This is a genomic window from Pseudomonas sp. NPDC008258, from assembly GCF_042956345.1.
GTDB lineage: Bacteria > Pseudomonadota > Gammaproteobacteria > Pseudomonadales > Pseudomonadaceae > Aquipseudomonas.
In genome coordinates, this window is record NZ_JBIBGE010000017.1 from 1 (window position 1) to 57,671 (window position 57,671).

General features: G+C 63.3%; 38 protein-coding genes (1 of these 38 running past the window's edge). 17 read left to right on the forward strand and 21 right to left on the reverse strand.

The features are described from left to right. Nucleotides 1-373 precede the first annotated feature (373 nt). Entirely contained in the window at nucleotides 374-1,072 is a 699-nt protein-coding gene (locus tag ACFY9W_RS15325; protein WP_391131647.1) for a pirin family protein, read from the reverse strand. 174 nt (nucleotides 1,073-1,246) lie between these two features. On the opposite strand from ACFY9W_RS15325, the gene ACFY9W_RS15330 reads away from it, so the two are divergent. After that, nucleotides 1,247-3,691, forward strand: a complete 2,445-nt coding sequence (locus ACFY9W_RS15330; RefSeq protein ID WP_391131649.1) for a UvrD-helicase domain-containing protein — start codon at nucleotides 1,247-1,249, stop codon at nucleotides 3,689-3,691. A gap of 4 nt (nucleotides 3,692-3,695) precedes the next feature. On the opposite strand, the gene ACFY9W_RS15335 is transcribed toward ACFY9W_RS15330, so the two are convergent. Continuing rightward, a complete protein-coding gene (locus tag ACFY9W_RS15335; protein WP_391131651.1) occupies nucleotides 3,696-8,564 on the reverse strand; it encodes an NEL-type E3 ubiquitin ligase domain-containing protein in 4,869 nt (1,622 codons plus the stop codon). A 195-nt stretch (nucleotides 8,565-8,759) separates the two neighbouring features. Here ACFY9W_RS15335 and ACFY9W_RS15340 point away from each other — a divergent pair, with 195 nt between their 5' ends. From ACFY9W_RS15340 to ACFY9W_RS15355, 4 genes are all read left to right on the forward strand, one after another. Continuing rightward, nucleotides 8,760-9,686, forward strand: a complete 927-nt coding sequence (locus ACFY9W_RS15340; protein ID WP_391131653.1) for an alpha/beta fold hydrolase — start codon at nucleotides 8,760-8,762, stop codon at nucleotides 9,684-9,686. A 75-nt stretch (nucleotides 9,687-9,761) separates the two neighbouring features. Then, on the forward strand, nucleotides 9,762-10,181 hold the full coding sequence (locus tag ACFY9W_RS15345) for a VOC family protein (protein ID WP_391131655.1): 420 nt from the start codon (nucleotides 9,762-9,764) through the stop codon (nucleotides 10,179-10,181). Further along, nucleotides 10,178-10,957, forward strand: coding sequence for an alpha/beta fold hydrolase (locus tag ACFY9W_RS15350; RefSeq protein WP_391131657.1), 780 nt, complete (start codon nucleotides 10,178-10,180; stop codon nucleotides 10,955-10,957). Before ACFY9W_RS15345 ends, ACFY9W_RS15350 begins: the two co-directional genes overlap by 4 nt. Before the next feature lie 241 nt (nucleotides 10,958-11,198). Continuing rightward, complete coding sequence (locus tag ACFY9W_RS15355) at nucleotides 11,199-12,080, forward strand: sterol desaturase family protein (protein WP_391131659.1); 882 nt, start codon at nucleotides 11,199-11,201, stop codon at nucleotides 12,078-12,080. Here ACFY9W_RS15355 and ACFY9W_RS15360 read toward each other — a convergent pair. Further along, on the reverse strand, nucleotides 12,063-12,749 hold the full coding sequence (locus tag ACFY9W_RS15360; protein ID WP_391131662.1) for a helix-turn-helix domain-containing protein: 687 nt from the start codon (nucleotides 12,747-12,749) through the stop codon (nucleotides 12,063-12,065). The two genes, ACFY9W_RS15355 and ACFY9W_RS15360, sit on opposite strands and share 18 nt — an antisense overlap. 193 nt (nucleotides 12,750-12,942) lie before the next feature. Here ACFY9W_RS15360 and ACFY9W_RS15365 point away from each other — a divergent pair, with 193 nt between their 5' ends. Beyond that, nucleotides 12,943-14,622 (forward strand): MFS transporter, encoded by a 1,680-nt coding sequence (locus tag ACFY9W_RS15365; RefSeq protein WP_391131664.1) that lies wholly within the window; start codon nucleotides 12,943-12,945, stop codon nucleotides 14,620-14,622. Between the two features lie 128 nt (nucleotides 14,623-14,750). Here the strand turns inward: ACFY9W_RS15365 and ACFY9W_RS15370 are convergent, their stop codons facing one another. Continuing rightward, a complete protein-coding gene (locus tag ACFY9W_RS15370; protein ID WP_391131666.1) occupies nucleotides 14,751-15,320 on the reverse strand; it encodes a hypothetical protein in 570 nt (189 codons plus the stop codon). Between the two features lie 30 nt (nucleotides 15,321-15,350). Continuing rightward, nucleotides 15,351-15,737 carry a VOC family protein gene (locus ACFY9W_RS15375; protein WP_391131668.1) on the reverse strand — a complete coding sequence of 129 codons (387 nt, stop codon included), beginning with the start codon at nucleotides 15,735-15,737 and terminating at the stop codon, nucleotides 15,351-15,353. Between the two features lie 217 nt (nucleotides 15,738-15,954). Here ACFY9W_RS15375 and ACFY9W_RS15380 point away from each other — a divergent pair, with 217 nt between their 5' ends. The 5 genes from ACFY9W_RS15380 to ACFY9W_RS15400 all read left to right on the forward strand — a co-directional run bounded on the left by ACFY9W_RS15380 (nucleotide 15,955) and on the right by ACFY9W_RS15400 (nucleotide 20,395). Then, nucleotides 15,955-16,860, forward strand: a complete 906-nt coding sequence (locus ACFY9W_RS15380) for a LysR substrate-binding domain-containing protein (protein ID WP_391131670.1) — start codon at nucleotides 15,955-15,957, stop codon at nucleotides 16,858-16,860. A gap of 124 nt (nucleotides 16,861-16,984) precedes the next feature. Further along, on the forward strand, nucleotides 16,985-17,581 hold the full coding sequence (locus ACFY9W_RS15385) for a paraquat-inducible protein A (protein WP_391131672.1): 597 nt from the start codon (nucleotides 16,985-16,987) through the stop codon (nucleotides 17,579-17,581). Further along, nucleotides 17,578-18,207 carry a paraquat-inducible protein A gene (locus ACFY9W_RS15390; RefSeq protein ID WP_391131674.1) on the forward strand — a complete coding sequence of 210 codons (630 nt, stop codon included), beginning with the start codon at nucleotides 17,578-17,580 and terminating at the stop codon, nucleotides 18,205-18,207. Before ACFY9W_RS15385 ends, ACFY9W_RS15390 begins: the two co-directional genes overlap by 4 nt. Continuing rightward, on the forward strand, nucleotides 18,207-19,847 hold the full coding sequence (locus ACFY9W_RS15395; RefSeq protein ID WP_391131676.1) for an MlaD family protein: 1,641 nt from the start codon (nucleotides 18,207-18,209) through the stop codon (nucleotides 19,845-19,847). Before ACFY9W_RS15390 ends, ACFY9W_RS15395 begins: the two co-directional genes overlap by 1 nt. An 11-nt stretch (nucleotides 19,848-19,858) precedes the next feature. Then, a complete protein-coding gene (locus ACFY9W_RS15400; RefSeq protein ID WP_391131677.1) occupies nucleotides 19,859-20,395 on the forward strand; it encodes an ABC-type transport auxiliary lipoprotein family protein in 537 nt (178 codons plus the stop codon). Nucleotides 20,396-20,413: 18 nt separating this feature from the next. On the opposite strand, the gene ACFY9W_RS15405 is transcribed toward ACFY9W_RS15400, so the two are convergent. Both ACFY9W_RS15405 and ACFY9W_RS15410 read right to left on the reverse strand, forming a co-directional pair. After that, on the reverse strand, nucleotides 20,414-21,532 hold the full coding sequence (locus tag ACFY9W_RS15405; RefSeq protein ID WP_391131678.1) for an MFS transporter: 1,119 nt from the start codon (nucleotides 21,530-21,532) through the stop codon (nucleotides 20,414-20,416). Nucleotides 21,533-21,675: 143 nt separating this feature from the next. Continuing rightward, nucleotides 21,676-23,430 (reverse strand): phosphoethanolamine transferase CptA, encoded by a 1,755-nt coding sequence (locus ACFY9W_RS15410; RefSeq protein ID WP_391131679.1) that lies wholly within the window; start codon nucleotides 23,428-23,430, stop codon nucleotides 21,676-21,678. Nucleotides 23,431-23,587: 157 nt separating this feature from the next. Here ACFY9W_RS15410 and ACFY9W_RS15415 point away from each other — a divergent pair, with 157 nt between their 5' ends. Continuing rightward, nucleotides 23,588-23,746 (forward strand): DUF2986 domain-containing protein, encoded by a 159-nt coding sequence (locus ACFY9W_RS15415; RefSeq protein WP_391131681.1) that lies wholly within the window; start codon nucleotides 23,588-23,590, stop codon nucleotides 23,744-23,746. A 325-nt stretch (nucleotides 23,747-24,071) separates the two neighbouring features. Here ACFY9W_RS15415 and ACFY9W_RS15420 read toward each other — a convergent pair whose 3' ends face one another. Both ACFY9W_RS15420 and ACFY9W_RS15425 read right to left on the reverse strand, forming a co-directional pair. Continuing rightward, nucleotides 24,072-24,446 carry a hypothetical protein gene (locus tag ACFY9W_RS15420; RefSeq protein ID WP_391131683.1) on the reverse strand — a complete coding sequence of 125 codons (375 nt, stop codon included), beginning with the start codon at nucleotides 24,444-24,446 and terminating at the stop codon, nucleotides 24,072-24,074. Nucleotides 24,447-24,737: 291 nt separating this feature from the next. Beyond that, a complete protein-coding gene (locus tag ACFY9W_RS15425) occupies nucleotides 24,738-26,111 on the reverse strand; it encodes an MFS transporter (protein WP_391131685.1) in 1,374 nt (457 codons plus the stop codon). Between the two features lie 288 nt (nucleotides 26,112-26,399). On the opposite strand from ACFY9W_RS15425, the gene quiC reads away from it, so the two are divergent. Beyond that, nucleotides 26,400-28,307 carry a 3-dehydroshikimate dehydratase QuiC gene (gene quiC / locus ACFY9W_RS15430; RefSeq protein ID WP_391131687.1) on the forward strand — a complete coding sequence of 636 codons (1,908 nt, stop codon included), beginning with the start codon at nucleotides 26,400-26,402 and terminating at the stop codon, nucleotides 28,305-28,307. 120 nt (nucleotides 28,308-28,427) lie between these two features. Here quiC and ACFY9W_RS15435 read toward each other — a convergent pair whose 3' ends face one another. The 5 genes from ACFY9W_RS15435 to ACFY9W_RS15455 form a co-directional block, all read right to left on the reverse strand. Then, nucleotides 28,428-29,096: a methyltransferase domain-containing protein gene (locus ACFY9W_RS15435; protein ID WP_391131689.1), complete on the reverse strand. Its 669-nt coding sequence runs from the start codon at nucleotides 29,094-29,096 to the stop codon at nucleotides 28,428-28,430. Between the two features lie 88 nt (nucleotides 29,097-29,184). Next, nucleotides 29,185-30,048 (reverse strand): diguanylate cyclase domain-containing protein, encoded by an 864-nt coding sequence (locus tag ACFY9W_RS15440; RefSeq protein ID WP_391131691.1) that lies wholly within the window; start codon nucleotides 30,046-30,048, stop codon nucleotides 29,185-29,187. A 283-nt stretch (nucleotides 30,049-30,331) separates the two neighbouring features. Further along, on the reverse strand, nucleotides 30,332-31,660 hold the full coding sequence (locus tag ACFY9W_RS15445; protein WP_391131694.1) for a TolC family outer membrane protein: 1,329 nt from the start codon (nucleotides 31,658-31,660) through the stop codon (nucleotides 30,332-30,334). A gap of 1 nt (nucleotide 31,661) precedes the next feature. Beyond that, nucleotides 31,662-33,002, reverse strand: coding sequence for an HlyD family type I secretion periplasmic adaptor subunit (locus tag ACFY9W_RS15450; protein ID WP_391131696.1), 1,341 nt, complete (start codon nucleotides 33,000-33,002; stop codon nucleotides 31,662-31,664). 6 nt (nucleotides 33,003-33,008) lie between these two features. After that, nucleotides 33,009-34,745 carry a type I secretion system permease/ATPase gene (locus ACFY9W_RS15455; RefSeq protein WP_391131698.1) on the reverse strand — a complete coding sequence of 579 codons (1,737 nt, stop codon included), beginning with the start codon at nucleotides 34,743-34,745 and terminating at the stop codon, nucleotides 33,009-33,011. Nucleotides 34,746-35,269: 524 nt separating this feature from the next. Between ACFY9W_RS15455 and ACFY9W_RS15460 the strand changes: the two genes are divergently transcribed. Then, nucleotides 35,270-46,096, forward strand: coding sequence for a peroxidase family protein (locus tag ACFY9W_RS15460; RefSeq protein WP_391131700.1), 10,827 nt, complete (start codon nucleotides 35,270-35,272; stop codon nucleotides 46,094-46,096). A 41-nt stretch (nucleotides 46,097-46,137) separates the two neighbouring features. Here ACFY9W_RS15460 and ACFY9W_RS15465 read toward each other — a convergent pair whose 3' ends face one another. The 3 genes from ACFY9W_RS15465 to ACFY9W_RS15475 form a co-directional block, all read right to left on the reverse strand. Continuing rightward, complete coding sequence (locus ACFY9W_RS15465; protein WP_391131702.1) at nucleotides 46,138-48,555, reverse strand: TonB-dependent siderophore receptor; 2,418 nt, start codon at nucleotides 48,553-48,555, stop codon at nucleotides 46,138-46,140. A 96-nt stretch (nucleotides 48,556-48,651) separates the two neighbouring features. Beyond that, on the reverse strand, nucleotides 48,652-49,620 hold the full coding sequence (locus tag ACFY9W_RS15470; protein ID WP_391131704.1) for a FecR domain-containing protein: 969 nt from the start codon (nucleotides 49,618-49,620) through the stop codon (nucleotides 48,652-48,654). Next, on the reverse strand, nucleotides 49,617-50,135 hold the full coding sequence (locus ACFY9W_RS15475; protein WP_391131706.1) for a sigma-70 family RNA polymerase sigma factor: 519 nt from the start codon (nucleotides 50,133-50,135) through the stop codon (nucleotides 49,617-49,619). The genes ACFY9W_RS15470 and ACFY9W_RS15475 overlap by 4 nt, the downstream gene beginning before the upstream one ends. Nucleotides 50,136-50,303: 168 nt before the next feature. Between ACFY9W_RS15475 and ACFY9W_RS15480 the strand changes: the two genes are divergently transcribed. The 3 genes from ACFY9W_RS15480 to ACFY9W_RS15490 all read left to right on the forward strand — a co-directional run bounded on the left by ACFY9W_RS15480 (nucleotide 50,304) and on the right by ACFY9W_RS15490 (nucleotide 54,335). After that, the gene (locus ACFY9W_RS15480; RefSeq protein WP_391131708.1) at nucleotides 50,304-50,813 is read left to right on the forward strand and encodes a sigma-70 family RNA polymerase sigma factor; all 510 of its coding nucleotides are present in this window, start codon (nucleotides 50,304-50,306) and stop codon (nucleotides 50,811-50,813) included. A gap of 5 nt (nucleotides 50,814-50,818) precedes the next feature. Beyond that, nucleotides 50,819-51,808: a FecR domain-containing protein gene (locus ACFY9W_RS15485; RefSeq protein WP_391131711.1), complete on the forward strand. Its 990-nt coding sequence runs from the start codon at nucleotides 50,819-50,821 to the stop codon at nucleotides 51,806-51,808. Between the two features lie 97 nt (nucleotides 51,809-51,905). After that, nucleotides 51,906-54,335, forward strand: coding sequence for a TonB-dependent siderophore receptor (locus ACFY9W_RS15490; protein ID WP_391131713.1), 2,430 nt, complete (start codon nucleotides 51,906-51,908; stop codon nucleotides 54,333-54,335). 112 nt (nucleotides 54,336-54,447) lie between these two features. Here the strand turns inward: ACFY9W_RS15490 and ACFY9W_RS15495 are convergent, their stop codons facing one another. The 4 genes from ACFY9W_RS15495 to ACFY9W_RS15510 all read right to left on the reverse strand — a co-directional run. Beyond that, complete coding sequence (locus ACFY9W_RS15495) at nucleotides 54,448-55,233, reverse strand: ATP-binding cassette domain-containing protein (protein WP_391131715.1); 786 nt, start codon at nucleotides 55,231-55,233, stop codon at nucleotides 54,448-54,450. 11 nt (nucleotides 55,234-55,244) lie between these two features. After that, nucleotides 55,245-56,000 carry an ABC transporter permease subunit gene (locus tag ACFY9W_RS15500; RefSeq protein WP_391131718.1) on the reverse strand — a complete coding sequence of 252 codons (756 nt, stop codon included), beginning with the start codon at nucleotides 55,998-56,000 and terminating at the stop codon, nucleotides 55,245-55,247. A gap of 10 nt (nucleotides 56,001-56,010) precedes the next feature. Then, the gene (locus tag ACFY9W_RS15505; RefSeq protein WP_391131720.1) at nucleotides 56,011-56,763 is read right to left on the reverse strand and encodes an ABC transporter permease subunit; all 753 of its coding nucleotides are present in this window, start codon (nucleotides 56,761-56,763) and stop codon (nucleotides 56,011-56,013) included. Nucleotides 56,764-57,021: 258 nt separating this feature from the next. Continuing rightward, a protein-coding gene (locus ACFY9W_RS15510) for a TonB-dependent receptor domain-containing protein (RefSeq protein WP_391131722.1) crosses the window boundary here: on the reverse strand, nucleotides 57,022-57,671 show its end. It continues 1,798 nt past the right edge of the window; the window shows 650 of its 2,448 coding nt (coding positions 1,799-2,448); the start codon falls outside the window, past its right edge; the stop codon is at nucleotides 57,022-57,024.

Sequence of the window (57,671 nt, forward strand, 5' to 3'; positions counted from 1 at the left end):
TCGGGCCAGTAACGCCTGTGCCATGCGCGCGCGACCGCCTTGTTCGTTCGACGCGATATCGAGCCATGCGCCAAAGCGTTCGCGCGCAAATCCCATAGGAATGATTGGCCCGAAACAAATGTAGGAGCGAGCTTGCTCGCGATGCGCCGCGCGGGCGGCGCTCGGTCTCACAGGCGCTGCATATCTTGCGGCCAACACCTGTCAGCCCTGATGCGATCTCTGTGGGAGCGGCCTTGCGTCGCGAAAGGGCCGCAAAGCGGCCCCGGCGATTCAGGCTATGACTCTGACGTTCTGGGGCCGCTGCGCAGCCCTTTCGCGACGCAAGGCCGCTCCCACAGGAGAGCACCTACAGAAGTGGCGACAATTAAAGGGCTCAAGCCACATCCACCAGCACGATCTCGCTGTCTTCAATGGCGGTCACCCGCAGCACTTCTTCCTGCTCGATCGCCACGCCATCGCGCGCCTTGGCCCGCAACCCGTTGACTTCCACCAGCCCCTTGGCCGGCACCAGGTAACCCCGGCGAGCGGCATCGAAGCGGTACTCGGCGGTTTCACCCGCACGCAAAGTGGCTGCCACCAGGCGGGCATCGGTGCGGATCTGCAGGCTGCCTTCATCGCCCGCGCGGCCGCTGGCCAGGGTCACGAAGCCTTCGCCACGTTCGCCTTTAGGGAACGGCCGGCTACCCCACTGCGGTGCCTCACCCGTGCGCTCCGGCACGATCCAGATCTGGAAAATACGCGTATCGACGTCTTCCAGGTTGTACTCGCTGTGCACGATGCCAGTACCGGCGCTCATCACCTGCACGTCACCGGCTTCGGTACGGCCTTTGTTGCCCAGGCTGTCCTGGTGGGTGATCGCACCTTCACGCACATAGGTGATGATTTCCATGTCGCGGTGCGGGTGGGGCGGGAAGCCGCTGCCCGCCGCGATCAGGTCGTCGTTCCATACCCGCAGGTTGCCCCAGTGCATGCGCGCCGGGTCGTAGTATTCGGCAAACGAGAAGTGGTGATGGGCGTCGAGCCAGCCGTGGTTGGCGTGGCCGAGGCTTTCGAACGGTCGCAGTTGCAGCATGGTCGTGCTCCTTGAATCAGTGGAATGACGCCATGATGCGCTAAAGAAAGATCGAAAATAAGCGTAAATATCGGCTTAAATCAATCAATTGTGTTGATGTTTCTCGCGGTGCTCCGAAGTCGTTTAATCGCCTAATCCACTGATCTGTAAGCATTCGCTGGCGATTTTTTGCCGATGCGGCGAACATGGTTGCTGATTTTGTTTTTCAACGGAGTGACCGTGGCCCACGAGCAACCCCTGGCCCCCGCCGACCTTACCCCGCCCGCCCAACTGCCTTGGTTTCGCCGCTTGGCCGCCCGCCTGCTGGGGCGTGGGCTGACCCGCCTGCAAGCCCAGCACCGCGACTCCTGGGTGGAGGGCTATGAGGCAGGGCGCCAGGTGCTGGTGATCCGTGATGCCCGCCCCGACAGCGCTGGCGTGCCGGGCCAGGACGACAACTTGTTCGACGATTGGCGCCTGCCGTTGACGGCCGAGCTGAAAAAGCGCTTCAAGGCCGACGTCGCCCAGCGCCTGCCCGCCGAGGCCCAGCCCAGTGCGGCGCAATGGAAGCTGATTTTCAGCGACACGCCGTCCACCTGTGTGGTGGCCGGTGCCGGTGCGGGCAAGTCCACGTCGCTGGTGCTGCGCATATTGCTGCTGCGCCATTACCTGGGCTACGAGCTGGACGCGATGACCGTGGTCACCTTCACCCGCGAGTCGCGCAAGGACTTCATCAAGCGCCTGCTGCACGTGTTTGCCCTGTGGCAGATCAACCTGCAACCGGTGCAGGCCCGCGAGCTGGTACGTACTTTCCATTCGCGCATCCTGCCGCTGGTGCGCAGCCTGCCGGGCTTCGATCAGGTGCGCGCATTCGAGACGCTGGGCAACGAGATGCCTGCCGGGCGCGAGGCCGAGGCCGACAGCAACCCGTTCGACCTGCGCCTTAACGATGCCCAGCGCCAGCAGCTGAACCAGTGCTACAGCAGCTTGCTGGGTGAGAGCCCACGCTTTGCCGAGCTGGTCGGCCTGCTGCGCAGCGAAGCCTTGCAGCTGAAACCACTGGACCCGAACAACCCCGACGTGCAGAAGCGCGCCCAGGTGACCCAGTTGGCCGCCCAGCGCGACGAAGAACTGTGCGACGTGATCGAAGACCTGTGGTTCGCCGCCGGCGCCTGGCCGATCAAGGGCATCGAACCTTGCCGCGAAACCGTCGATATCCGTGGCAGCCGTTTCCATGTGCACGGCCGCCTGGCGGGGCAGGGGCCTTTGGTCGTGCTGGGCTTTGACCCCGCGGAAAGCGCGCAGTATCAGCGCCCCGGCGCCAAGCTGGCGGTGCGCGCCGAATGGGCGGTCAAGCGCACCCTGTTGCAGGCCTTCTGCGACCGGCCGCTGATCTGGCTCGACAACTATGCCATGGCCCGGCGCCTGGCGGCCTCGTTGGCCGGCGATGCCGTGGCTGGGCCGGGGTTCGAGTACAAGGTCAAGGGTGAGCTTGCCCCGGCGCCGCTGCTGGATGCCTTTGTCGGTGCGGCCAACTTCATCGAGAACCTTGGCCTGGATGTCAACAACGCGGTAGCGGCGATGAGCTTCCCGTCCGGCGACAGCGATGCCTTGTTCTTCGAGGCCCTGGCCCTGTACTGGAAAGCCCTGGAGGGGCACCTGCTGGACCAGTCGCCCCCGGTGATGAGCTACAACCGTATGTTCGCCCTGTTTGGCGAGAACAACCCGGAAAACCTGCAACTGCTGCCCGACCCGCTGCTGCGGCCGCTGGCGCACCTGATGATCGACGAATTCCAGGACGTGTCGCCGCAGATCGTCAGTTGGCTGCGCGCCAGCCTGGCCGAAATCCGCCGGCGTGGGCCGGCCATGCACACCGGGCGCCACGCCCAGCACTCGTCGTTGCTGTGCGTGGGTGACGACTGGCAGTCGATCTACGGCTGGCGTGGCAGTTCGCCCAAGTATTTCATGGAGTTCACCAAGGCCTTCCCGTCACCGGCCAACACCCGGGTGATGCTGGTCGACAACTACCGCTGTCAGCAACAGGTGATCGACGCGGCCGAGCACCTGGTCAAGGGCACTCCGGCAATCGCCGGCAAGAAGGCCCGTGCCAGTGGCCCCGCCGCTGAACTGCCGGGTTCGCCAGTGAAGGTATTCGACCGCGACGAAGCCGCCTTGGGCGAAACGTTGATCGAGCACTATCAGCGGGGCGAGACGGTGATGATGCTGTACCGCAAGGGCAGCGACAGGGCGTTGATGAACCCGCACCTGCAAAGCGTGCTGCATGCCGAAGCGGCATTGCCTGCCGAACAGCGCCGGTTGCGCCAGCTCACCTACCACAGTGCCAAGGGTTTGCAGGCCGATGCGGTGTTCATGCTGGGCGATTGCCAGTACCTGACCAGCTCGCCCTACAAGAACCAGGTGTATCGCCAGGCCGGGCTGGGCAAGGCCGGTGATGCCCAGGCGTTTGATACGGCGCAGAAGGAAGAAGTGCAGCGTCTGGCCTACGTGGCGGTGACCCGCGCGGTGCAGCATTGCTACTGGCATGTGGAGGCCGCCAATGCTGATGCGGCGGTGGCCCCGCGGGCGTCGAGCCAGGTGGATGGCCGGCAGGCCTTCTTCGAAGACCTGCGCGGGCAGTAGCGGTTTACCTGTTGTTGTAGTCCTGCGCGTTGGTCAGCTCCTCGAACAGTGCCTGGCGCTGGAGTTCACGCCCGGCCTCCAGGCGCCGGGTGGCCTGATCGTAAAGCTGGCTGCTGAGCTCCACCCTGCGCAGTTGGCCGTTTACGCCCAATTGCACGCCGGGCAACGCTTCGTGGATCGCCTGCAGTACCGCGTCATCCAGCGATGTCACGGCTTCGCTTTCAGGGTCCAGGCAGTAATCCAGGTACTCCAGGCCTCGATACCATTGCTCATCCAGCCTCGCGAAGCGTTCGCTGAAGTGCTGCGTGAGGTAGCGCTGCCAGATGGGCTGGCGTGCAACCCAGCCTCTGCGCTCGGCGGCTGTGCCATCCAGCGAACGCACGGCGGCCAGGACATTTTGCTCGACGCGTGGCGATACCATGGCCTCGCGCCGGTAGAGCATGCCTTGGCTGGGTTCAGGATAATCCAGCGGTTGGCTAAGCGTCTGGCGCAGCGCCAGGCGTATTTCTATCAGGTCCACACCGCCTTGCAGCAATGCTGCGTCAGCGAGATCGTCGAGGCTGTCGAGGGCGGGCAAGGCGAGGTTTTCAGGCTGGGCCTCGGCAGGTAGCCTCTCCAGTTCCAGCAGCCCGGCCTGGCGTGTGCGGCGCGCAAGCTGTATGCGCTCAGCCATGGCGTTGACCATTTCCCGGCGGTACAACTGCCGGAAGTAATTGAACAGGTAATAAGGGCGGTCTGCTTCTTCGGCCAGCAATCTGAAGGTTTGCGCCTCAAGCTCCAGCGCACTGAACCCGTCTGCGCCAGCGTCACCGCAAGTAGGCGGGAACTCTTGCGCAACAACGTCCAGGTGCGTGCGCAGTTCCCGGTCCTGCCCTGCCTGCTCAAGCAGGCGCCAGACTTGATTGGCCATTGTGTGCGGGCTGTTCCGTGCCTGGGCGGAATTGGCCGCGCGCTCGACAACCTCACGCAAGTGGCGGTTGTTACCTTCCTCGAACAAGTCTTGCCATAACCGCTGCTGATCAGCGTTGGCATTTTCAAGCCAGGGCTCGTCGTCGCTGTCCGACAGGTCGCTATCCACCTCCACACCGGTTGCGCGTAGTCGACGATTGCTTTCGTCGTCCAGTCCGTTCTCGTTGAAGTCCCAGTAGCCATAGTCGTGGCTTGTGCGGATGGCTTCGGCGTACGGACTGGTGACAACGCTATCGAACGCTTCAACCTCGCCTATCGGGTTGTAGCTCAGGCCCAGATAGCGCAACTGGGAGTCAGCGTGCAGCATTAGCTGGCTCAGGCCGCGTGGCCATGCTTGCAGGCTGCAGTTGCGCAGTTGCAGGTTTGCCAGTTGTACCAGCCCGGTGACGTCGGGCGGGTACTGCAACGGGTTGTTGGTCATGCGTAGTTCGCGCAGTGTGCTCAGGTTGGCGAAAGCCGAAGCCAAGGGCTCGTCCAGTACGATGTGGTTGTCTTCCAGGTCAAGTGCCTCAATGGGCAATTGTGCAAGCACCTGCAGGTCGGCGGTGTGCAGTTGCAGGGTATTGCGGCGCAGGCTCAACCGGCGCAGTTGGGTCAACCTGCCCAGGCCTTGGCGCATTTCCACGGTCAGGGCATTCAGGCCATTGCCGCCCAACTCGAGGGTTTCCAGGTCAGGTGTGAGTGCCAGCGCCTGGAACAACCCTTCAAAGTCCATTTCGGGGCTTTGCACCAGGCGCAAGGTGCGCAGCCTTGGGAAGCTCTGGAAAAAGTCGAGTGGTACATGCCTGATGCCGATACGGCGAATATTCAAGGTGGTGATGTGATCGAAACGTGCGGGCAAGGATGGCAGGCTTTCGACATTCAGGGCTTCCAGCTCGAGGCAGTCGGGGTCGTCACGGCGCCAGGCGGCGTTGATCCGTTCACGTACTTCGACGCGGCCGCTACGCTGGCTTTCAACCCCTTCGCGTTCCCATTGGCGCAGCGCCGTGTCGAGTGCATCACGCTCACGTTCCAGCGCGCTGAGCTGTGCCCCGACATCACCGCGTTGGCGCAGTTGGCGTAGCAACGCGTTACGCTGGTGGGTATTCAGGCTTGGGTACAGCGCTCGCAAGCGTCGACTCACCGGTCTGAACCAAGACAGCCAGCCACTGAGCGGATAGCCAACGCGTCCATGCGCCAGGCGCATGGGCGAGCGATAGCCAGGCCGGATGGGCTGCTGACCAATCAGCCTGGCTGATCGGCGCCGGTCCGCGGCTGCCAGTTCGAAGCGCTGCCAGGCATCGGCTGCAGGGTGTTCGGCGGCAAGCGCTGCATCCAGCACTGCGCTGTCGGCGGTGGCCAAGGCGGGGCGATACAACCCCAGCAACGCCCGGTCCAGGCGGGCCCGTGCCTGCAATGCCCGAGCCTCTTCGGCCACCCGCAACGGCACTCGACCCGCGCCAAGGCGCACACGCTCGCTGGCGTCGGTATGGGTCATGATCTGCTCGATGGCACGCCGGGGCAGCCCTGGAAACTGATCGGCAATGACCTGGGACGCAGGGGAGAGGGGGGCCTGACGTTGCGTGTAAAACCGTTCAAGCAGAGTTTCGCGGTGTTGCCCCAAATGCCGGGCGAGCTTGTTGGCCAGTGCCGCGTCGCGTTCAGCGGGAGCGATGCTTTCGGGTAAAAGCTCCACCAGCGCCTGTTCGTCCAGTTGCGCAACCACCGTGGCGCCGAGCGCACCAGTCTCCAGTTCACTGCGGTTGATTTCCACCTCCACCGCAAAGCCGCCTTCAGGGGCGGCGCCATAACGCGTGCTTGCTCCCCAGTTTTCCGGGCCATGGTAGGCTTTGATCACGTAACGTTGCGGCCAGCCATCCAGCTCGGTCAGGCTGGGCAGGGCAAAGTTCCAGTAGGCGTGGAGCGGAGCTTGATCACGTACACGTTGCATGAGGTCGTCAACCTGGCGGTCGGCCCTGATGCGATCAAGCAAGTCGGCCAGCAGCGCGGGCGGCCGTTGCGCCGCTACCTGGGCATGGCGCAAGGTCGCGTCCGGCTCGCCCGAGCAATTCAGTGCCGCCTCCAGCTCGCCTTCGTCCAGGCCGTCACCGATGGGCCCCAGGCGTCTCAACAGCTGAGACCGGCCCCATTCCACAGGTGTTTCGTGTACGGCACGCCAGGCGCCCTCGCCGTTGTCCAACAGCGGTGGGCGGTAGGCCTGCGGGTCCTGCGGGTGGGCCAGGTGCCAACGGCCATGTTCCTGCTGTTGTTGGTAAAGCGCGCCATCGATGCGTACATAGTCGCGGCCCTCCACTGTATAGCGGCCCTGCTGGTCGGCTTCGACGCTTTCGGGTATCGAGACAGTGCTTGCATAGTCATCCAGCCTGGGGCTCCACAGGTACTCTTTGCCGTCCTTGACGATGCTCTGCATGCCGTCGACAAACCCGGATGCCTTGAACACTGCTGCGCCGGCACCGGCTGCTACAACAACCCCGATATTGAGCATGACCGACTCCAACTGAGCCAGCGCTTGTGCGTTATCACCTGCTTCCCAGGCACTGATGCCCTCGAATACGCTGCCCATTATTTGTGCCGCGCCCAGCGTCAGCATGATCGGGTTCAGGCACGGGACGAACATGGCGGCGACATTGACGACGGTAAAGCCAAGGTCGAGCCAGTATTCCAGGTTGCGCTGACGTACCCGGGCGTCTACATCGGCGGTGGGGACCGCTATTGATCGGGCATCTGCCCTGAGCCTGGCCAGGTGAGCCGACTCCAGGTCCGCCCAAGGGCGGGTTGAGCGGGCCACTTCCCCGGCGTCCAGGTGTACCGAGTCACGCGGCAGCAACGCCTGCGTCTCGCGCTGGCCGGCATTGCTGAACAGCGCATGCCTCAGGCGCTGGTTCAACTCTGCTTGCTGTTGCTGCAAGGCCAGGCCGACGAAGCGCTTGCGATAGGCGTCTTGCAACAGCTGCTCGCGTAGATACCGGTGCGCCTCGCTTAACGATGGGAACGCCCTGATCTGGTCATCGCTCACCGGGTCATGGAGAAACACCGGATCGTGCTCGCGGTCAGGTTCGGGTGCAATGAACAGCATTTCATGAATGGGTATGCCGAACAGCATCAGTTGCCAGCAGCGCAGGGGGCGCCCTTTGTAGCTGGGCGGGTCGGCAAGGTCCGCGACCAAGGCGTGCAAGGCCGCCGAGGCATCGAGGTCGATCAGGCCCTTGCAGGCGGCGATACGGATATGTACGCGAAACTCATCGCGGCGGGCGTTCATGGCCAGGGTTTGTATCTGGCTTGCCTGCTCGCCCGCGAAAACCTCGTCAAGGTGGTCCTGATAGCGCTGGCCCAGGTCCAGGGCGCGACACTGCGAGATGAACCCGGCTACCGACAGGTCCACCAGCGGCATGATGTCGTGCCGGCTGTGTTGCAGGCGAGTAAACCGTGTGGTGTCGTGAGCACCTTCAAAGTTGTGCAAGGCCGCGTCCAGAAGGCTTCGGTACTGCGGGGCGCCATGGGCTACCACAGTGCCCTGCCCGGTAGGCACCGGTGGGCTACCCGGTACCTCAGTGGGGCGCTCGATGGCAGTGGGTTGATAGACGTACTGGGCCTGGTTCACCGAGGTCTCGATCTGCAATTGCCGTTGCAGCAGCGGCGAACAGTACTCGCTAATCCCTTTCAAGGGCGCCAATGCGGCTTGCAAGGCTGTGCGGCTGCTGTCGCGTCGGGCAATGGCCCGCTGCACGGCTTGCTGGGTGAGGGTGTCGGCCTGGCTGAACCAGGTGTAGGGCAGCCCATCGGCATCCAGGTATTCCTTGCGCAGGCTTTGCACGATCAGGCTGGCATGCTCGCGGTGCAGTGCCTTGCTCCAGTCAGGCAACGTGCGCACGATCTGCTGGTGGTGGAAAGGGGTGTAGGTCATGAGGTTCTCCAGTGTAGGGAGCGCCCATGAAGCGCCAGGTTGCCCGGCGGGGTGGGGTACATAGTTGCCCGCTGTGGTCGTCGGTTACACGTATGTACCTGTCGGCGTGGGGCCAGCACAGCAGGGCAGGCTGGGCCAAGGTGGGTTGCCGGCCTGACGAGTACGCGCCAGGCACCAGCCAGGGAGATGAACAACATGCGTGCGCCGCTGCATCCCAAGGACCACCTGCTGGACTTGAACGGTATTGAAATCGCCGTGCGCTGCTGGGGGCCGGAAGAGGGCATTCCGGTGTTGGCCTTGCATGGCTGGTTGGACAATGCCGCGTCTTTCGAGCGCCTGGCACCCATGCTTGATGGCTGTTTCGTGGTGGCCCCCGACCTGGTCGGCCACGGCCGCTCCGACCATCGCCGCCACGACAGTGGCTACTACCTGTGGGAGCATGCGCAGGACATGCTGGCGGTGACCGACAGCCTGGGCCTGTCGCAATTCCACGTACTGGCCCATGGCATGGGCACCGGGGTGGCATCGCTGCTGGCGGCCATGACCAGCGGCATTGCCAGCATGACCTTCCTCGATGGCATGGGCGCACCGTTCACGGTGGCCGAGGATGACCGCGTGCAGCACCTGGCGCGGGCTTACCGGCTCAAGCGCATGGTGCAGCGCAGCCAGTTGCCGGGCTTTGCCGAGCCGCACGTGAGCCGCTTCGATGACATAGATACCGCCCTGGCGCAGCGCCGCGAGCGCCTGGATACCGAACTGTCGGAAGGGGCTGCACGGCTGCTGGCGCTGCGCGATCTGCTGCAACTGGGCGATGGCTATTGCTGGCGCCACGACCCGCGTCTGGTGCTACCCGAGCCGATGCCGCTGACCGAGCGCGAGGCCTGCGACCTGCTCAGCCAGATCCGCTGCCCGCTGTACCTGCTGTTTGGGCGCCAAGGGGCGTTTACCGGTGACGCCTTTACCCGGCGTGAGGCTGCCTTGCCCGGGCAGGCGAAGATTTCCTGGCACCCGGGCGGGCACCACTTCCACCTGGATGCGCCGGACCGGGCGCTGGTCGATCAACTGCTGCGCATCCTGACGCGCCATGAAGGGGGCGTGCTGCAACGCTTGGTGAACGAGTAGCTGATTCTGGTCACGCCAGGCGGAGCTGAGCTATGGTGGCGAACCTACTCGCACACACGGCACAAGGAGCCCGCCATGCGACCGTTCGCCATCAAGCACATAGACCACCTTGTCCTGAGGGTCAGTGACCTGCCGCGCAGCGTTGCTTTTTATACTGAGCTGCTTGGCTGCACGGTCAGCCGCGTGCGCGAAGACCTGGGGATGGTTCACCTTGCCACCGGCACGGCGATGATCGACCTGGTGACCCTGGATGGCCCGCTAGGTAAACCCGGAGGGGCAGCACCGGGGGCAGAAGGGCGCAACCTGCACCATTTCTGCTTGCGTATCGAACCGTTCGATGAGGCGGCATTGACGGCCTACCTGGAGGCCGCCGGCGTCCAGGTGGAACCCGCCGAGAAGCGTTATGGTGCTGAGGGCGAGGGGTTGTCGCTGTACTGCTATGACCCGGATGGTAACCAGGTCGAATTGAAGGGGCCGATAGCGGAGGCTGTATGATCGACCTGCAAACCCGCGAACATTGGATCGGCACCGCGCAAGGCAAGCTGTTCGCTCAGGAATGGAGGCCGCTGCGGGCGGAAGGGGCGCCCATTGTCCTGCTGCATGACTCACTGGGGTGTGTGGCCTTGTGGCGCGACTTTCCGGCGCAGTTGGCACACGCTACCGGGCACCGGGTAATCGCCTATGATCGTTTGGGCTTTGGCCGATCCGACGCACATCCAGGCACGTTGCGCCTGGGGTTTGTCGAGGATGAAGCGCAGCAGGGGTTCACGGCGTTACGCGCGTATTTTGGCATTACCGATTTCGTCGTCTTCGGCCACAGCGTTGGCGGTGGCATGGCCGTAGCCTGCGCGGCGGCCTTTGCCAGCCAATGCAGGGCGCTGGTCACCGAGTCGGCCCAGGCGTTTGTCGAAGCGCGCACCCTTGATGGCATTCGTGCGGCCGATCAGCAGTTTGCCGAGCCTGGGCAACTGCAACGGCTGGAGCGCTACCACGGCAGCAAGGCCGAGTGGGTGCTGCGCGCCTGGGTAGACAACTGGTTGGCCGAGGCGTTTGCCGGGTGGAACCTGGATGCCGTACTGCCACAGGTACGCTGCCCTTTGTTGAGCCTGCATGGCGATAACGACGAGTTCGGCTCGCCCGCGCACCCCGAGCGGTTGGTGGCGCTGGCCGGCGGGCCGGCGACCATGCGGCTGTTGCACGGGTGTGGGCATGTGCCCCATCGCGAGCAGGCCGAACAGGTACTGGCCGAGGTCTCGCAGTTCTTGCATTGACCCCGCGACCCTGTGGGAGCCGCGCTTGCCGGCGATGGGCCGCGAAGCGGCCCCGGCAATTTATGCAACAAACTTGAAATCCTGGGGCCGCTTCGCGGCCCATCGCCGGCAAGCGCGGCTCCCACAGGGATCGCGCCCGCTTTAAGCAAGTGCCGCTTCAGGCCCTACATGCGCAGTTCGTTCAAGCGCCCATGCGGCCCTTGCGCGAACACTGTCGGCTCCTCACTACCTGGAGCCACCCATGCGCATCCTTTACGCCCCGCTATTCTTCTTCGGCTTCATTGCCACGGCACTGTCATTGGTAGCCCACCCGCTGTGGCTGCTGCCGCTGCTGGCCACTGCCGTGCTGCTTTCATTCACTTGCGAACGGCTCATGCCCTACAAGGCCGCCTGGAACCAGGCACAAGGCGACAGCCGCCGCGACGTTTGCCATGCACTGGTCAACGAATGCCTGACGCTCTGCAGCGTGGCAACCATCCCGCTGCTTGCCCACTGGTTTGCGGGAACAGGCCTTTGGCCCAATCAATGGCCGTTGGCCTTGCAGTTGCTGCTAGCCATTGCACTGGCCGACCTGGGCATCACCCTGGTGCATTACGCCAGCCACCGCAGCCCGCGCTTGTGGCGGCTGCATGCGGTACATCACAGTGTTACCCGGCTGTACGGCTTCAATGGTTTGATGAAGCACCCTCTGCACCAGTTGCTCGAAACCCTAGGCGGCACCTTGCCGTTGCTGCTGCTCGGCTTGCCCGTCGAGGTGGCATCGCTGCTGGCGTTCAGTGTGTCTATCCAGTTGTTGCTGCAACACAGCAACGTGGACATGCGCATTGGCGGCTTGCGCCATGTGTTCGCCTGGGCGCCTGTGCATCGCCTGCATCACCTGAAGTACGGCAGCACCGGCGACGTCAACTTCGCGCTGTTCTTTCCGCTCTGGGACCGCCTGCTTGGCACGGTACTGTACCTGCCAGGCTATGCGCTGGCGGACGACGACATGGGCATCGGTGATCGGCCGGACTACCCGCAGGCGTACCTGGCGCAATTGCATGAGCCGTGGGCAAGCACAGCGGCTCATCCTCCTGCGGCATTGCCGGCGGCGCTGCGCCGTGCCTTAGCCGAGCGTTCTTAGGCGCAAGTGCCGCAAAGCAGCACCGGGGCTCAGGCCGAACTGGTGGCGGACGCTGCGGGTGAAATGCGCGGAGTCGGAAAACCCCGCCGCCAGGGCGGCTTCGGTCAGGCTGGCGCCGCCCAGCGCCATTTGCAGTGCCACGCGCAAGCGCTGCCACAGCACCAGCCGGCGCACCGACAGTTTCAGTGAACCGCTGAACAGGCGTTCCAGTTGGCTGATCGACAGCGCTGCCGTGCTGGCCAGCGCCTGGGCCGGCAAGGCTTGCTCGTCGAGTGCGCGGATGCGCTCCAGCGCTTTCGCCAGGCGCGGGTCCAGCGGGCGGCGCGGCAAGCGCCCAAGGTGCTTTACCAGTTGCTCTGGGCTGCTGCCGGCTTGCTCGCAGGCCAGGGCGAGGTCTGCCAGATCGAACGCCAGCGGTTCGGCAAACACGGTAAGGCAAGGTACACCATGGCTGAGGATGGCATGGGGTTGCCTCGATGCGATCACTACCAGCGGGCCGCTACAGACCTGCTCGCCCAGGCGCACCTCGACATCTGCACCAAGGCCGACAAGCACCTGATGCGCGTAGTGTATGTGGCTGTCGGTCCTGCCTAGCGTAGAGCGCAGGAGGCAGTGATCGTCAGCCAACCAGATATCGCCCTGCCAGCCCGGTGTTGCCGTGTCGTTCATGCCGCCTCCTTGTGCATGGCCAGACGGGTGGATATCTCGCCAAACCCGATTATGCTTCAGTTACCTTGCTGCGATCCGAGGCGGCCAGCCTCGTCGTGCTTCGCGCAACCAAAGCAAGCCCTAGGGCCTGGGTGCGACGGTGAAATGGGTGTGAGGTGCTCCGGCCTGCATGACCACATGACGGAGGCAACCCATGGCGGTTCTCGACAGCGCATCCACGGGCAGTAGCGCGCCCCAACGCGGTATCACGCGGGAGGAGCGCAAGGTCATCTTCGCCTCTTCCCTGGGCACGGTATTCGAATGGTACGACTTCTACCTCTACGGTTCACTGGCGGCGATCATCGCCAAGCACTTCTTTGCCGGGGTCAATGAAACCACTTCGTTTATCTTCGCCTTGCTGGCCTTCGCCGCCGGCTTTGCCGTGCGGCCATTCGGCGCCATCGTGTTTGGCCGCCTGGGTGACATGATCGGGCGCAAGCACACCTTCCTCATCACCATTGTCATCATGGGCCTGTCGACGGCAGTGGTGGGCCTGCTACCTGGCTACGCTTCCATCGGCGTGGCCGCGCCGATCATTCTGATCACCCTGCGCTTGCTACAGGGGCTGGCCCTGGGTGGCGAGTACGGTGGTGCGGCCACCTACGTGGCCGAGCATGCGCCCAAGGGCCGGCGCGGCTTTTTCACCGCGTGGATCCAGACCACGGCCACCCTGGGGCTGTTCCTGTCACTGCTGGTGATCATGGCATGCCGCACGGCCATGGGCACCGAAGTATTCGAGGCCTGGGGCTGGCGGGTGCCGTTCCTGCTATCGATCCTGCTGCTGGCCATTTCGGTGTACATCCGCATGCAGCTCAACGAGTCACCGGTGTTCATGAAAATGAAGGCCGAAGGTAAGGCATCCAAGGCGCCCCTGACCGAGTCGTTTGCCCGCTGGGATAACCTCAAGGTGGTGATCATGTCCTTGCTGGGCGGTACCGCCGGCCAAGCCGTGGTGTGGTACACCGGGCAGTTCTATGCGCTGTTCTTCCTGTTGCAGATGCTCAAGATCGAGCCGCAGACCGCCAACCTGCTGATCGCAGGTTCGCTGTTGATCGGCACGCCGTTCTTCATCTTCTTCGGTAGCCTGTCCGACCGGATTGGCCGTAAGAAGATCATCATGGCTGGCTGCATCATCGCCGCATTGACCTACTTCCCGATCTTCAAGGCGCTGACCGAGTACGGCAACCCGGACGTGTTCGTTGCCCAGGAGCAGAACCCGGTCGTTGTGGTGGCAGACCCTGGCCAGTGCGCGTTCCAGTTCGACCCGGTGGGCAAGGCCAAATTCACCAGCTCCTGCGACATTGCCAAAAGCCTGCTGGCCAAGCGCGCCATCCCCTATACCAACGAAGCGGCCGAACCAGGCAGTGTGGCGCAGATTCGTATAGGTGAACGGGTGTTGCCAAGCTTTGACGGCAGCAGCATGGCCGCAGCGGACTTCAAGGTACAGAGCGAGGCGTTTACCGCCACCTTGAGTGGTGCGTTGAAAGAAGCCGGCTACCCGGAGAAGGCCGACCCGGCGAAGATCCACTACCCGATGGTGCTGTTGCTGCTGACCATCCTGGTGATCTACGTAACCATGGTCTACGGCCCGATCGCTGCCTGGCTGGTTGAGCTGTTCCCGGCGCGTATCCGTTATACCTCGATGTCGCTGCCTTACCACATCGGCAACGGCTGGTTCGGTGGCTTCCTGCCGACGGTGGCGTTCGCCATGGTGGCGGCGACCGGGGATATCTATTACGGCTTGTGGTACCCGATCGTGATTGCGGTGATGACGGCTGTGCTGGGGATTTTCTTCCTGCCGGAGACCAAGGACCGGGATATCAACCACACCTGACCAATGAGTTAACCTGTAGCGGCCTCTTCGCGGGCTTGCCCGCTCCCACAGGTACTGCACAGCTTTCAAGGCTGTGCAGTACCTGTGGGAGCGGGCAAGCCCGCGAAGAGGCCCGCACAGGCAACCAATCAGTCGAAGTACCCACGCAGCCCGAAGGCATACCCGGTATCTACATCCTTCGCCTCACCCCGGCTCCAGCGCTTCTTGAGCACAAACTCGAACGCCGGCTCGTACAACCCGTCCCGCACCAGCGCCCCCGCCAGCACCTCCACGTCATACCAGCCATTGTCCAGCTCGATGATCGGCCGCCCCGGCACCTGGTAGCGGGCCATCAGGTCACCCAGGGTCTTGGGCGTGAAATGCTGCAGGATGCGCCAGGTGTATAGCATCAGCGCACCGTACTCGACCCGCAGCACGTAGCCATTGCGGCGGTGCTTCAGGCGGCTGCCGGGTTCGCGCAGGGCCGGGGTGTGGCCATCGAGGGTGAACAGGATGCGGTAGGGCAGGTTGTCGACCCCCGCCAATGGCAGCACGATGCCCTCGCGCACGGCCTGGTCGCCGCTGTCGTCATGGGTGAACGCGTAAGCCAGGTCGTCCGGTAACCCATGTTCCTGCTTGAAGCGCTCAAGCAACTGGATATCGCCGAGCAGAAAATAGTCGACCAGGTCGTTGAGCACTTCGCTGAATTCGTGGCGCATCTGTTTTCCTTGTTGGTGCGCGAGGGGCTGTCAGTGTTTCTGGGCAATCTGGATCAGGTTGCCACAGGTGTCATCGAACACGGCCACCGTGACCGGGCCCATGTCGGTAGGCGGTTGGGTGAACTGCACGCCGGCTGCGCACAGCCGGGTGTATTCGGCCTGGATGTCGCGTACGGCGAACGAAGTGGCGGGGATGCCGTCCTGCTTGAGTGCCGTTTTGTACACCTTGGACGCCGGGTGCGCGTCGGGCTCCAGCAGCAGCTCGACCCCATTGGGGTCGTTGGGCGAAGTCAGGGTCAGCCAGCGGTGCCGGCCCATGGGGATGTCGTGCTTGGGCTCGAAACCGAGTACGTAGTGGTAGAAGGCCAGGGCCTTGGCCTGGTCGTCGACGAGAATGCTGGTGACCACGATCTTCATAGGCGCACTCCGTAATGCTGAGGCCGTTGGGTATCAGTAAAGACGGTTGGGGGTTTTTGGCCAGCAGCAGAACTGGCGATCAGGCCCTTGCGCTACAAAAAAACTGCTCAAGCCATAGGTAAATCCTTTGTCGCCCGGCGCCCCATCCGCCAGCAGCCGGGGTTAAAGTGTCAGGCATGATTCCAGCGCGCCCAGACCGGCGTCTAAAGAGGTGCCCGTGGCTGCCTACACTTTGCGACAACTCAAGTATTTCGTCACCACCGTGGAGGCCGGCAGCGTTGCCGAGGCTTCGCGCCAGCTGTACATCGCCCAGCCATCCATTTCCACGGCCATCAAGAGCCTGGAGGAAAGCTTCGGCGTGCAGCTGTTCATTCGTCACCACGCGCAAGGTGTGTCGTTGACGCCTAGCGGCAAGCGCTTTTACGCCAAGACCAAGTCGTTGTTGCAGATGGCTCATGAGTTCGAGCAGAACGCCCTGGCCGACAACGACACCGTTGCCGGGCAAATCGACATTGGCTGTTTCGAAACAGTGGCACCGCTGTACCTGCCGCGCCTGATCGCCGGCTTTCGCCAGCGCTACCCTGGCGTGGATATCCGCCTGCGGGACGGTGAGCAGCAAGACCTGGTCCAGGGCCTGACCGCCGGCACCTTTGACCTGGCGTTTCTGTACGACCACGACCTGGACGGCACCATCGAAGCCGAGCCACTGATGCCACCGCAAAAGCCTTACGTACTGCTACCCGAGAACCACCGCTTTGCCGGCCAGGCCCAGGTCTCGCTACGCGACCTGTGCCCGGAACCGATGATCCTGCTGGACGTGGCTCCCAGCCGTACCTATTTCGTCAGCCTGTTCAACGAGATGGGCCTGACACCGAACATCGTCTTCAGCTCGCCTTCCATCGAGATGGTGCGCGGCATGGTCGGGCAGGGCTTCGGTTTTTCGCTGTTGGTGACCCGACCGCATTCGGAGTACACCTACGACGGCCAGCGCCTTGCGGTGCTGGACATTGCCGAGCCGGTGGCGCTGTCGGGGCTGGCAGCCGCGTGGTTGAAGCGGGTACAACTGACCAAGCCTGCGCAGTTGTTCGTGGAGTTTTGCAGGGAAGAACTGGCGAAGTTCTGAGACCGGGCTGGCAGCCCTTGCCCGGCAGTTTGCGACATTGGGTGCATACGCTGACGCATTGCAGTTTTCCCGTCTAGGCTTGCTGACTTAGGTGCGGCTTGCAGGTCTATCCGTGGGAACCAACATGGCCCAGCCCCAAGATCTGATCATCTGTGAGTACTGCGACACGGTGTACCACCGTGCGCCGCTGCACAAGCACCAGCGCGCCCTTTGCCAACGCTGCGGCGGCGTGCTGTATCGGCACACGTCGCTGACCGTGCAGCAGCGGCTGGCGCTGAGTGTGACGGGCGGCATCCTGCTGGTGTTCGCCAACGCCTACCCGGTGATGACCATCGGCATGCAGGGGCTCACGCATTCGGCAACGTTGTGGGATGCGGTGCAGATCCTCAGCCACGGCAGTATCACCTTCATTGCCCTGGTGATGGCGCTGTCGATCATCTTTGCGCCGGTGCTGCAAATTGCCGTGTTGTGCTGGGTGCTGAGTTTTGCCCTGGCCGACCGGCGTGCCCCAGGCTTTGCCCTGTGCATGCGCGGCCTTGAGAGCCTGCGGCCCTGGAGCATGCTGGAGGTGTGCCTGCTGGGGGCGATGGTGGCGGTGATCAAGCTGGCCGGGCTGCTCGATGTAATCCCCGGTATCGGCCTGTTGGCCCTGGCTGCGCTGAGCATGCTGATCATCCATATTGCCGGCAAGGACATCCGCGATTTGTGGGAGCGGGTATGAGCACCCCGGCCAACGCCGACGACCTCGGCCTGTGCCTGTGCCATGGCTGCGGCCAGGCCTGTGACCTGAGCAGCGGCGCGCACACCTGCAACCGCTGCGGCGCCGCCATTCACCGGCGCAAGACCAACGCCATCAGCCGCGGCTGGGCGTTTCTGCTGGCGGCGCTGGTGTTTTACGTCCCCGCCAACCTGTTGCCGGTCATGAGCACCGAAATGCTTGGCAGTGGCACTGAAAGCACTATTGGTGGTGGCGTGCTGGAGTTCTGGGAAGCCGGTGCCTGGGATATCGCACTGATCATCTTCATTGCCAGCGTGGGTGTGCCAGCCATCAAGTTCTTTTCCCTGGGTCTGCTGCTGTACACCGCCCAGCAGCGTTCAACCTGGGCCTGCCGGCAGCGCTCGCAGCTGTACCGTTTTGTCGAGCTGATCGGCTACTGGTCGATGCTCGATGTCATGGTGGTGGCACTGGTGGCAGCGCTGGTGCAACTACGTGGGCTGGGCACCATCGAGCCACGGGTGGGCATCCTGTTTTTCGGCATGGTGGTGGTGCTGACCATGTTTTCTGCGATGAGCTTCGATCCACGCCTGATCTGGGATAGCCGTGCCAACGAGGGGAGGCCGCATTGATGGTGCAGAAGACTGACGAGGGTGAGGGCCCGGGCCAGGTTGAAGTGCGCACCCGGCGTTGGAGCGTGTCACTCGTGTGGATCGTGCCGATACTGGCCATTCTCATCGGCGCTTCGCTGGTTGTGCGCAACTGGATGCAGCAGGGGCCGGTCATTGCCATTTCCTTCCATACCGGGGAAGGGCTGGTGGCACACAAGACCCAGGTGAAGTACCGCAGCGTGGTGATTGGCGAAGTGACCACGGTAGACCTGGCCGACGACAAGAAGAGTGTGGTGGCCAAGGTGCAGCTGTCCGATGACGCTCGTGCGTTCGCCACCCAGGGTGCGCGCTTCTGGGTGGTGCGCCCGCGTATTGGTGTGGGCGGAGTGTCCGGGGTGGATACGCTGCTGTCAGGCAGTTTTATCGGGGCGGATGCCGGCGAATCGAAAGTAGCGGAAAAGTCCTTTGTTGGCCTGGAACTGCCGCCACCCATTACCTTTGACGAGCAGGGCAAGCGCTTTTTCCTCACTGCCAGCGACCTGGGCTCGCTGGATGTGGGTTCGTCTATCTACTACCGCAAGATCCCGGTGGGTGAGGTAGTGTCCTTTGCCCTGCAGGATGACGGCAAGGGCGTAGAAATTGGCGTGTTCGTGCAGGCGCCATACGACAGCTTCGTTACCACCGACAGCCGTTTCTGGAATGCCAGTGGCGTAGACATGCAAATTGGCGCCAACGGCCTGAAGGTCGATACGGAATCGCTGTCATCGATCCTGGTGGGCGGGCTGGCCTTTGGCTCCCCCGACTTCGCCCCGCAAGCCGAGCCTGCTGCCGACCAGGCGCGCTTCCAGCTATTTGCCGATCGCGACAGCGCATTGGCTCCCCCCAATGGCCAGGCGCAGTACCTGCAACTGCGTTTCGAACAGGCCATGCGTGGGCTGTCGGTGGGCGCGCCGGTGGAGTTCAAGGGCGTGGAGTTTGGCCGCGTCACCTCGATCAAGCTTGACTACGATGCTGACCGGCAGACCTTCCCGGTGGTGGTCGATGCGGTGATCTACCCACAGCGGCTGGGCCCGGTGCACCGCAAGATGCTGGCGGCGTTCAAGCACACCGAAGGCGATATGGATGGGGCGCGCCGGTTGATCGGTACCTTCGTCGAACATGGTCTGAGGGCCCAGGCGCGCAGCGGCAACCTGATTACCGGGCAGATGTTCATTTCCCTGGACTTCTACCCCGATACTCCCAAAGTGGCCTTCGACATGGCCGCCAACCCCATCGTCATCCCTACGCTGCCAGGCAGCCTGGAGCAGTTGCAGGAGCAGCTTCAGCGGGTGGTGGAGCGCATTGCCAAGCTGCCGCTGGAAAGCATCGCCAGCAACCTGGACGGCAGCCTGCGTGAACTGCGCGCCAGCCTGAAGCAGTTCAATGGCCAGACACTGCCGGATGTGAAGGTGGCGCTGGATGAAGTACACAAAACCTTACGCACGGCCAATTCGGCCATTTCCGAGGATTCGCCGCAGCGCGAGCGGATGGGCGAAACGCTGGACGAACTGGAGCGCATGTCACGTTCGCTGCGTGACCTTGCCGATTACCTGGGCCGGCACCCCGAGTCGCTGATCCGCGGGCGGCCGAAAGCCGCCGGCTCCGCAGAGCTTGAACCTTGAGGAGACAGCCAATGCAACGACTGCGCAATGTGTGCATGGCCAGCCTGCTGGTGTGGCTCGGGGGCTGCAGCAGTACGCCAAACAACTACCATACGCTGGTAGCGAGCGAGCCGGTGCGTGGCAGCGGGCAGCACATCCGGGTTACCCGGGTAGTGGTGCCGCCGCAGGTAGACCGCCCGCAACTGGTGGTGCGGCAAGGGCAGAGCGGCCTGGCCATCCTGGAAACGGAGTGGTGGGGGGCCAACCTGGTGGATGAATTCCGCAGCGCCTTGCAAGACCAGTTGGGTGGGCCGGCAGGCGCTGGTACGGCGGCGCTGCGGGTCGACGTACAACGCTTCGATACGGTACCGGGGCGCTATGCCTCGCTGGAAGCGGTGTGGCGCCTGAAGCTGGCGGGGCAGGCTGAGTTCACCTGCCGAACCTCGGTGCAGACCTCGGCGGACAACAGCATCACCAGCCTGGTGAATGCGCACCAGGCCAACCTGCGCAAGCTGGCCGAGGCGGTGCAGGGGAGTGCCGGCCGGGGTGGATGTGCTCCATCCGCCTGAGGGCCTGCCCACCCTTTTTTACGCTTGCGTGGCCTTGCGCAGCGGCACTTCGCGCAGTAGCCAGGACAGTGCGAATGCCACGCTGGTGATTACCCCTGCCAGCAGGAATACCCCGTGCATCGCCCCGGAAAACGCCTGCAGGTAATATTGTTGCAGGTTAGCGGGCAGGGCGTGCACGGCGGCAGGCGAAAGGCTTGCAGCGCCTCCGGCACTGGCGGCGAAGTCACTGCCCAGGCCACCCAGCAGGGTATGCGAGAACAAGGCGCCGAACAGCGACACCCCGACGATGAAACCGATCAGCCCTGCAAGTACGAAGGTGCGGTGCCTGAACAGGTGCAGCGGCATGATCGGCTCGGCGGCGCGGCGTTGTTCCAGGGCGAAGCCGACCAGGCCGATCAGGGCAAACAGCGACAGGCACAGCATGTCCAGCGACTGCCACGCCAGCAGGCTGCCGCCCAGGCTGGTGATGAGCACCAGTGCAGCCAGCGCCACGGTCAGGAAGAACGCGCCAATGTAGTCCACGGTGTGCCGGACCAGGGCCACGTGTGGGCGGAACACGCTGCCGATGACCAGCAGCGCCAGCAGGCCCAAAGGCAGGTTGATGTAGAAGATCCAGTGCCACGAAAGCTGTTCGACCCGAAAGCCGCCGATCAGTGGCCCCACCACGGTGGCCAGGCCGAACACGCCGCCGAACAGACCTTGGTAGCGGCCGCGCTCGGCAGGCGGGACGACATCGCCGATGGCGGCCATCGCCACCACCATCAGGCCACCGCCACCCAGCCCTTGCAGGGTGCGGAAGGCGATCAGCTGGGTCATGGTCTGCGCCGCGCCGCACAGCGCCGAGCCCGACAGGAACAGCACGATTGCGACTTGCAGCACGCGCTTGCGGCCGAACTGGTCGCCGAACTTGCCGTACAGCGGCACCACCACCGTGGAGGCCAGCAGGTAGGCAGTGACCACCCAGGGCAGCCAGCGCAGCCCACCGAGGTCGCTGACGATGGTTGGCAGCGCGGTCGAGACGATGGTCTGGTCGAGGGCCGCGAGGAACATCACCAGCATCAGGGCCGCCAGCAGCAGCGGGATGGAGGTTTGTGCTTCCGTTGCTGCGGGGGAGGTATCGGGGGTTATCGGTTGCACGGGGCTGGCCTCAACGGGGGTTGGGATCGGGTCACCGGGGCATTTGTATCGCTTGTGAGATCGCGCGCCGCCCGCGCGGCGCGCGATCTAACAGGCGCTAGAGGTGCTGTGGCGGACACCCGCGAACGCCTACAAGAAACGTGTCAATGGCCGCTACTGGCCGTCTCCTGCACCCGCTCGGCCTTGTCCAGCGGCAGGTGGTCGAACTCGCGCAAGCCATCCTTGCGGTACGGGTCACCAATCCAGCGCGGCGCTGCCACAAACTGCGGGCTTACCAGGCTCTTGGCCGGCTCATAGTGGTCATAGCTCAACCCGGCCAGGTCGGAGAGGGTGTGTATCAGGTGCGAGCTGCTGTACGGGCGGTTGGCCATGGCCTGCAAGTCGCGTGGGTGCTCGGCTTGCCAGCTGGGTGAGGTCCAGAGCAGGAACGGGATGGTGTACATCGGTCGGGTCGGTGCACCTTCGTTGCGCCCCAGCCGGTCGTGGTTACCGGAGCTGTACACGTCTTCACCGTGGTCGGACAGGTACACCAGGAAGCCATTGGGGCTGCCGGCCGAGTAGCGCTTGATCAGGCTCGACACCACGTAGTCGTTGTAGCGCACCGCGTTGTCATAGAAGTTGTAGGTTTTTACCTGGTCTGGCGTCAGTTTGCCCGGCACGCCCTGGTTGTCGGTGAAGTGGGCGTAGTCTTTGGGGTAGCGGAAGCGATAGTCCATGTGCGTGCCTAGCAGGTGCACAATGATGAACTTGTTCGGCGCGGGGTCCTGCAGGGCCTTCTCGAACGGCGCCAGCACCACGTCATCGTACTGGCTGGCATTCTGGTTGCGCTGGTTGTTCAGGTATACCGGCGCGTCCGTTTGCTGCGAGAAGGTGGTGAGCATGGTGTTGCGCTTGGTCATGGTCTGCTGGTTGGTGATCCAGAAGGTCTTGTAACCGGCCTGTTTCATCAGGTTGATCAACGACGGGTCGGTGAGGAACCGGTCCGGGTTCTGCTCGTCGCCGAAGGTGAGGATCTGCTGCATCACTTCGATGGTGTAAGGGCGCGGCGATACCACGTCGCGGAACACCGTCAGGCCCTTGTCGCTGGCAGCCAGCGCGTCGAGGTTGGGGGTGGTGTCGCGGTTGTAGCCGTACAGGTGCATGTGCTCGCGGGTGGTCGACTCGCCCAGTACCAGCACCAACGTGCGGGGCGCCGTACCGCTGCTGTCATGCAGGTTCTTCAGGGGCGGCAACGCGGCGTTCTGGGCCAGCAGTTCCTGCATGTTGTCCAGTTGCTGGCGATACTGCCGGTAGCCGACCAGCAGTTGCCAAGGCACGGCGGGCTCCATGCGTTGCTGTACCTTCTCGGCAGCGTCGGCGAAGTTGCGCTCCTGGGTGACCATTTGCTTGTAGAACGGGTACACCAGGTTCGCCACCAGCAACAAGGCGACCACCGGCAGACGGCTGCGCAGCGGCAGGTTGACCGGGCGCACACGCTTCCACAGCAGCACCGCCACCAGCGTGTACAGCAGCAACGCCAGGCCCAGCCACACGCTGAAGTACTGGCTGAAATACTCACCGGCTTCTGCGGTGTTGGACTCGAACATGACGAAGATGACGCTTTGCGAGAACTCCTGGCGATAGATGCCGAAGTAGCTCAAGCCCACCAGCGATGCGGCCCACAGCACCAGGCCGATGACCGCCGCGGTGGCGCGGGTGAAGCGCGGCACCAGCAGCACGGGCGCCAGCCACAGGCTGCTGAGGAAGAACGCATCGCGAAAACCGGCGAAACCGGTTGTACCACTGAACAGCAGCAACGCCTGGGTTACCCCGGAAAAGTACCAGAAGAACAGCAAAAGCCAGCCCAGGCCGGCCCAGTCCACGCGCTTGTGCGCGGCGGGGGATGAAGTGTGTGACACGTATGCCTCGTCGTACCTTGGCGGCCAGCAGGTGTGCGCGTGACCGGAAAGGGCGTGACGCTAATCTGAAGGGTGTGAAAAATACGTCAATGCGGCGAATTACAGGGTGCAAGGGTATGATGGCGTAAGCAAAAAAACCTGACAGGCCCTGTGGAACATGAATCGTCGTAAGAAGATCAACCAGCTGTTGAAAGCGCATGCCAAGAAGGCCAGTGCCAAGCTGGCGCCGCGCAAGCCCAAATACATCTGCAAGGCTGACCGTTTGAAGATGGAGGCCGAGGCGGCGGATATGCAGCAACCGGCAGATGCGACGTAAATCGGTGCGCCAGCGCGGTTGGTGTGGGAGCGGGTGTGCCCGCGAAGCAGGCAGCACGGAGGATGGCACCGGCGCTGACGGTGTTCGCGGGCATGCCCTAATGCCAGTCAGTTAAGCCATTCGGGGCCGCTTTGCGGCCCATCGCAGGCAAGCCAGCTCCCACAGGGACTGCGCAAAACTTGAGATCTGCGCGGCACCTGTGGGAGCTGGCTTGCCGGCGATGGGCTGCACAGCAGCCCCAATGTGCCTTATAGGTTTAACCGACTGGCAGTAGGGCACGCCCGCTCCCACAGAAATCGCGCCTACTTTCAAAATCACATTGGCTTCAGCGGCGGTAGTAGCGGTGGTCGTCGTAGTGGCGCTGGTGCATGGCCCGCTCATGGCGGCGCTCCCAGTCCCGGCGTTTTTCCCAGTCCCTGCGCCGCTCCCAATCCCGCCGTGCTTGCTCACGGCGCCACTGCTCACGGCGCCAGTCGCTTCTGTGGTCATGCCAGCGGTCGTCGTCGTGCGCCAGCAGCGTGGCTGGCTGTGCAGCGGCCACGCTGGCTACCCTCGACCAGGGGTTGCCGGCAGGCTGCAAGGGTGACTGAACGGCCGGTGCCGCCACCGCCGGTGCTTTCATTTGTGTTGCCGATGCCGAGCCCACCGCCGCGAACGAGAACAGGCCGAGCAGCACCAACCTTGCGACATGTATTTTCATGAGCGAAGCCAACCTCTGATAACAATTGAGCCATCTGGCCAGCAGGTGTGGAGCGAACGTTGTCTCGCGTTCCGCGACCTTTCTGTGCCTCACACATAGACAGGCAATCAGGAAAAAGTTCGCTGCAGCAACAACTTGTAGAACTTTTGAGGGCTGAGCCGGTTGACGCCGTTGAGCGTGCGCTGCGAGGGAGGAGGGGGGAGTTGCTGGGGGCCATGCACCGTGTTGCCATCCTCGCGGCACAAGCCGCGGGAGCGCGAAAGGGCTGCAAAGCAGCCCCTCAACGGTCTATCAGTGGCTCACTGCCTGAAAGCTGCCTTTACGGCTGGCTTCATACGCGGCTTTCTCCATCGGCTTGGCCTCTGGGTTGCCCAGGTCTTCCATCGCCAGGCGGTGGGTTTCCGGGGCGATGTAGGCCGCCAGGGCGCACACGCAGGTGATGAAGAACGCCAGGCCACCCACCACCAGCGGGATGTTGTCCGAGCCAGGCGGGGCAACCAGGGCGAACAGCGCCGGCAGCATGGCAGTCAGCATGGTGCCGATGTTTTGCGCGATGGCCATGGCCGAAACGCGGTAGCGGGTGTGGAACAGCTCTGGGTAGAAGCTTGGGAAAACCGCGTTGTAGCCTTGGTAGACCATGCCCCACATGACGATCGAAGCGGCGAACGCCAGTGGCACGTTCTGGATGCTGATTGCATACAGGTAGACGAAGGCCAGCAGGCCAGAGCCCAGGCAGCCGGCGATCATGGTCGGGCGACGGCCGATCTTGTCCGACAGGTTACCGACAAACGGAATCACCAGCACTGCGACGATGTTGCCGACCACTGGAATCCACAGGTACACGCTCTTGTCGAAGCCGATGCCATAGGCCGGCTGCACCGCATAGGCTGCACCGAAGATGGTGGCCACCACCGGGATCACGTTCATCAGGGCCATGAACATCACCAGTACCATGTGTTTCCAGCTGTGGCGGAACGCTTCGCTGATCGGCGACTTGGCCACTTTGTCCTGCTTCTCTTCCTTCACGAATGCCGGGGTTTCGTGCACTTCCTTACGAATGATGAAGCCGGCAATCAGCACGATGGCGCTCATCAGGAACGGAATGCGCCAGCCCCATTCGGTGAAGGCTTCGCTAGGCATGAAGTAAGCCAGTGGCAGGAACACGGCCGCCGCCAGCACCTGACCGGCCTGCACGCCTTGCAGGGTAAAGCTGGCGTAATAGCCTCTGCGACCGAAAGGTGCGTGCTCCATGATCATTGAGCTGGCACCCGAGATTTCCCCGGCCACGGCAAAGCCCTGGATCAGGCGCAACACCACCAGCAAGGCCGGGGCGAGGTAACCGATGTCGTGGTAGGTGGGCAGCAGGCCGACGGCCATGGTCGACAGGCCCATCAGGAACATGCACAGCAGCAGGACGTTCTTGCGCCCGCGGGTGTCACCCCAGTGGCCCAGCACGAAGGCGCCAACCGGACGCGCCAGGTAGCCCACACCGTAGGTGGCCAGCGAGGCAATAATGGCCATTTTCGGATCGGTATTGGGGAAGAAGATCTGCGGGAAAATCAGCGCAGCGGCCTGGGCGTAGATGAAGAAGTCGTAGTACTCGAGTGCCGAGCCTATCCATCCACTGGCGGTCGCTTTTTTGGCTTGCGAGCTGGAGTGAGCCATTGTTGTCTCCGTTGTTATTGTTGTTTGCGCAGGTTCCGCCAGGGGTTATGCCAAGGCAGGAGGCAGAGGTCGGTGTGCCTGCGTCTGGGTCTCATGTTGACCCTGGGGCAGCGGTCTAGCAATTCGCTAAATTGGGTTTTGTGCGATAATCGAACGCAAAACTAACCATTCCGTACAAAGATATTGAAGCGACGACTGTACCTGCGAATAATCGATCGTGCCATAAACTGTGACAGTGGTTTTTACCTGACTGGCACCGTATTTTTCTAACAACAAGGAACTCCCGCCATGCAGCGTTCGATCGCCACCGTGTCCTTGAGCGGCACCCTGCCGGAAAAGCTCGAAGCCATCGCCGCCGCCGGTTTCGACGGCGTCGAGATCTTCGAAAACGACCTGCTTTATTACGCCGGCAGCCCGCGCCAGGTGCGCCAGATGTGCGCCGACCTGGGGATTGCCATCACCCTGTTCCAGCCGTTTCGCGACTTTGAAGGCTGCCGCCGCGACCGCCTGCAGAAAAACCTCGACCGCGCCGAGCGCAAGTTCGACCTGATGCAGGAACTGGGCACCGACCTGGTGCTGGTGTGCAGCAACGTGCAGGCTGATGCCCTGGGCGATGAACAGTTGCTGGTCGACGACTTGCGCCTGCTGGGCGAACATGCCGGCAAGCGTGGCCTGCGCATTGGCTACGAAGCCCTGGCCTGGGGCCGCCACGTCAACACCTACCAGCAAGTCTGGAACCTGGTGCGCCAGGCTGACCACCCGGCGCTCGGGGTGATTCTCGACAGCTTCCATACCTTGTCGCTCAAAGGTGACCCAAGCGCGATCCGCGACATTCCCGGCGACAAGATCTTCTTCGTGCAGATGGCCGACGCGCCGATCCTGGCCATGGACGTGCTGGAGTGGAGCCGGCACTTCCGTTGCTTCCCGGGGCAGGGCGAAATGGACATGGCCGGCTTCCTGGCGCCAATCCTGGCCACTGGCTACCGGGGGCCGCTGTCGCTGGAAATTTTCAACGATGGTTTCCGCGCCGCGCCACCTCGGCAGAATGCCGCCGATGGCCTGCGTTCGCTGCTGTACCTCGAAGAGCAGACCCGCCTGCGCCTGGAGCAGGAGAACACGCCGATCGAGCCCGGCGTACTGTTCACGCCACCTGCGGCCAGCACCTATGGCGGCGTGGAGTTTCTTGAGTTTGCGGTCGACGAAGCCGTCGGCGCGCGCCTGGGCAGCTGGCTGAAGCGCCTGGGCTTTGCCGAAGCCGGCAAGCACCGCAGCAAAGACGTACAGCTGCTGCGCCAGGGCGATATCAACATTGTGCTGAACGCCGAACCGTATTCTTTCGGCCACAACTTCTTCGAGGCCCACGGCCCGTCGCTGTGCGCCACTGCGCTGCGGGTCAAGGACCAGCAGGCCGCCCTGAAGCGTGCAACGGCCTACCGAGGCCAGCCGTTCCGCGGCCTGGTCGGCCCCAACGAATGTGAAGTACCGGCGGTACGTGCCCCGGATGGCAGCCTGCTGTACCTGGTAGAGCAGGGCACTGCCGGCCAGACCTTGTACGACACCGATTTCAGCCTGGACAAGAACGCTACCGCCACCGGCGGCCTGCGCCGCATCGACCACATGGCCCTGGCCTTGCCGGCCGAGTCGCTGGACAGCTGGGTGCTGTTCTACAAGAGCCTGTTCGACTTCGCCGCCGATGACGAAGTGGTGCTGCCCGACCCGTATGGCCTGGTCAAGAGCCGCGCCCTGCGTAGCCAGTGCGGCACCTTGCGCCTGCCGTTGAACATTTCGGAAAACCGCAACACCGCCATCGCCCATGCTTTGTCCAGCTACCGCGGTTCGGGGGTGCATCATATCGCCTTCGATTGTGACGACATCTTCCGTGAAGTAGCACGGGCGAAGCTGGCTGGGGTGCCGCTGCTGGAAATCCCGCTCAACTACTATGACGACCTGGCAGCGCGCTTCGATTTCGACGACGAGTTCCTCAGCGAGCTGGCGTATTACAACGTGTTGTACGACCGCGATGCGCAAGGTGGCGAGCTGTTCCACGTGTACACCGAACCGTTCGAGGAGCGCTTCTTCTTCGAGATCATCCAGCGCAAGGGTGGCTATGCGGGTTATGGTGCGGCCAACGTGGCCGTGCGCCTGGCGGCCATGGCCAAGGCCCGCAGCGGCGCAGCGCGCAAGCCGGTGCTGTAGTTGCCTGTAGGCCTCATCGCCGGCAAGCCAGCTCCCACAGGATCACCGCAGCCTGATAGGCCAATGCAGTACCTGTGGGAGCTGGCTTGCCGGCGATGAGGCCGGTAGAGCTGCAGCTGTTCAGGGCTGCTCAGCCACCATCAATAATGACTGCGGCACCGCACTTTGCGGGTGCTGCGGCTCCTGCAAACCGACCAGCCGCCACCCGGCCATGTCCAGCGCATTCAGCCAGCTGGCCAAGGTGCGGAAATACCAGGGCATTGGCTGCCAGTCTCCGTCAAACCCGGCAAATGATTCCTGCCGCCAGCCATCCTGATAATCCCCGTCGGCCACGCTCCATGGGTGCAGTGTCTGGATCACCAGTGCGCCACCCGGCACCAGCAGATCATTCATCGCCGCCAACAGCGGAATAATGTCCTGATGCAACAGCGCGAAGTTGGCGCAGACCAGGTCATAACCCTTGCCCACATACACCTGCGCATCGGCCAACTGTGCATAACTGGCCAGGTGCACCTCGGCCGACCCCGCAGCGCGCGCGGCATCTACCAGCATCCGGTCACCATCAACGCCCACAGCTTCGATACCGCGGTCGTCCAGCGCACGCAGCAACCAGCCCTCGCCACAGCCCAGGTCCAGTACCCGCCCGGGCTGGCGGCCAAGGATGGCAAGCAGGATGGCCTGGTCGGTGACCTGGCGACGGCTCTCGATGCTGCCGCTGCGCACGGCGTCAATCCAGGCTTGGGCGTTGTGCTGCCAGCTGTCGAGCAGGGTGCTTTCAAGGTCAGACATGGTGGTGTCCCGGTGGTTGAACTTGCGTTGTGTTGAAACGCTACCTTGATGTTGAAAAGGGCCCGCGCAGTGGGCAAGGGGGGTATGCCTACCCGGTCGCAGTGCGTTTTCGTTTGACCCGGTACATATCCCCATCGGCATGACGCAGCAGCATGTCGGCATCGTGGCCGTCCTCAGGGAAGCGGGCCACGCCAATGCTGCAGGATGGCGCGTCCATGCCTGGCAATTCGGCGCCGAGCGGTTCGGCCATGGCTGCCAGGATGTTCGCCACGTGTTCGCTAATGGCCTCTGGCGACGGGCAATCGGTCAGCAGCACGGTGAACTCGTCACCGCCCATGCGCGCCACCGTGTCGGTGGCGCTTACGCAGCCTTCGAGGCGCCGCGCCAGCGTGCACAGCACCCGGTCACCCACAGCATGCCCGTGCACATCGTTGATTTGCTTGAAGTCGTTGATATCCAGAAACAGCAACGCCAGCGTGCGATCGTGCCGCCGAGCGGCGGCAAGGGCAGTGGCCAGCCGTTCATTGAACATGGCGCGGTTGGCCAGCCGGGTCAGCGGGTCATGATGGGCCAGAAAGCGCAGTTCATCCTCGGCCTGGCGCAAGGCGGTCACATCCCGCGCCACACCGATACGCGCTTGAGCCTCTTCGGACCAGCTGGCTGCCCACAGGATGTGCACGATACCGCCATCCTTGCGCACATAGCGGTTACGGAAATCGTAATGGTGCTGGCCGTTCATCACCCGCACAATTGACGCGCGCGTGGCCGCCAGGTCGTCAGGGTGCATGTAGTCGGTGATCAGTGTGCCGACCAATTCAGCGGGCTTGTAACCCAGCAGCGCCTCGCAGGCATCGCTGACAAAGGCGATCTGGTTATCCCTGTCGACCACGAACACGGTGTCCAGCATCAGGTGGATCAACCTGGGGTACAGCGCTTGAAGGTCTACGGGCATGGGGCAGGGCGTCCACGGCAGGGTGTCCGATCATAGCGCGAAGAATTGCGTCGCAGCTATGCATAGGCTTCAACGTCAACGTTGCTCATAGAGCCGCACATCACTTACTGATTTAGCAGGGACCCTGTGGGAGCGGGCGTGTCGAGGCGTCGAACCGCCGCGAACACCGGCGCAGCCGGTGCCATGCACCGCGTTGGATTCTTCGCGGGCACGCCCGCTCCCACAGCGCAGCCCAATGGGCTGAGCAATCCCCCACAAGAATCGCGTCAACCTTCAGATCCCCTCAATTGGTCACCAATAGCTCAGGCCCGAGGTAATCATTGATCTGTTCGATATCATCATCCCCCAGGCTGCCCACCGACGAGGCCAGGCGCAGCCGCGACATCAGGTAGTTGAGCTTGGCCTCGAACAGGTCGTGGCGGGCGTCATACAGCAGCTCTTCGGCATTGAGTACATCCGAGTTGGTGCTGGTACCGCCCTCCTTGAAGCCCTTGCGGGTCGAGAGCAGCGAGCGCTCGTTGGAGGCCACGGCCTTTTCCAGTGCATGAACGCGCAAGGCGCCACTCTGCACGCCGCGGTACTCGCGGGTGGTGTCGGAAATCACCTCCTGGCGCGTGGCGTCCAGTTCGTCCAGGGCCTTGGAGCTGTTGGCGCTGGCCTGGCGGGTGAGGGCACTGGTGCTGCCACCGCTGTACAGCGGAATGTTCAGCTCCAGCCCGATCGAGCTGTAGTGGTTGCGCTGGTCAATCTCGGAAATCGACTGGCTGCTGCCGGCGGTATAGCCCGCCACGAAGTCCAGGGTAGGGTAGTGCCCGGCGCGGGCGCGTTTCACTTCTTCTTCGGCCAGCTCGTAGTTGTGCCGGCGCGCATGAATCAGCGGGCTGTCCGCCTGGGCTTTCACCAGCCAGTCCTGCAAGTTGCCCGGCATCAGGGGCGGTGTGCTGAAGCCCGGTTGCAAGGTGATCAGCGAGTCAGGGGTTTCACCGATGTATTCTTCCAGCTTGCGGCGGGCGTTGATCAGGTTGTCCTGAGCCTCGATCAGGTCTGCTTCGGCCAGGTCACGACGGGCTACCGACTCGTCGACGTCGGTGATGGTACCGGCGCCCAGCTCCTTGCGCCGCTTCGCCGACGCCAGTTGCTCGTCGAAGGCGTTAAGCTTGGCCTTGGCCAGGGTGATGGTTTCGCTGGCAAGCAGCACGTCGAAGTAGGCGTCTGCCAGGCGCACGGCTGCGTCCTGGCTCTTGGCATCGAACACCGCCACGCTGTAGTCGGCCCGTTGCTGGCCCTGGCGGTATTCGGCCATCTTCTGCTTGTTGAACAGCGGTTGGCGCAGGCGCACATTGGCCCCTTTGGAGTCGTAGTCCAGGTCTCGATCCTGGCCACTCTGGCGCTGGCTGCCATTGACCCTGTTGAAATAGGCCGAGGCATTGATCTGCGGCAGCAGGCCGGCCTCGCCGATGGCGCGGTTCTCGCTGCCGGCTTGTTTCTCATGCACGGCGGCTTGATAGATCGGGCCCTGGTACTGCAACAAATCCCAGGCTTGCTTCAGGTCCATGGCACTGGCCTGTACGGCAACCCCCAGCAGGCACAACATCAGGCACGGGCGTTTCATGTCATTGCTCCTTGAACGCGGCGTCGACGCGTTCGAGCATGGGTTTGAGCAGGTAGCTGAGCAGGTTGCGCTCGCCGGTCTTGATGGTAACGGTGGCGGGCATGCCGGGGCGGATGTGGTTGCTGCCCAGCAGGCTCATGCCGGCTGGCGTCACGTCAACCTGGGCCAGGTAGAACGGCTGCTTGCTTTCCTCGTCGAGCAGGCGGTCGGCGGAAATGGTCTTCACCCGCCCCGGAATGTTCGGCGTTTGCGCGTGGTTGAAGGCGGGGAAGGCGATGTCCACGTCCAGGCCAGGCATCATCTTGTCGATGGCCTGCACCGGGATCATTGCGTCTACCTGCAGTGGCTGGTCGAGCGGTACCACCTCCATGATCTTGGCACCTGGCTGGATGATGCCGCCGACCGTGGCAATGCTCAGGCCCTGAACCATGCCGTCGATCGGTGCGCGGATCACCGTGTGGGTCACTTCGTAGTCCAGTGCGCGCAAGCGGTCGGCCAAGGTGGTGTTTTCCTTGGCGGTGTCGGTCAATTGCGATTCCACTTCCTTCAGGTAATCATGCTGGCGCTGCAATATGCGCAGCTTGATCTCGGTGGCCTGGCTACGTGCCCGGGCAATGTTGTTGAGGTTTTCTGCCTGGCCGGCAGACAGGTCGGCATTGCTGCGCTCCAGTTCCAGCAGGCGGTTGCGCGGCACATAGCCCTCGGCGGCCAGTACCCGGGTGCCTTGCAGTTCCTGGTTGAGGAAGCCGATCTGCGAGGCGCGGGCGCCGTATACCTGCTGCAGGCCCTTGAGCTGTACCGCCGAGGCGGTGAGGTTTTCCTCAAGGATGCTCAGTTCACCCGCAAGGCCGGCACGGCGGGTATCGAGCAGGCGCTGTTGCAGGTCCATGGCCGCCAGCAGCCGTGGGTCATTGGCGTAGTGCTGGAGCAGCGCAGGGTCGAAGGTGACCGTGTCGCGGCCGTCACGTTCGGCTTCCAGGCGGTTTTCCACGGTCTTGCTGACGATGTACTGGGCACTGAGCGCGCCTTGCTCGGCCACGGCGCGCAACGCGTCAAGGCGCACCACCTCCTGGCCTTTTTTAACCATATCGCCTTCGCGCACCAGGATCGCCTCGACCGTGCCGCCGGTCAGGTGCTGCACCGCCTTGCGGTTGCTGGTGACCTTGACCGTGCCGGTGGCCACCACGCCTGCGTCCAGTGGCGCCAGGCATGACCACAGCAGGAAGCCGCCAAAACCGGCGATCACCATCCATACGCCCCAGCGAGCCGGCCGGCCTGCGTCAAGGTCGATCAGGTCTTTGGCTTCGGCGGGAATCAATTCGGAGTGTTGAGTCAGCTGCATGATCGGCTACTCCCGTACTTTGACCGAAGCCAGCGGGGCCGTATTGGCCGCTGGAATCACGCTGGCCTTGCGCAGGGCCGCGAACACTTCGTCGCGGCTGCCGAGCATGTACACAGCGCCTTCGCGCAACATCAGTATCTTGTCGACTGCACACAGCACGTTGGGCCGGTGGGAAATCAGGATCACCGTTGCACCGCGCGCCTTCAGCTCGGCCAGTGCATCGACCAAGGCCTTCTCGCCGATGTCATCAAGGTTGGCGTTGGGCTCGTCCAGCACCACCAGGTTGGGTTCGCCATACAGTGCGCGGGCCAGGGCGATGCGCTGCTTCTGGCCGCCGGACAGCGGGGTGCCATCGGCCGCCAGGCGGGTGTCGTAGCCCTGCGGGAAGTGCAGGATCATGTCGTGTACGCCACTGCTGCGGGCGGCGCGAATCACTGCGTCGCTGTCCACTTCGGCGAAACGCGCGATGTTTTCGGCGATGGTGCCCTCGAACAGTTCCACATCCTGCGGCAGGTAGCCCAGCCAAGGGCCCAGTTCGGCCTTGTTCCAGGTGAAGATGTCGGCCCCGTCCAGGCGCACCTTGCCCGCCTGGGCTGGCCACACCCCCACCAGCAGGCGGGCAAGGGTGGACTTGCCAGAAGCCGAAGGGCCGATGATGCCCAGGCTCTCACCCGGCACCAGGCTGAAGCTCACTCCGCGCACGATGCTGGCGTTGGTGCCGGGGGCGCCGGCGATCACGTTTTCCACGGCCAGCATGCCCATTGGCCGTTGCAGCGACATGCTCGGTGGCCGTTGCGGGTAGTCCTGCAGCAGCTCGTTGAGCCGGCCCCAGGCCAGGCGGCAGCCCAGCAGTTGCTTCCACGAGGCGATCACCTGTTCCACCGGGCCGAGGGCGCGGCCAGTCAGGATCGAGCAGGCGATCATCATGCCGGGGGTGATCTTGCCTTCGATGGCCAGCAGCGCGCCGGTCCCAAGAATCAGCGACTGCAAGGTGATACGCACGAAGCGCCCGGTGCTACTGATAAGCGCCGCGCGGTCGGAGGCCAGGGTCTGCATCTGCAGGATGCGCAAATGGCCCCGGTACCAGCGCTTGCCGATTGACGGCAGCATGCCCATGGCCTCGATCACTTCGGCGTTGCGCAGGTTGTTGTTGGCGTAGCTGGCCGACGACAGGGACGCCTGGTTGGCTTCGGCCAATGGCTTTTGCGTGGCCTTTTCGGTGAGGTAGGCCAGGCCCACCAGGATCATCGAGCCGATCATCGTGACCAGCCCGAGCCAAGGGTGGATCAGGTAGCAGACCACCAGATAGATCGGCGTCCACGGGGCATCGAAGAAGGCGAACAGGCCGTTGCCGGTCAGAAACTGGCGCACCTGCGCCAGGTCCTGCAGGGCCTGGGCCGGGTTGCCGCCAGCACGGCTCAGGTTGCGCTCGAAGGCAGCGCTGAAAATGCGTCGGTTTAGCGCCATGTCCAGGCAATTGCCTACCCGGATCAGCACCCGGGTACGGGTCATCTCCAGCGCCGACATCAGCAGGAACAATCCGACGACCAGCAGGGTGAGCATGCTCAGAGTGGTGACGTTGCGGCTGACCAGGGCGCGGTCATATACCTGCAGCATGTAAACAGCTGGCGTCAACATCATGACGTTTATCACGCCGCTGAAGGCGGCCAAGGCATAGAAGCTGCGGCGCAGGCGAAACAGTGTGTCGGCCAGTTCTGAACGGGTACATAGCGGCTTTTGCATCGAAGGCCTCCCTTTTCACAAAACGGGGAGCCCTTGCGACGCCCCGTACAACGGTAATTCTGGCTTCTGGATGGCTCGCAAACGGGGGGACCGCTGCGCTCTTGTCGTAAGCAGCAGCGTAGGGCGTACCGAAACACCTTGTAATATCTTTTTGCTCTATAAATTCTTTGAACTTTTCATAAGTCGCAGAAAAACAGATAGTTGCATCGCATTATCATCGGCAGATGTTTTTTTTGACGGGATATTGACAAGCTTTTCGCCTACGACTTTAGTCTGATGTATTCGGGCCCTGTGTGAGACGGGGTCGATACATGTGCGTTACACCGCTGTATCGCACAGTTAACAAGGCTCTCGCCGTTGAGGAGGGAGTCGGCTCGTCGGCGATGAGGCCAGTGGCGTCAGCACAAACCCGCCCAGCTGTCCCCAGAACCCCTTAATCAGAAACTGCGCACGTCAACACTGACTGGGCGCGGGAAGGACCCTGTTGCCCTGTGATTTCTCCCGAAAGATCGAGGGCAACTGCAATGGCCAATTTCAGCAAGTCGGACCTGGAATTCATCCTCAAGCAAATATTCATCGCTGAAGCGCACGCCGATGGCGCCAGCCTGATCGACCTGCTGCCCAACAGCCAGGTGCCATTCGGCCTGCGCACCGTGGACGGCAGCTACAACAACCTGGTGGCCGGGCAGAGCGAGTTCGGCGCTGCCGACAATTCGTTCCTGCGCCTGCTCGATGCTTCCTACCGCGCCAACTATGTCGGTACCGGCACGGTCGTCGATTCGCAACCGCGCACCATCAGCAACCTGATCGTCGACCAGACAGCCAACAACCCGGCCGCGGTCGAGGCCAACGGCGGTGCGGCCCCGGTGATGAGCCCCGGTATCGATGGCGTGTTCGGCACCGCTGACGACAAGCCGGTGTTCTTCATTCCCAACGTGTCGGCAGACGCCGGGCTGACTGCCGGCTTCAACGCCTGGATGACCTTCTTCGGCCAGTTCTTCGACCACGGCCTGGACCTGGTCACCAAGAGCAGCACCGACATCGTGTTCATCCCGCTGCGCCCGGACGACCCGCTGTACAACGCCAACAGCCCGACCAACTTCATGGTGCTGTCACGTGCCGTGCGCACGGCCGGTGCTGACGGCGTGGTAGGTACCGCCGACGATGGCCAGCCCAACACTACTTCACCGTTCGTGGACCAGAGCCAGACCTACAGCTCGCACCCCTCGCACCAGGTGTTCCTGCGCGAATACACGGTCGACGCCGCAGGTGACCCGGTGGCGACCGGGCGGCTGATCACCAACCGCGACCTGGGCGCCGATGGCAAGTTCGGCACCGCCGACGATGGCAACAGCGCAAACGGCGGCATGGCCACCTGGGCAGTGGTCAAGGCCCAGGCCCGTGACCTGCTGGGCATCAACCTGACCGACGCCGACGTGCACAGTGTGCCGTTACTGGCTACCGACGCTTATGGCAACTTCCTGCGCGGGCCCAACGGCATGCCGCAGGTGGTCATGCGTGTGAACAATGGCGCCGACGGCATTGCCGGCACCGCCGACGACGTCACTACGCTGGTCGAAGGCAACCGTGCCGCGCCCATCAGCCTGGCCAACGCGGTGCGCACCGGGCACGCCTTCCTCGACGACATTGCCCACAACGCCGAGCCGGTAGTGGTGGGCGGCGTGCTGCAGGCAGACGCGGACAGCCTGGTTGGCAACGCGCAGCCTGTGGGCCAGGGCGGCAACAACCTGACCTACGACAACGAACTGCTCGACGCCCACTACATAGCCGGTGACGGCCGGGTGAACGAGAACATCGGCCTTACTGCCGTGCACCATGTGTTCCACTCCGAACACAACCGCCTGGTGCAACAGACCAAGGACACCCTGTTGGCGGCAGGCGACCTGGCGTTCCTCAACGAGTGGCTGGTCAACGACGTCGCCGCCATCCCCACCACGCCTGCCGGCATTGCCGCGCTGGTATGGGATGGCGAGCGGCTGTTCCAGGCCGCCAAGTTCGGCACCGAAATGCAGTACCAGCACCTGGTGTTCGAAGAGTTTGCCCGCACCATCCAGCCGCAGATCGACGAGTTCCTTGCCCCTAACGGCTACGACACATCGATCAACCCGGCGATCCTCGCCGAGTTCGCCCATGTGGTGTACCGCTTCGGCCACTCGATGCTGACCGAAACCGTCGACCGCTTCGACCCGTCCTTCAACCCGGTGTCTGCCGACCCCGACAACCCTGACCAGCAACTGGGCCTGATTGCCGCCTTCCTCAACCCGCTGGCGTTCGCTGGCAGCGGCGCCACTGCCGACGAAGCGGCTGGTGCGATCATCCGCGGCGTAACTCGCCAGGTGGGTAACGAGATCGACGAGTTCGTCACCGAGGCGCTGCGCAACAACCTGCTTGGCCTGCCGCTGGACCTGCCCGCGCTGAACATCGCCCGCGGCCGTGATACCGGTATCCCCAGCCTGAACGAGGCGCGCCGCGAGTTCTATGCCGCAACGGGCGACAGCCAGCTCAAGCCCTACATCAGCTGGGCCGACTTTGCCGACCACCTCAAGCACCCGGCGTCGCTGATCAACTTCATCGCCGCCTACGGCACTCACTCCACCATCACCAGCGCCACTACCGAAGCGGGCAAACGCGCCGCCGCAGTAGCGTTGGTGCTGGGCGGTAGCGGCTCACCACTCGACCGCCTGGACTTCCTCAACGGCACCGGCGCCTATGCCAACGTGACGCTGGTCGGCAAGGACGGCATTGCCGGCACGGCCGATGACATCACCGGGGTCACCGTGACCGGGGTCGATGCCATCGACTTCTGGGTCGGCGGCCTGGCCGAGAAGAAAATGCCCTTTGGCGGCATGCTGGGTTCCAGCTTCAACTTCGTCTTCGAGACCCAACTGGAATCGCTGCAGAACGGCGACCGTTTCTACTACTTGTCGCGCACCGCGGGCATGAACTTCGGTACGGAACTGGAGAACAACTCCTTTGCCAAGCTGATCATGGCCAACTCCGATGTCACCCACCTGTCCAACACCGTGTTCCTCACGCCCACCTTTACCCTTGAAGTGAACCAGGCCAACCAGTTCACCGGGCTGGGTGCCGACGGCAAGGCCGACCCCACGGGTGGCATCGAGATCAACGGCGTTGAAATCGTACCGCTGGTGATTCGCGACAACCCCGATACCGTCGGGCCTGACAGCAACTACCTGCATTACACCGGTGAAGACCACGTGGTGCTGGGCGGCACGGCTGGCAACGACATCATCATCTCTGGTGAAGGCGACGATACTCTCTATGGCGATGCCGGCGACGACGTGCTCGAAGGCGGTGCCGGCAACGATGCGGTGCTGGGCGGCGCAGGCGACGACATCATCACCGACTCGTTCGGCGACAACCGCCTGGAGGGTAACGCCGGTAACGACGTGATCGTCGCTGGCAGCATGGGGGTTGCCGGTAACCTGATCCTGGGCGGCGACGGCCAGGACTTCATCATCACCACCGAAGACATCAGCACTACCTTTGGCGGCCAGGGCGACGACTTCATCCTCGGCGCCAAGACCAACCTGCCACCAACCGGTAACGAGGGTGACGACTGGATCGAGAAGGGCACCCAGGACGGTGCGCCTGGCGACAACTTTGCCCCGCTGCTGGGTGACGAGGTGGTCGGCAACGACATCTTCGTGGGTGGCGGCGGATTTGACGAAATGATCGGCGAGGGCGGCGATGACATCTTTGTCGGCAGCGATGCCCAGGACAAGATGGACGGCATGTCCGGCTTCGACTGGATCACCAACAAGAACGACAAGGTCGGCGTCACCGTTGACCTGAGCCTGGCTGCACTGGCGCAGCCTCATGGGAATGCGCCAAACCAGAACGCTGGCGTGTTCAACCCGGTCGGCGCCTCGCCGGCCAGCATCCTCGACCGCTTTGCCGAGGTGGAAGGGGTGTCCGGCTCGAACTACGCCGATGTGCTCAAGGGCGATGGCGTCGATGCCGTAACCATCCTCAACCATGGCGGCGCCACCGGCAGCGCGCTGACCAACGTGGCGTTGATCCGCGGGTTGCAGCAGTTCCTGGCCGATGCCGGGTTGCCGACCACGGGCTTTGCCACCGGCAACATCATGCTGGGTGGCAACGGCAGCGACCTGATCGAAGGCCGTGGCGGCGATGACCTGATCGACGGCGACAAATGGCTGAACGTGCGCATTGCGGTGTATGCCCCGGGCGACGTCAACCACACCGGGCCCGAGATCGCCAGCTTCGACAGCATGGTCGACATGATCCCGTTCATGCTCGACCGCACCTACAACCCAGGCCAGCTCAAAGCCGTGCGGGAGATTCTGCCCGGCACCTCGACTGGCGGGGCGGCCTTCGACACGGCCGTGTATTCGGGGGTGCAGAGCGAGTACGTGGTGACCCAGAACACCAAGGGCACTGCCGATGTGGCTGATGATGTGTGGACCGTGACCGATACCGTGGCTGGCCGCGACGGCGTCGATACCCTGCTGCACATCGAACGCTTGCAGTTCGCCGACAGCCAGCGTGTGCTGGTGACCGGTGTAAACGCGCAGCCCACCGGCAGCCCGACACTGCTCGATGGCAACGGCGGGGCGATCACCGTGGGCGACATGCTGACGGTGAGCGTGGCAGGTGTGCTCGACGCCGACAACATCAGTGCCACCAACCCGACAGGCTCGCTCGCCGACCGTTCGGTATCGTACTACTGGCAGTTCGAGGCCGATCCGGGCAGCGGCGTGTTCCAGGACATCATCCTGCTACCGGCCGGTGACCTGGCGTTCCAGAGCGCCGATGGCACCTCGTTCAAGGTGTCGCCAGACCTTGCCGGGCTGAGCCTGCGGGTCAAGGCCATCTACCAGGACGCCCATGGCACCACCGAAATCCTTTACTCCGCGCCAACCGCGGTTGTGGAGCCGGGCGCCCCCGTGGTGCCGACGCCGGCCACCCCGGTCGTGGATGCCACCGCTGGGGGTGAAGGGCTGCACATGGTGCGCTCTGACCTCAACTTCATCCTGGCCCAGATCAAGATCGCCGAGGCCGATGCCGCCGGGCAGGACATCCTCTCGCTGATCCCCAACATCCGTTCGGCGCTGGGCCTGCGGGCGGTGGATGGCTCGAACAACAACCTGATGAACCTCAACGGCCACAACAACACCCAGTTCGGTGCTGCCGACAACGTCTTCCCGCGTTTGACCGACCCGGTGTTCAACCCGGCAGAGGGTGCCCCGGCCGGCTTCTTCGGCCCAGGCTCGCCGGCCATCCCCGGCTCGTCGTACCAGCAAACCAGCGGTCCGGTGTTCGACTCGCAGCCGCGCACCATCAGCAACCTGATCGTCGACCAGACCTCCAACAACCCGGCGGCCTACGCCACCGCCTATGACCCGGGCGCGGACGGTGTGCTCAACTTCGGCACGCCTGGCAACGATGACGTGCTCAAGGACGGCGTGCGCATCGTCGCCAGCCCTGGCATGGACGGCCAGTTCGGCACTACCGACGACCACGATGTGTACCTGTTCGAAAACACGGCTGCCGATGCCGGCCTGTCCGCGCCGTTCAACGCCTGGATGACCTTCTTCGGGCAGTTCTTCGACCATGGCCTGGACCTGGTCACCAAGGGTGGTTCGGGCACCATCTACATTCCGCTGCAACCCGATGACCCGCTCTACGTGGAAGGTGGCTTCACCAACTTCATGGTGGTGACCCGTGCCACCAACCTGCCAGGGCCGGATGGCATCCTCGGCAACGCCGACGACATCCACGAGCACACCAACACCACCACGCCGTTCGTGGACCAGAACCAGACCTACAGCTCGCACCCCTCGCACCAGGTGTTCCTGCGTGCCTACATGATGACCGACGACGGCCCCGTGGCCACTGGCCGGCTGCTCACCAACCGTGACCTGGGCGTCGATGGCAAGTTCGGCACGGCCGACGACACTGAAATCGGCGGTATGGCGACCTGGAAGGTGCTCAAGGCCCAGGCCCGCGACCTGCTCGGCATCAACCTGACCGATGCCGACGTCGACAACGTGCCGCTGCTGGCAACCGACGCCTACGGCAACTTCATCAAGGGGCCGAACGGCTACCCGATGGTGGTGATGAAGGGCCTGGACGGCATTGCCGGTACGGCCGATGACCAGCAGGTCGAAGGCAACCCGCTGGCGCCGCTCGACCTGACCAACGCTGTGCGCACGGGGCACCAGTTCCTCGCTGACATTGCCCACAATGCAGTGCCGGTGTTCAGCGGTGGCGTACTGGCGCCGGATGCCGACAACGTGGCCGGCAATGCGGTGCCGGTCAACCCGCAGACCGGTGCCAACCTGGCCTACGACAACGAACTGCTGGACGCGCACTACGTCGCTGGCGACGGTCGGGTCAACGAGAACATCGGGCTGACTGCCGTGCATGCGATCTTCCACTCCGAGCACAACCGGCTGGTGGCGCAGACCATGGATACCGTGCTCGACTCGCACGACCTGGCCTTCCTCAACGAGTGGCTGCTCAACCCGGTCACCGCTTTGCCGGTTACCCCGGCCGAGATCGATGCCCTGGTATGGAACGGCGAGCGCCTGTTCCAGGCGGCCAAGTTCGGCACCGAGATGCAGTACCAGCACCTGGTGTTCGAAGAGTTCGCCCGTACCGTGCAACCGCGGGTCGACCTGTTCTTTGCCCCGACCCAGGTGTACGACGTGGACCTCGATGCATCGATCGTGGCCGAGTTCGCCCACACCGTTTACCGCTTCGGCCACTCCATGCTGACCGAGACGGTCGACCGCTTCGACGTCGACTTCAATGTCATCAAGGACCCGGCCAGTGCCAACCCTGACCAGCAACTGGGGCTGATTGCAGCGTTCCTCAACCCGCTGGCCTATGCCGCCAGTGGCGTCACCCCCGAGGATGCCACCAGTGCCATCGTACGTGGCGTCACCCGCCAGGGCGGCAACGAAATCGACGAGTTCGTCACCGAGGCGCTGCGTAACAACCTGCTCGGTCTGCCACTGGACCTGCCGGCCATCAACATTGCCCGTGGTCGTGATGTCGGCATCCCTTCGCTGAACGCCGTGCGCCGCGACATCTTCGGGCAAACCGGTGATACCCAGCTCAAGCCGTACACCAGCTGGGTCGACCTGGTGCAACACCTGAAGCACCCCGAGTCGCTGATCAACTTCATTGCGGCCTACGGCACCCACAGCAGCATTACCGGTGCCACCACACTGCTGGAAAAACGCGCTGCGGCCATGGCCTTGGTGTTTGGCGGCGATGGCGCGCCGGCCGATCGCCTGGACTTCCTCAACAGCAGTGGGGCCTGGGCCAACGTGACCCTGCCAGGCAAGGATGGCGTGCTGGGCACTGCCGATGACCTGAAGGCAGTCACCATCACTGGTGTCGATGCCATCGACTTGTGGATCGGTGGCCTGGCCGAAGCCAAAACCCCGTTCGGCGGCATGCTCGGCAGCACCTTCAACTTCGTGTTCGAAAACCAGATGGAGAAACTGCAGGACGGCGACCGCTTCTACTACCTGGAACGCACCTCTGGCCTGTCGATGAACGCCGAGCTGGAAAGCAACTCGTTCGCCAAGCTGATCATGGCCAACACCTCGGCCACCCACCTGCCGGGCCTGGTGTTCTCCGACCCGGGCTTCTACCTGGAACTGGACCAGAGCAAGCAATACAACGACGGCCTCGGCCATGCCGACCCGCTGGGCGAGAACGGTGAGCAGGTGGTGTTCCGCGACAGCCCGCTGACGGCTGGCCCGGACACCAACTACATCCGCTATGCCGGTGGCGAACACATCGTGCTGGGCGGCACCAGCGGTGACGATATCCTGGTGTCCGGCGAGGGTGACGACACGGTCTGGGGCGACGCTGGCAACGACCGCATCGAAGGTGGCGATGGCAACGACCAGCTGCGCGGCGGTGCCGGCGACGACATCATCAGCGACATGGGCGGCGACGACAACATCCAGGGCGGCGACGGCAACGATGTGCTGCACGGTGGTAATGGCGTCAACCTGATCATCGGCGGTTTCGGCAACGACTTCATCGTCACCGGTGAGGATGCCTCCGAAGCCATTGGTGGCCAGGGCAACGACTTTATCCTGGGCAGCAAGGCCAACGAACAGGACATGGGTAACGAAGGCGACGACTGGATCGAGAAGGGCACCTCGGACGGTGCACCTGGCGACAACTTCGACCCGCTCGGCAACGACCCGGTCATCGGCAACGACGTGTTCATCGGCGGCAACGAGAACGACAAGTTCAACGGTGAAGGTGGCGACGACATCATGGTCGGCAGCCTGGGCTTCGGCGACCGCTACATCGGTGGTTCGGGCTACGACTGGGCAACCTTCAAGGACCTGGCCCAGGGCGTGACCATCGACTATAGCGACCGCTTCTTCGATGTGCCGCCAGTACCGGGTTCGGGCGCTTCGGCGCTGGTGCGCTTCGACATCATGGAAGGCTTGTCGGGCTCGTCCCACGGCGACTTCCTGCGCGGCGACAACGAAGATGCCACCAGCCTGCCCACTGCCGGCGCCACCGGCAGCGTGCTGACCAACATCAACCTGATCAACGGCCTGTCCAGCCTGCTGGCCGCCGGGGCGACGTTCTACGATGGCGGCAACATCATCCTTGGCGGCAGCGGTAGCGACCTGCTTGAAGGCCGTGGCGGCGACGACATCCTCGACGGTGACAAGTGGTTGAACGTGCGCATCAGCGTGCGCGCCAACCACGACGGCACCGGCCCGGAAATCGCCAGCTTCAACAGCATGGAGCCGATGGTGCCGTTCATGCTCAATGGCACCTACAACCCGGGCCAGCTGGTGATCGTGCGGGAGATCCTGAGCGGCACCGACAACTACGACACGGCGGTGTTCTCGGGTGTGGCCACCGACTACAGCGTGGTGGTTGATGGCAACTCGGTGATTGTGACCGACCTGGTGGCCGGGCGTGATGGTGTCGACCACCTGACCGGTATCGAGCGGCTGCAGTTCTCCGACCGCTCCCAGGTCTCGGGCGTGGGTACCGCCGTTAACGCCGGCCCTACGGGGCATCTGGTGATACTTGACGATGCCACCGGCGTGCGTGACGACACACCCATCAGCGGCCAGTTGCTGCGGGTAACCCCTCTGGCCGTGCATGATGCAGACAATGCCAGCGCGGCCAACCCGAACGGCGCAGTCAAAGGCCCTGTAGCGTATTACTGGCAGGTCGAGAACCTGCCAGGTTCAGGGGTTTATGAAGACATCACCTTTGTAGCCGCAGGCGAGGTTTCACGAGCCATCGGTACTACTTACCGGGTCACGGACGATGTGGCCGGCCTGAGCATCCGCGTACGTGCTGTGTACCAGGACGCCAAAGGCACGCTGGAAATCGTTGACTCGTCGCCGAACAGCGCGCCAAGTGCAGGGCCGACCGTGACCGGGCTGCTGGTGCAGAACCAGACGCTGACGGCCAGCACGGCGAGCATCGTCGATGCCGACGGCCTGAGCAACCCGCAGTTCACCTTCCAGTGGCAGTCCAACCGGGGGCTTGGTTGGGTCAACATTGCGGGGGCCATCAGCAGCACCTTTGTCCTGACCCAGGCACAAGTGGGGCAGAACATGCGTGTAGTGGTCAGCTACGTGGATGACTTCGGCGTGCAGGAAAGCGTCGCCTCCGACATCCTCGACCCGGTCGCCAACGTCAACGACGCGCCGACCGGTACTGTGGTGATCAGCGACACCACGCCAGACCGGGGCCAGACACTGACCGCACTGACGGGTGGGATAGCCGACCTGGATGGGTTGGGCGCCTTCAGCTTCCAGTGGCAGCAGGGCACGGGCGGCACCTTCAGCAACATCGCCGGCGCCACTGCCGCTACCTTCACCCCGGGCTTTGCCCAAGGCAACCAGCAACTGCGGGTGATCGTGCGCTACACCGACGGCTTCGGCACGCTGGAGTCGCTGACTTCGGCGGCAACTGCAGCCGTGGTGGTGCCGCCGGGCGTGACGCTGGTTGGCACCAACGCTGCCAACACCCTGACCGGTGGTGCGGGCAACGATGTGATCTCGGGCCTGGGCGGTAATGACACGCTCAATGGTCTGGGCGGCGCTGACCAGTTGTTCGGGGGTGTCGGTAACGACATCCTTAATGGCGGTGACGATCCCGACATTCTCAATGGTGAGGACGGCAACGACACCCTCAACGGCGGGCTTGGCGCAGATGCCATGAATGGCGGTGCCGGCAACGATACCTTCGTGGTCGACAACACGGGTGACACGGTCACTGAGGCACTCAATGGCGGCACGGACCTGGTGCAGACCAGCCTGGGCAGCTACACCCTGGGCGCCAACGTCGAAAACCTGACTTACACTGGCAGCAGCAGCTTCACCGGTACCGGTAACGCGCTGGCTAACACCATAACGGGCGGTGCCGCCAACGACGTGCTCGACGGTGGAGCAGGTGCCGACCGCCTGGTAGGCGGCGTCGGCAACGACAGCTACGTGGTGGACAACGCGGGGGATGTAGTCGTAGAGGCCACAGGGGCAGGCACAGATATTGTGCGTACCACGCTGGCCACTTACACCATGACCGCCAACGTCGAAAACCTGACCTTTACCGGGGTGGGCAACTTCACCGGCACCGGCAACGGGCTGGCCAACGTCATCAATGGTGGGGTGGGCAATGACACCCTCAACGGTGACGGCGGCAATGACACCCTCAATGGTAACAACGGCAACGATACCCTCAATGGCGACGCTGGCAACGATCAGCTGTTCGGTGGTCTAGGTATCGATACCTTGAACGGTGGTGGTGGCGACGACAGCCTGGACGGGGGGGACGGCGACGACTCCCTGCTGGGTGGCGCAGGCAACGACACCCTGCTAGGCGGGCTGGGCAATGACAGCTTGGACGGCGGTATCGGCGTCGATGTACTGCAGGGTGGTGATGGCAACGACACGTTGTTTGGTGATGTTGGCAACGACACCTTGCTCGGCGGCGCCGGCAATGACTTCCTCAACGGCGCGGCTGGTAACGATACGGTCGTGGGTGGGGCCGGCAACGACACCATGATGGCCGTCGACGGCAATGATGTGTTCCAGTTCGCTGCCGGCTTCGGCAACGACCTGATCATAAGCTTCGATGCCATCGCGGCGGGTGGGCAGGACCGGCTTGATATCACCGCGCTCAACATCACTGCAGCCACCTTTGCCGCCAGCGTCACCATCGCCGATGTCGGCGCGGACACGCTGGTCAGCATCGGCGCTGCCGACTCCATCCGCCTGGTGGGGGTGGCGGATGCGACCACGGTGACTGCGGCGGACTTCATCCTCGCAGGTTGAGGCAGACTACCGGGGCCGCACAGCGGCCCCGGTTTGGCGGCTCAAAAGTCGTAACGCAGGTTCAGCGTGGCATTGCGGGGGGCCCCATAGTGGCCATAGTTCCCCGCCAGGCCCGCGTAGTATTTCTTGTCGAACAGGTTCTCCACATTCAAAGTGGCCGCCAGGTTGTCACTGAGCTTGTAGCGTGCCATCAGGCTGGCGACGGCATAGTCTTCCTGTGTGATGCGTGTGTTGCGAGTCGTCAGCAGAGATTGTTTGGAGTTCCAGTTCACCCCGCCACCCAAGGTCAGTCGCTGCCACTCACCCGGCAGGCGATAGGTGCTCCACAAACGGAAGGTGTCCAGCGGCAGTTGCGGTGTCAGGCGGTTGCCTTGGGCGTTTTCGGTGCGCGAGTGGCTATACCCGGTATGCACGTTCCAGCCGTTGGCCACTTCGCCGGAAAGCTCAAGGTCGATGCCTTTGGTCTCGGCACCGTCGACGGCACGTGATGCAGTTGAGTTCGCCACGCCAGGAATCGGGAAGCCAGTGTCGTCTTCGGCAAAATTGTCCCGCTTGATCAGGTAGATCGCCGCGCTGGTATTGAGCCGGCCGTCATAGAATTCACCCTTCCAGCCCATCTCGTAGTTTTTGCCGATGACCGGCTCCAGCACTTTGCCGGTACGGTCCCTGGCGGTTTGCGGCTTGAAGATATCGGTATAGCTGGCGTACACCGATTGCTCTGCTGTCAGGTCATAGATGAGCCCTGCGTACGGTACGACTTCGCCACGTTCCTGCATGCTGGATGGCCGGTCGAAACCGCTGGGCAACGATACCTGATGGGCGTCGTAGCTGTAGTTGGTGGTTCGCGCACCCAGAATCAGGTGCAGGTCATCGGTGAAGTTGAGCCGGGTGGCGGCAAAGTATCCGGTCTGGCGAATGTTGACGTCGTAATCCAGCACGGGGGTGTAGTTGCCGGGCTGCGGTATGCGGTTGCCCCATGTGAAGAAGTTGAATGTCGGCGACCCTGCCGATCCGGTCAGGTGATTGTTCCTGTAGTCCAGGTAATCGAACCCGACGATCAGGTCATGGGACTGCCCAAACAGCTCGAAAGGCCCCTGCAGGGTGATGTTCATGCCGCGCTGCACCTGATGCGCCTCGACCTGCAGCAGGTCGAGCGTGCCCAGGCCGGTGTTCTGGTCGAGGGTGGCGACCCCGGCACCGGTGCGGTAGAACGCTGACAGCGAGTCACGGTCGACGTCCATGTAGTTGCCAGCCAGTTTCAGCTGCCAGCCATTGGCAAGCTCCTGGTCCAGGCCAAAGGAGTAGTTCCTGGTCGTGTAATCCTCATACATCCAGCGTGGGCCAGAGCTGGTCGAACGGGAAAAGTCGGTGGGCTGGCCGTTGCTGTAGAACAATGGCACGCCGGGCGCGCCATTGGCATTGTAGGTCTGGTAGTCCACCCCCACGCGTGCGGTGGTGGTGTCGGTCAGGTCTGCTTCAAGCACGCCGTATAGCAGGTCACGGTCCTGGCTGTACCAGTCCATGAAACTGTGGTTGGTCTGCTTGGCCGCCACCAGCCGGCCGCGCAGCTTGCCATTTTCCACCAGCGGCCCCGAGACATCGGCCTCGGCGCGGTAATAGTCCCATGAGCCAACCCCGGCCTGAACGTAGGACTGAAACTCGCGTGTAGGGCGTTTGCGCACCATGTTGACCACACCATTGGGCTCACCCGCACCGGTCATCAGGCCAGTAGCCCCACGCACGATCTCGATTCGGTCGAAGATGGCCATGTCCATCAGCGTGCTGGGCATGTTGCGGGTCAGGTACTCCTGGACGGTATTGACCCCGTCGAGCTGGTAGGTGCTGATTTCGGAACCGCGCGAGTAGATGTGAAAGCGCTCGCCGCCGTCCTGCGACATGGTAATGCCCGGGTTTTGCTTGAGCACATCGGTGATGCTCGCCAGGTGCTGGTCGTCCATCTGCTGGCGGGTGACCACGCTGATGCTCTGCGGCGTTTCGCGAATAGACAGGTTCATCTTCGTCGCCGTGCTGGTCACCCCGGTGGTGTAGGAACCGGTCCCTTCGGTGGTGGCGCCCAGCCCGACACTGTTCACGTGGGTTGCCGACAGCTCCATGGCCCCGGTTTGTTCACCCGCAGGCACGATGAACCAGCGCTCGTCACTTTCGCGCATCACCCGTAGGTCACTGCCCGACAACAGCGCCTGCAAGCCCTCGTCAACCCCGTACATGCCCTCCAGCCCCGGCGTCTTGCGGCCTTGAGTGGAAGCCGGGTCGAACGACAGCACAATACCTGCCTGGGTGGCAAAGCGGGTCAGCGCCTGGCCGAGGTCGCCCTGGCCGATGTGGTACTCACGGGGTGTGCTGTCGGCCAGGGCTGGGGTGGCCGCGAGCAGGGCCGAAACCAGCAGGGTATTGCGAATACCGGCCGCCAGCGGGCGCAGCGGATGATGCATTTTCATGGAAAGCTTCTCTTATGTTGGCAAGCGGGTCATGCACCCGTTACCCCTGAGTCGGATGAGAAAGAGAAGAAATCTCACTGATGCGTAAAAAAGTTTTCACGCCTTCTGCAAGCCGCTCACGGTCACCCAGTAGCGGGTGCGACGCATGATGCCAATCGGCAGCACGCTGGCGATCGCGCGCAAGGCTTTGTCGGTGTCGTCCACCGGGAAGGTGCCGCTGACGCGTAGCCTGGCCACGGACGGGTCACAGCGCAGCCAGCCGCTGCGATAACGGGCCAGTTCGGCGAGTAGCGCGTCCAGCCGTTGCTCGTTCGCTACCAGCAGGCCCTGGGTCCAGGCATCCTGTTCGGCAGGCAGTGGCTCTGCCGGGGTAGCGCCCGTAGCAGTGAACTGGCAGTACTGCCCGGGTTGCAGCAGCAAAGGCCGGCCGTGCGCGGGTGTGATGCGGACCTGATGTTCGAACACTGCAACGTGGGTTTCACCGCCCAGCAAGCGTACCGAAAAACGAGTGCCGAGGGCCTGAACCCGACCCTGTGCGGTCTGCACGAAGAAGGGCCGGCCGGCAGGGTCGCCTGCGGTGGTCACCATCACTTCGCCCCGGCGTACGTGGACCAGGCGTTGGTGCGCGTCATAGCGTACATCCGCCGCGCTGTCGGTGTTGAGCATCAGCTGGCCGCCGTCGGCCAGGACGACGGGCAGCCGCTGGCCAACAGCGGTGTGGTAGTCGGCTAGCCAGGCGCCATTTTCCAACTGGTCAACGCCCAGCCAGCCCAGGCTGCTGCCGCCCAGCATCAGCGCCACGCCCTTGAGCACACTGCGACGGGTGTTGTGCTGGGCCTGCCCGGCCAGCTCCAGTGTGCGCCCGGCCACCGCAGCGGGCACGCCTTGCAGGCGTTGCTGCAGGCGCTCGATCTGCTGCCAGGCCCATTGGTTGGCTGCGCCTTGTTGCAGCCAGTGCTGCCAGCCCAGTTGGTCCTGTGGCCCGGCCGAGCCACTCTGCAGCAGCGTGTACCACTGCACCGCCTGTTCCAGTGCCTTGCGCTGCCCAGGGTCGGTCACGCTCATTGCAGGCCGCCTTGCAGGTTGAAAAGCAGGCAGTGATGCAGCGCCTTGGCCATATGGCGGTTGACCGTGGACAGCGATATACCCAGCTGCTCGGCAATTGCTTTGTAGGGCATGCCCTCCAGTTGCGACAGCAGGAATGCCCGGCGAACTTCCAGCCCCAGGCCAGCCAGCATGGTGTCCAGTTCGCACAGGGTTTCCAGCAACACGGCGCGGTCTTCTTCGGAGATATCCAGCGCCTCGGGCTGCTCGGCCAGGGTCTGCAACCACGCGCGCTCAAGGCGCGCGCGGCGGAAGTGGTCGATCATCAGCCGGCGGGCGATGGTGGCCAGGTATCCCTTGGGCTCACGCACGTTTTGCAGGCGTTCGGCTGCGTTGTCGGCGGTGAGGATACGCACGAACACGTCCTGGACCATGTCGGTGGCCAGGTGGTGACAGGTGAGCCGCGGTTGCAGCCAGTTGCGCAGCCAGCGATGGTGGTCCCGATAAAGGCCATCGACCTGGGCGTGGGCGTCCATGCAGGGCTTTTTCATACAGTCAGGTTCAAATAAGAATTCTTATCATTATGGTGATGCATGGCCAAGGGAACAAGGGGGCCTACGTTGCGCAGGGGTCACCTTGCATCGGTTAATTGCGAGTGATTATCATGTGTGCATTACCAGAATGCAGACGCAGGCCACTCGCCAATGGGACCCTCAAGCTCTTTCGACCTGGATGTCGAGCACCTCTACACGCAGCACCGCAGCTGGCTGAAACGCTGGCTCATGAAGCGTCTGGGGGAGGCTGCCGACGCCGACGACCTGGCCCAGGACACCTTCGTGCGCATCATGCGCGCCCGGCGCCCGGTCAACGACCTTCAGCGCCCACTGGCCTACCTGGCGACCATCGCCAACAGCCTGCTGATCAACCGTTGGCGGCGCCTGGCGGTGGAGCGTGCCTATGCCGAAGCACTGGCAGCGCAACCGCAGCAGTACGAGATCTCCGCCGAAGAACGCCACCTGTTGATCGAAACCCTCACCCAGCTCGACGAGCTGCTGCACGGCTTGTCGCCGCGAGTGCGGGAGATCTTTCTGCTGTCGCAGCTGGATGGGCTGACCTACAAGCAGATCGCTGCGCAACTGGCGCTGAGCATCGACCAGGTGCAGCGCGCCATGCTCAAAGCCTTTGATCGCTGCTACGCCAGCCAGTTCGAATGACGCTCATGCCCGCCGCCCAGGCCGAGCCAATCGACGTCGCGGTGCGCCAGCAGGCCATCGCCTGGTATTCGTTGACCCAGTCTGGCGATATCAGCCCTGAGGAAATCCGTGAGCTTGAACGTTGGCGCCAGGCCGACGGCGAGCATGAACGTGCGTGGCAGCGCATGGTGGGGTTGCCGGCGCTGATACGCGACAGCGCCGGCGTGTTGCGCGACCCGGTGGCCCGCTCGGCGCTGCAACAGGCCCGCTATGTCAGCGGTGATCGCCGCCAGGTCCTGAAAGTACTGATGGGCGTCAGCCTGCTGGGTGCAATTGGCTGGCAGACGAAGGAAAGCCAATGGCTGCAGGGCGGCCTGGCGGACTTGAGCACTACCATCGGCGAGCGCCGTCGCCAGGTGCTGTCCGACGGCACCGAACTGTGGCTGAACACTGCTACCGCAGTGGACGTCGACTTCAATGCCAGCGAACGGCGTATCGTGTTGCACTATGGCGAAATCAACCTGCGGACCGGGCATGATCCGCTGCGCAGGCCGCTGCTGGTGCAGACTGCAGAGGCTGTGATGCGGCCACTCGGCACCCGCTTTACCGTGCGCTGCGGCGACGATTGCCCAGGCACGCTGCTGTCGGTCAGTAGCGGGCGGGTGGCTGCCACGCTGCGCAGTGGCCTGGGCCAGCGAATCATAGAAAACGGCCAACGTGCGCGGTTGGACGCAGGTGGCATTGAGCTTGGCCCGCTGGCGGCGCAGGACGATGCGTGGCTCGAAGGCTTTGTGATTGCCCAGGCCACACGCCTGGACGAGTTGCTAAGCCAGCTCGGCCGCTATCGCCCGGGTATCTTGCGCTGCGACCCACGGGTGGCCGGGCTGCGGGTGACCGGCTCGTACCCGCTGGATGATAACGAACGCATCCTCAAATTGCTTGAAAGCAGCCTGCCGGTAAGCATCCAGCGGCGCACGCGCTATTGGGTGACGGTGGTGCCCAGAGCGGCGGTTTAAAAAATATTACTGTCTGCGGCGCAGTTTTTTCGTTCTCGATTGGCTTCAGGGCATACCCGCCCAAAACGCGGCCCCTTGACCCTCTCGGACGTTCGACATGACGTATCGCATCACCTCGTTGGCACCTGCCATCCACCTGGCCTTCGCATCCAGCTTTGCCCTGGGCGGCCTGGTTTGTGCCAGTTCAGTTCAGGCTCAGCCTGCCGCCAGCAGCATCATCCGTTTCGACATCGCTGCAGCCCCGCTCGACCAGGCGCTCAGCCAGTTCGGCCGCCAGGCCGGCATCCCCCTGTCGATCGACGCCAGCCTCACCGCTGGCAAGACCAGCCCTGGGGTCAGTGGCAGTTTCAGCGTGGAGCAGGGTTTTGCCCAAGTGTTGGCCGGCACCGGCCTGAGTGTTGTCCGTACCGACAGCGGCAACTACCTGCTGGCACAGGCTCACGAGCCGACCGGAGCGCTGGAACTGGGGGCCACCTCAATCAACTCGCGCCTGTTGGGCGAAACCACCGAGGGCACCGGCTCGTACACCACCGGGGTGACCAGTACGGCGACCAAGATGAACCTGTCGATTCGTGAAACCCCGCAGTCCATCAGCGTGATCACACGTCAGCGTATGGATGACCAACACCTTTCCAGCATTACCGATGTGCTGAAAGAAACGCCTGGTATCACCATGTCCCAGGACGGCGGCGAACGTTTCAACATCTATTCCCGTGGCAGTGCCATCAACAGCTACCAGTTTGACGGCGTCAACACCAGCCAGCAGAACGAAACCCGCAATATGCCCAGCACTTTGCTGGACACCGCGCTTTACGACCACATCGAGGTCGTGCGCGGCGCCACGGGGCTGATGACAGGTGCAGGCGAGCCTGGTGGTGTGATCAACCTGATCCGCAAGAAGCCTACCCGCGAGTTCAAGGCCTATGTCAAAGGCAGTGTTGGCACATGGGACAACTACCGTAGCGAAGCGGACGTGTCCGGCCCCCTGACCGAAACCGGCAATGTGCGTGGGCGGATGGTAGCCGCCAAGCAAGACAACCACACGTTCATGGACTGGTACGAGCAGAAGCGGGAGATCGTCTACGGGGTGGTAGAGGCCGACCTGACCGATACCACCTTGGTGCGTTTCGGCGTTGACTACCAGAAATACCGGTCAACAGGGGCTCCCGGCGTGCCCCTGATTTACAGCAGTGGCCAGCAGACCCACTTTTCCCGCTCCACCAGCGCCGGGGCGCGGTGGATGTACGACGATTTCGAGACCTTGAACTACACCGCGACCCTGGAGCAGCTATTGGCTGGTGACTGGAAACTACGGGTGGTGAGCAACTACATGGACGTTGACCGTGATGCCGACCTTGGCTGGTTCCGCAGCACTACAGGTAACAGCTTCCTCAATCAGCAAACCGGTGTTGCCAGTGCCGAGCGGGCGATGATATCTGCCAATCAAGTCCAGAAAGGTGTGGATATCAATCTGCAGGGCAGTTACGAGTTGTTCGGGCGTGCCCACGACCTGGTGGTTGGCTACAACTATTCGGATTACAAGAATCACCACGACTCACTGAGTGGCGGTAACACCGATTTCAATTTCTATACGTGGGACAACTACCTGGCCCGTGACGGTTACCGGCCTTCGGTACTGCTGGACATCAAGACGCGGCAGAGTGGGTATTTCGTGGCCAACCGCTTCAATTTAAGCAGTGATATGCACCTGCTGCTGGGCGCACGGGTATCGAACTACAGCTACGACTACAGCTTCACCTCGCGGATCACAGGGCTCAATACACCACGCAAGATGCGTGAAACGGGTGAGGTCACGCCGTATGCCGGCCTGATCTACGACCTGACGCCTGATCAATCGGTCTATGCCAGCTACACCGATATTTTCCAGCCCCAGTCGTCGCAAGACAAAGACGGTCAGGTACTCGCCCCGGTAGTTGGCAAGAACTACGAGATGGGCTGGAAAGGCGAGTTCTACGAGGGCCACCTGAATGCCAGCGCAGCGCTGTTCATGGTCGAACGAGACAACTTTGCCGAGTTGGACCCCGGGCAGGTCACGCCCTCTGGCTCATCCGCCTACCGGGCAGTGGATGGCGCCAAAACCAAAGGGATCGATCTTGAGGTCAGCGGTGAAATTGCCCCTGGCTGGAACGTGCAGGCCGGGTATAGCCACGCCCGTACCGAGAGCGCTGACGGCAAACGCCTGAACACCCAACTGCCGATGGATACCTTGCGCCTGTGGGCAACCTATCGCCTCACCGGCGGGTGGGACAAGCTGACCCTTGGCGGTGGCGTCAACTGGAACTCCAGCAAGTCGCTGACGTTTGCCGACCTGAACAATGCCAAGGCCAAGGATGATGACTATGCCGTTGCCAGCCTCATGGCGCGTTACCAAGTGACTGAACACCTTGTGGCAACACTCAATGTGAACAACCTGTTCGATGAAAAATACTATTCCGGCATGGCCGGCAGCTACGGGCATTACGGTGCTCCGCGCAATGCGATGCTGGACGTGCGTTACGACTTCTGATGGCCCTGCGTCGATAACGCCTCGTCCGGTGTATGCCAGGCGCTTGTGGGGGCGGGTAAATCCGCTCCCGCAAGGGCGCAAAGCGGTCTGGCATTGGGGCAATTCACTGCACTCAATGCCCCACCAAGTCCTCCAGCAACCGCTGCTTGTACCCCTGCAATACCTGGCTATCCCGCTGGCGCGGGTGCGGCAGGTCAATACGCAGGTCTTCGCGGATTCGCCCTGGGTGAGCGTCCATCACGATCACCCGGTCGCCCAGGTACAGCGCTTCCTCGATGTCATGGGTCACCATGATCACCGTGCAACGCTCCTGCACCCAGATGCGCTGTAGCTCCTGCTGCAGCCGCACCCGGGTCAGCGCATCCAGTGCACCGAGTGGTTCGTCGAGCAACAGCACCTTGGGTTTGTTCACCAGCGCCCGGGCAATTGCCGCGCGCTGGGCCATGCCGCCGGATAGCTGATGCGGGTAGGCCTGCTCGTAGCCGTTCAGGCCTACCAGTTCGATGTGCTCGGCCACCAGCCGGTTTTTCTCCAGTGCAGGCAGTTCATGGTTTTTCAAGGCCAGGGCAATGTTCTGCTGCAAGGTCATCCACGGGAACAGGCGGTGGTCCTGGAACACGATGCCGCGCTCCAGGCCCGGCCCGCGCACGGGTTGGCCATCCAGCAGGATCTGCCCCTGGTAGTCCTGATCGAGCCCGACAACCAGCCGCAGCAGGGTGGATTTGCCACAGCCGCTGGCGCCAAGAATGCTGACGAATTCGCCGGGGCGGATGTCCAGGTCGATGCCTTCGAGCACCGGCACGGACTTGCCCTTGAGCGGGTAGGCCTTGTTCAGGCCACGAATGGTCACCCCGCCAGTCGTGGCGATGGTGGGTAAGGAATGGGCGATGGCGTTCATGGTCAGGCCTTTCAAGGGTGGGTGCGCCAGCGCAGCAGGCGCCGGGTAAGCAGGGAGCACAGCCAGGACATCAGGTAACCACTCAGGCCGATGCACAGCACGCAGACCACGATGATTTCCATGCGCGCCGCGGCTTCGGCGTTCATCATCAGGCTGCCAAGGCCAGCCCCGGCAGACAGGAACAGCTCGCTGCCTACCGACGTTACCCAGGCAAACGCCAAGGCCTGCAACACCCCGGCTGCAATGCCCGGCAAGGCGGCGGGCAGCAGGATCAGCCACAGTTGCTGCCAACGACTGAGCATCAGCACCCGCGCCGCTTCGCGGTGCTGGCCCGCGACCTGGCGCAGGCTCTCGAAGGTGTTGAGCACCATCGGGTACAACGCTGCCAAACTGACAATCAGCAACTTGGCGCCTTCGCCGTTACCCAGCCATAAGGCGATCAACGGGATCCAGCCCAGCATCGGTACCTGGCGCAACGCATGGAACAGCGGCGCGATCAGGCGGTTGGCGGGTGTGGACAGAGCCATCAATGCACCCAAACCGACACCGCCGACAATGCCGATGGCCAGGCCGCTACAGGTGCGTAGCAGGCTGGCCCACAAGTTGACCAGCAATTCGCCGCTACCCAGCAGTTCGGCCAGCGCCGTACCCACCTGCGCCAGTGGCACGAAGGCATAGGCACCGGCTGCACCCTGGCGCGAGGCATACTCCCAGGTGCAGAGCAGCAACAGTGGCAGCACCAGGCCACGCAAGTCAGGTCGTTTCATCACAGCCTCCTCAACGGCTTTGCCAGGCAGACAGGCGCCGTTCCACGCGGCGCAGGGTCCAATCCAGGGTGAAGCCGATCAGCCCGGTCAGCACCACGCCGACCATCACCACATCAATGCGCAGCATCTGCCGGCCCATCTCGATCATCTGCCCCAGGCCACTGTCGGCGGCCAGCAGCTCGCATGCCACCAGCACTACCCAGGCCCGGGTCAGGGCCACGCGTATGCCGGTGATGATCGCAGGCACTGCAGCGGGCAGGGCAATCCGGCCTACCAGCGTCGGCCAGCGCAGGCGGTACACCGCCGCTACTTCGAAATGGCTGCGCGGGATGGCGCGGATACCCTCGCAGGTGGCCAGGGCTACGGGGAAGAACGCAGTCTTGGCGACGATGACTACCTTGAAGGTTTCGTCCACGCCGAACAGCAGCACGAACATCGGGATCAGGGCGATGCTCGGCACTTGGCGCAGGGTATGGAACAGCGGTGCGCAATAAGCCTCCACGGTTTTCGACAGGGCCAGCGCCGCACCAAACCCAAGGCCGGCCAGTGCGCCGCCGGTGAAACCCAGGGCCAGTCGCGACAGGCTGCCTGCCAGGTGTTCCTGAAGTTCGCCGGTGGCCAACAGGTCGTTGAGGCTGTGCCACACCTCCTGCGGCGGGATAAGCAGGTTGGCGGGGAACAGCCCGGCATTGGCCACTACAGCCCAGAGGGTGAGCAGGGCCAGGGGGGAGATGAACCAGGAAAGGGGGGAGAGCACGCGCATGGCTGGCCTTGGGAAAGCAGAGGGTATTGGGCTATCGCAAGAGCTGTGCCAGGCGGCGAAAGCCGCGGATTTCGGGGCTTGAAGGCGAGGGTGGTGCTGGAGCAGCAGCGAGGTGCTGCTAGAGCAGCAGCCTGTCAGCAGCATCGGTGCTGGCTTCTTCGCGGGCTTGCCCGCTCCCACAGGTACTGCACGGGTTCGCAGCCAGGTGCCACCCTGTGGGAGCGGGCAAGCCCGCGAAGAAGCCAGCGCGGTTTCAGCCTAGAAGTCGTAACTCACGCTGGTATAGTAGAACGCCCCCTGCGCCCCCTCCGGGCTGGTAATGGAGTACTTCGGCACGCCATACAGCTGCGCGCCCTTCAGCTTGTCGGGGTGGCTGTCGAACAGGTTGATCGCACCCGCCGACAAGGTCAGGCCCAGGTCGAAGCGGTACGACACATCCAGGTCGGTCACCCACTGCGGGCTGAAGGTCTGGTCCAGCGTGGGGTTGGCGGCGTTGCGGTTTTTCCACTCACCGTAACGGCGCTGGGCCACGGTGACGCTCCAGCCGTCATACAGCCAGTTGGCGCTGAGGGTGAGCTTGTCTTCGGGCGTGCCATCCTCGATCAGCCCCTGGGTGTTGCGGCCGATGATCTGGTTGCCGGGAATGCTGCCCACATCGTCCAGCCCGGTAATGCGGGTGTTGTTGCGCGCGTAGCCACCGTTGAAGTCCACGCGGCCCCAGCGGCCCGCGTCCAGCTGGTAATGGCCGGCCAGTTCGAAACCATCGGTGCGGGTGTCGGCAATGTTGGTGTAGAACGCCGCGCTCTGGATGTTGGCGTAGGGCGTGCCGGCGAAAATCGGCCCCACCACCGCAGCTGGCAGCTGGTCGGACAGGGTGATGCGGTTGTCGATGTCGATGCGGTAGGCAT

What these genes read in the sequence shown, in the direction of transcription:
- ACFY9W_RS15425 (WP_391131685.1), bottom strand. Translation starts at nt 26,111, where the DNA reads ATGGCTCACTCCAGCTCGCAAGCCAAAAAAGCGACCGCCAGTGGATGG.
- ACFY9W_RS15350 (WP_391131657.1), top strand. Translation starts at nt 10,178, where the DNA reads ATGATCGACCTGCAAACCCGCGAACATTGGATCGGCACCGCGCAAGGC.
- ACFY9W_RS15455 (WP_391131698.1), bottom strand. Translation starts at nt 34,745, where the DNA reads ATGCAAAAGCCGCTATGTACCCGTTCAGAACTGGCCGACACACTGTTT.
- ACFY9W_RS15495 (WP_391131715.1), bottom strand. Translation starts at nt 55,233, where the DNA reads ATGAACGCCATCGCCCATTCCTTACCCACCATCGCCACGACTGGCGGG.
- ACFY9W_RS15475 (WP_391131706.1), bottom strand. Translation starts at nt 50,135, where the DNA reads ATGGACGCCCACGCCCAGGTCGATGGCCTTTATCGGGACCACCATCGC.
- ACFY9W_RS15440 (WP_391131691.1), bottom strand. Translation starts at nt 30,048, where the DNA reads ATGCCCGTAGACCTTCAAGCGCTGTACCCCAGGTTGATCCACCTGATG.
- ACFY9W_RS15480 (WP_391131708.1), top strand. Translation starts at nt 50,304, where the DNA reads ATGGGACCCTCAAGCTCTTTCGACCTGGATGTCGAGCACCTCTACACG.
- quiC (WP_391131687.1), top strand. Translation starts at nt 26,400, where the DNA reads ATGCAGCGTTCGATCGCCACCGTGTCCTTGAGCGGCACCCTGCCGGAA.
- ACFY9W_RS15365 (WP_391131664.1), top strand. Translation starts at nt 12,943, where the DNA reads ATGGCGGTTCTCGACAGCGCATCCACGGGCAGTAGCGCGCCCCAACGC.
- ACFY9W_RS15370 (WP_391131666.1), bottom strand. Translation starts at nt 15,320, where the DNA reads ATGCGCCACGAATTCAGCGAAGTGCTCAACGACCTGGTCGACTATTTT.
- ACFY9W_RS15335 (WP_391131651.1), bottom strand. Translation starts at nt 8,564, where the DNA reads ATGACCTACACCCCTTTCCACCACCAGCAGATCGTGCGCACGTTGCCT.
- ACFY9W_RS15485 (WP_391131711.1), top strand. Translation starts at nt 50,819, where the DNA reads ATGCCCGCCGCCCAGGCCGAGCCAATCGACGTCGCGGTGCGCCAGCAG.
- ACFY9W_RS15395 (WP_391131676.1), top strand. Translation starts at nt 18,207, where the DNA reads ATGGTGCAGAAGACTGACGAGGGTGAGGGCCCGGGCCAGGTTGAAGTG.
- ACFY9W_RS15420 (WP_391131683.1), bottom strand. Translation starts at nt 24,446, where the DNA reads ATGAAAATACATGTCGCAAGGTTGGTGCTGCTCGGCCTGTTCTCGTTC.
- ACFY9W_RS15465 (WP_391131702.1), bottom strand. Translation starts at nt 48,555, where the DNA reads ATGAAAATGCATCATCCGCTGCGCCCGCTGGCGGCCGGTATTCGCAAT.
- ACFY9W_RS15400 (WP_391131677.1), top strand. Translation starts at nt 19,859, where the DNA reads ATGCAACGACTGCGCAATGTGTGCATGGCCAGCCTGCTGGTGTGGCTC.
- ACFY9W_RS15360 (WP_391131662.1), bottom strand. Translation starts at nt 12,749, where the DNA reads ATGAACGACACGGCAACACCGGGCTGGCAGGGCGATATCTGGTTGGCT.
- ACFY9W_RS15505 (WP_391131720.1), bottom strand. Translation starts at nt 56,763, where the DNA reads ATGCGCGTGCTCTCCCCCCTTTCCTGGTTCATCTCCCCCCTGGCCCTG.
- ACFY9W_RS15445 (WP_391131694.1), bottom strand. Translation starts at nt 31,660, where the DNA reads ATGAAACGCCCGTGCCTGATGTTGTGCCTGCTGGGGGTTGCCGTACAG.
- ACFY9W_RS15490 (WP_391131713.1), top strand. Translation starts at nt 51,906, where the DNA reads ATGACGTATCGCATCACCTCGTTGGCACCTGCCATCCACCTGGCCTTC.
- ACFY9W_RS15435 (WP_391131689.1), bottom strand. Translation starts at nt 29,096, where the DNA reads ATGTCTGACCTTGAAAGCACCCTGCTCGACAGCTGGCAGCACAACGCC.
- ACFY9W_RS15460 (WP_391131700.1), top strand. Translation starts at nt 35,270, where the DNA reads ATGGCCAATTTCAGCAAGTCGGACCTGGAATTCATCCTCAAGCAAATA.
- ACFY9W_RS15385 (WP_391131672.1), top strand. Translation starts at nt 16,985, where the DNA reads ATGGCCCAGCCCCAAGATCTGATCATCTGTGAGTACTGCGACACGGTG.
- ACFY9W_RS15375 (WP_391131668.1), bottom strand. Translation starts at nt 15,737, where the DNA reads ATGAAGATCGTGGTCACCAGCATTCTCGTCGACGACCAGGCCAAGGCC.
- ACFY9W_RS15390 (WP_391131674.1), top strand. Translation starts at nt 17,578, where the DNA reads ATGAGCACCCCGGCCAACGCCGACGACCTCGGCCTGTGCCTGTGCCAT.
- ACFY9W_RS15415 (WP_391131681.1), top strand. Translation starts at nt 23,588, where the DNA reads ATGAATCGTCGTAAGAAGATCAACCAGCTGTTGAAAGCGCATGCCAAG.
- ACFY9W_RS15500 (WP_391131718.1), bottom strand. Translation starts at nt 56,000, where the DNA reads ATGAAACGACCTGACTTGCGTGGCCTGGTGCTGCCACTGTTGCTGCTC.
- ACFY9W_RS15340 (WP_391131653.1), top strand. Translation starts at nt 8,760, where the DNA reads ATGCGTGCGCCGCTGCATCCCAAGGACCACCTGCTGGACTTGAACGGT.
- ACFY9W_RS15450 (WP_391131696.1), bottom strand. Translation starts at nt 33,002, where the DNA reads ATGCAGCTGACTCAACACTCCGAATTGATTCCCGCCGAAGCCAAAGAC.
- ACFY9W_RS15470 (WP_391131704.1), bottom strand. Translation starts at nt 49,620, where the DNA reads ATGAGCGTGACCGACCCTGGGCAGCGCAAGGCACTGGAACAGGCGGTG.
- ACFY9W_RS15345 (WP_391131655.1), top strand. Translation starts at nt 9,762, where the DNA reads ATGCGACCGTTCGCCATCAAGCACATAGACCACCTTGTCCTGAGGGTC.
- ACFY9W_RS15355 (WP_391131659.1), top strand. Translation starts at nt 11,199, where the DNA reads ATGCGCATCCTTTACGCCCCGCTATTCTTCTTCGGCTTCATTGCCACG.
- ACFY9W_RS15330 (WP_391131649.1), top strand. Translation starts at nt 1,247, where the DNA reads ATGCGGCGAACATGGTTGCTGATTTTGTTTTTCAACGGAGTGACCGTG.
- ACFY9W_RS15325 (WP_391131647.1), bottom strand. Translation starts at nt 1,072, where the DNA reads ATGCTGCAACTGCGACCGTTCGAAAGCCTCGGCCACGCCAACCACGGC.